The following is a 57671-nucleotide window of genomic DNA, read 5'->3' as shown; positions in this document are numbered from 1 at the left end:
GTCCGTCTCGGTCTTTTATAGAAAGCAGATAATAGGGTGTTGTCGATACGCCATTGTTTGCATAGCACAAGTAGGGGAGAATCATTTCCCGAAGAGGAATATTGGCAGCTCCTAGGGCAATGGAGGGAACTGCGGGCAGGTCACTTTGTATTCCTAGCCGATGAGCGTGTTCTATCGTGGCGTCGATTCCTGTTTGTAGGAGAACTTGGACGGCAATCGTGTTGATGGATTGACTTAGGGCTCCTTTCAGCGTGTAATAACCACCGTATTGATTGTTTGAATTTCGGGGCGTCCAGTTGTCGTATTCCGGATAACTTTTTTGTTCATTATTATAATAGGCATCGACACGGGCTCCATGTTCAATGGCAGCACTGTAAACGACCGGCTTGAACACGGAACCGACCTGGCGGGGGGCCAGCACTTGGTCATATTGGAAATACTTGAAATCAAGTCCCCCGATCCATACTTTTATTTTTCCGGATTGGGGTTCTACTGCTATCATACCGGGTTGAAGAATCTTTAGATAGTGTTTAATGGAATCAATGGAAGACATTTGCATTTCGGTTTCTCCCTGGTATGCACTATAAATAGTCATGGGCTTTTTCTCATTCATGGCGGCGAGGATGGCTTTCTCGGCAAGTCCTTGGCGTTTTAGATTTTTATATACCTCGCTTTCCCGAATGGCATTATCAAGGAGATTCTTCTCTTTGTCCCATGGTTCTTGTTTTCCCAGATGCGTGTAGAAAGCGTGTTGCAACGACTTCATGTGTTGTTGCATGGCTTTTTCCGCGTAACGTTGCATCTCCGCATCGATTGTGGTGACGAGTTTCAGCCCGTCTTTGTATAAATCGTAATTGGTGCTGTTTGCCTCGTTGAATTCGGCAATGAGCTTGACTGCATCTTGGCGGATTTGTTCACGTAAGTAGGGAGCTAGGCCGGAATAGTGGTTTAACGGTTTGAAACGGAGTCGTAACTTTTCTTTTTTCAATTCTTCTCCTTCTTCTTCGGTCAGATAATCGTACTTAACCATTTGGGCAATCACCGTGTTACGTCGTTGTAACGTGCGATCGGGATGTACCCGGGGATTGTAGTAAGAAGGTCCCTTCAAAAGTCCGATCAGTGTGGCTGCCTCCGGAACGGAGAGACGTGTTGCCGTCGTGGAAAAATACTTTTGGGCGGCACTTTCAATACCGAACGTGCCTTCGCCAAAAGATACTGTGTTTAAATATAGGGTGAGAATTTCGTCTTTCGTGTATAGTTTTTCAAGACGATGTGCCGTGATGATCTCTTTGATCTTGATCACCGGAATCATGAAACGGCTGCTATACTGGCGAGGATAGAGATTTTTGGCCAATTGCTGGCTGATCGTACTTCCCCCGCCCGAACTCTTATCGCCTAATAGTAATGTCTTGAACAATACCCTTAGCATACTGACTTTATCGAACCCGTGATGTTCGTAAAAGCGCACGTCTTCAGTGGCGATCAAGGCGTTTATGGCATTGCGGGATATACTGCCGAACATGACGTTTGTACGGTTTTCCACGTAATATTTTCCGAGTAACTCTCCATCTTCACTATACAGGGAAGATGCCTCGTTGTTACGAATTTCCCTTAGGTCCCGGTAATCCGGAATTTTCCCCCACATCCCGTAGTACACGCAACATACGAATAACCCAACGAGAACGGCGCCTAGTAAGGCACTCAATAGTATTGTCTTGAAAACACGGGCAAAGATACTTTGTTTTTTCTTCGTGGCTTTTTTTCGTGTTGTGGTCTTTTTCTTGTTCATATTATTGATTCCGGAAATGCCTGCGAATGTACGAAATTGCAATGTAATTTTCAAGAATAGAGATAAGGTCTTATAACTACTTTCGTTTGTTTATATCCAATATTGTCGAATTTAGAACGAATTGGATGGTATATTTAATTTATTTTATATATTTGTAACTGCAAGGTGATAATTACATTCATAATGTAAAAAGAGTAAGTAAATTATTTCGATAAATGAATAAAACCATGACAAAAGAAGAGTATGTAGCTTCTATAAGAGAGCTGGAAGAAATTATAGCCAAATATCGGGAGCAGGAAAAGCAACTGAAAGAGCAGTATATTGACGAGAACAAGCAATTTGAGGTGAATGAGAAGGTGAAAATTACAACTCCCGCTTTTCGGCGGGCTATCCCGGACGAGAATGGTCGAAGATACATGGACGAGGAATGTAAATACGGATTTGTAGAAGACTATGAGGTTGATAACCATGGAAATATTAAGTATGTTTTGGCCAGAATGAATGCAACGGGTAAGAAATCGCAACATCGTACCTATTACACAGATCTGGACGTGCTTGAAAAGGTGAAAGAGTAATTATGGGGGAAGCAAATTAACATGAATAACTTTAGCATGAAGTTTCTAAAATACTGGAATTCACAATAATGCAAAAATGATGTTATTCCAAACATAAAATTAGAAAATATTCTGACTTTTCTATTTTAAAGTTTGGATTAAAGTATACCTTTGTGGCTGAGTTCATAAAAATGAAACAATTAATACATCAAAAGGAATAAAATAAAGTTATTGTCATGCTGAATATTGCATTGTTTGGCCCTCCAGGAGCCGGAAAAGGTACTCAGGCGAAAAAGATCGTTGAAAAATACAATCTAGCGCATCTGTCAACAGGGGAGATGATTCGTAAAGAGATTGCCGAAGGTTCGGATTTTGGTAAAATGGCTGCCGGGATTATTAATAAAGGCGAGTTATTATCTGACGAGTTTGTGGTTGCGTTAATCGAAAACAGCATTGAACATCACAAGAACGTGGATGGTTTCCTGTTTGACGGGTTTCCCAGAACGGTGAGACAAGCTGAAATTCTTGATGAGATGCTGGCTAAGACGGGACACCCGTTAAGTGCATTGGTGAGTATCGATGTGCCTCACGACGAGTTAATGCGCCGGATGCTGGAACGTGCTAAAATCGAGGGACGTGCCGATGATAACGAGGAAGTGATTGAAAATCGTTTCCGCGAGTACCGGGCAAAGACGTTACCTGTTGCCGATCACTATAAGATTCAGAAAAAGCATTTTTCTGTGAATGGTCATGGTTCGGTAGACGACGTGTTCGAGTCCATAACAAAGATTCTCGAAGAGGTACGGTAAAACGGATCAAGAAGAAGAGATTGAAAGGATGTTTGCGAGAACATCCTTTTTATTTTAAACTCTAAACTTTTTTAAACTTTCTTCGAGTAGCGCCATTGTAAAATTAGGAATAGTAGTCCGGGAACAAAAATGATGACGGCTGTTGCTTGTAATGCGATAGAGAGGGAATACAGGTCATGCAGCCAGCCCACTAACGGGGCCATGGCCGCAAACATAAGCCGGATAACGAAGTTACGGATAGAAAGTACGGTTGCCCGCATTTCGGAGAAAGTAATTTGGTTTATATACCCTTTTAATATAGGAGTGGCGAATCCTCTCACAATGTAGAAAAAGAACAGGCATATCAAACCAACGTAAGATATGTTGAAGGCTACCGCGATATATCCACCCACGATAAAGAATAGTATAAAAGCGTACATTCGCAGACTTCCCAGGCGTTGATCCAGTTTATCGGAATAGAGAGCAGAAATGCCGACGGTGAGATTCAGTATTGTCCAGATGATCCCGAACCAAGAAGTGGGGGTATCCAGTTCTATCAACAGGGGTTGAACGAACCAGGCCATGGTTAGCGTGGCGGCACCGATCACGCCGGAAAACATGATGTTATAGCACAGTTCCTTGTTCGTGAAAAGGGAGTATTGTATGATTTTCATGATATTGGCAAACGAATTCTTAATTCTGGTTTTGGCCGCGTGTTCGGTCAGGGCAATGGCAGCCGGAATTCCGATAAAAGCGATACCGCTCTGCACGTAGAAAGGGAATCGGAGGGAATAAACTGCTAGCAGCCCGCTGAAAATCCCGGCGAATGCTTCCGAGAAATTCCCTACCATGGTAACCCGTCCCTCGTATTTTAAATAGGCGTCTTCCTTTTTATAATATAGCATCGTATCATAAAGTAGGGCAGAGTCGGCACCGGACACTAGGCTCTGTCCGAATCCGAGCAAAATTTCCGAGAGGAAAAATGCCGTGAAAGTGTCGGAAATTGAATAGTTGGTGAATCCCAAGAAACAGAATATGCAACCAGCAATCAAGCAATTCCTTCGTCCCCATACGTCGGCTAGGTAGCCTGTTGGTATTTCCAAGGACACCATGGCGATGGAATAGACGCTCTTCAGAATAAATATATCTGCCAGATCCAGGCCACATTCCTTGTAAAACAGCACGATGATAGGCATCACTAGGGTAAACCATTTGGAAACCTTGATCAAGTAAAGTGCTATTATATTTTTTTTAAACGACACGTGATTTCTGTTTTTCTATTCGAAAGACAAAAGTAATTTAAAATTAAGAATAAACGAAGTGATTAGAATCTAAAATCAAAAAGCTCCTTTTTGTTTCAGTTTTCATCAAAAAGCGTTATTTTTGTTTCCAAATTTAAAACATAAATCACTAATCAAGTAAAAAATAAGTTTGCCATGGCAATACAGAAAATTGATGACATCTACGAATTACTGAAGGGAAATACCCAAAAAAAGCGTTTGGTTGTAGCTTACGCTAACGACAGTCACTCTATCGAGGCTGTGAATAAAGCCGTTGAAATGGGTATTGTTGAAGCCACCTTATGTGGTGATGAAAATGAGATTAGGAAAGTGTGTGCCGAGCATGGTTTTGATATTTCCCGATTCAAGATTGTAAATGAACCGGTGGACACGAAAGCGGCTGCTAAAGCTGTTCAAATGGTACGTGATAAGGAAGCTGACTTCATCATGAAAGGATTGGTAAGTACTGATAAATATATGCGCGCCATCTTGAACAAGGATTGCGGTTTGTTGCCCCCGAAGGCCACGTTGTCTCACGTTGTTGTGATGGAGTGTCCGAATTACCACAAATTGTTGGTGTTCAGTGATGCTGCTATTATTCCGGCTCCGGATTTCAGCCAGAAAATGGCAATCGTGAAGTATGTAACCCAGATTGCTAACGCTCTTGGTGTTCAGCGCCCGAAAGTTGCCATGATTTCAGCCACGGAACAAGTACTTCCGAAAGTAGAGTCTACCACGGATGCTGCTATTCTTGCCAAAATGGGAGAGAGAGGTCAGTTAGGTAATATTGACATCGACGGACCGTTAGCTCTTGACGTGGCTATTGATAAGGAGGCTGCCGAGATTAAGAAAATCAAGTCTCCGGTTGCTGGAGATGCGGACTGTTTGGTATTCCCGAGCATCGAGGCCGGTAACGTGTTCTATAAAACAAACACGAAGTTGGCAAACGCTCGCCAAGGGGCTATCTTGGTAGGTGCCACCGCCCCGAGTGTGTTGTCTTCCAGAGGTGACAGCGTGGATGCAAAATTGAATTCTATTGCATTGGCGGCTCTTTTTGCAAAGTAAGATAAGTTAGATATAAGTGAAAAGCCGAAGTTGTTGTATTAACACTTCGGCTTTTCTGAATTATTTAAACAACTAAGAACACAGGCTTATTCATTTTCTTCCGTGATGACGATTTTAATAATCTCGTCTCCTTGGCGGATGGCATCAATCACTTCCAATCCCTCGTAAACTTGGCCGAAACACGTGTGGCGTCTATCCAAATGAGCTGTGTTTCTGCGGTTGTGACAAATAAAGAATTGAGATCCCCCGGTATCCCGTCCGGCGTGAGCCATGGATAGGACTCCCCGATCATGATACTGGTTATCCCCGTTTAACTCACATTTGATGGTGTAACCCGGTCCTCCGGTTCCGTCGCCTCTAGGGCAACCGCCTTGGATCACGAAATCCGGGATGACCCGATGAAACGTTAATCCGTCATAAAAGCCTTCTCTGGCTAGTTTTACAAAATTGGCAACGGTATTCGGCGCGTCTTTTTCGAAGAAAAGAACCTTCATAACACCTTTTTCTGTGTGTATTTCTGCTCTGTACATTACGAAATTGGTTTTGAATTATTGCAAACAAATGTAGGGTATAATCCTAATGAATGCAAGTTGTCCAAGTTTATTTAACGCATTTTCTGTTATTTGCATATAGTTAAAAAAAGAGGTGTTTTCGGGAATTTAACAACCTGAAAGATCAAAAATATCAGTATGTATTTAAAAACTTCGTCGTATATTTGCGTACGATTAAAAATAGAGAGTATGACGTGTTGTAATAGCAGACGAAAACCGGAATGGTTGAAGATTAAATTACCGAAAGGACAGAGTTCCACGGAGGTTTTAAATATAGTCAGAAAACATAATCTACATACGATATGTACCAGTGGTATGTGTCCCAATCAAGGCGAATGCTGGGGAAACAGAACTGCAACGTTTATGATCGGCGGGGATGTATGTACCCGTTCGTGTAAGTTTTGTAACGTGAAAACGGGGCGTCCGGCTCCATTGGACCCGGCAGAACCGGAAAATATAGCTAACTCCGTGAAGTTGCTCGGTTTAAAACATGCCGTGATCACTTCCGTGGACCGGGATGATCTGGCTGATTTGGGAGCTGCTCACTGGGTGAAAGTGATCGAGGCGATGAAACGAGAGAATCCCGAAACGACAATGGAAGTGCTGATTCCGGATTTTCAGGGAAGACAAGAACTCGTGCAACAGGTGATTGATGCTCGTCCGGAAGTGATTTCTCATAACCTGGAGACGGTGAGAGAATTATCGGATGGCGTACGTAGCCGGGCAAAATATGATATTTCTTTACAAGTGATTCGTCAGGTTTCGGAATCGGGTATCGTTTCTAAATCCGGTATAATGTTGGGATTAGGGGAGACTCGTGAACAAATTCTTCAGACGATGGATGATTTGCTGGCAGTCGGATGTAAAGTAATGACTATCGGTCAGTACTTGCAACCGTCCGAGGCGAATCTCGAAGTAAAAGAGTACGTGACACCGGAGACCTTCAAGGAATACGAGCGTATCGGGTTGGAAAAAGGGTTCCGTTACGTGGAGAGCGGTCCGTTGGTTCGCTCTAGTTACCACGCGGAAAAGCATGTGAGATAAGTTATGAAACGTACACGATTAATTGATCTAGGAGTGGCAAGCTATATGCCCGTGTGGCAACAACAGGAAGAGTTGCACAAGGGGATTATTGCTGCGAAGTTAAAGGGTGAGGACACGGAGAATTGTATGATTTTCGTGGAACATAATCACGTGTACACGTTAGGGAAGAGCGGGAACGAGGCGAACATGCTGATTAGTGCCATTCAGTTGCAGGCGGCTCATGCTGAATTCGTGAAGGTAAATCGGGGTGGGGATATTACATATCATGGTCCCGGACAATTGGTCGTGTACCCGATTATTGATATGGCTAATTTTGGCGTGGGGGTGAAGGAGTACGTGGATTTGTTAGAAGAGGTGGTTATTCGTACCGTGGGAGAGTTCGGGATTACCGGGGAACGGTTGGAAGGAGCCACGGGGGTATGGTTGGATGCACACACTTCTAGGGCACGCAAGATATGTGCGATCGGGATTAAATGTTCCCGTTACGTGACGATGCACGGTTTTGCGTTGAACGTGAATACGGATTTGAATTATTTCAATTATATCAACCCCTGCGGATTCGTGGATAAGGGGGTGACTTCTATCTCGAAAGAGGTGGGGGCAGAGGTTCCCGTGGCGGAAGTGAAAGCGGTCGTGAAGAAGTATTTCGAGGAACTCTTCGGGATGGATTTTTACACGTTTTAATACAATTTGGCGGGAAATGTCATACACTTCCCGCCGTGTATCTATTCTTGTTTATTTTAATTTTGTAGCCGGAGTTAACGAGAGATTGGGGCGAGTTAAGCGGGAAATAGGGGCCGAGAATAGAATGACAGACAGATCCCCTACGTTGCAAACCCGTTTGGGAAGTGGCTATGCTGTGGGGGAGGGGCAAATGGATTTTAATGTAATGTGCTTATTTCTCCCGTTATTCTTTTTTGACACGTGATACTCTGTTGAATGTATGTAAGTTAGAAATAACTTGAATGTTAAGGAGCATTTTATACCTGCTTTTTATTTGAAGTTTGTCGATAATTTCATTATATTCGTAGTATGAATTAACAAATAAACAAAAATTGACAGAGCGGAATGAAGAATAATATTGAGGTCGAAATATGTACTTTTTCTTTGGAATCATGCTTGAATGCCCAGTTGGCAGGGGCATCCCGGGTGGAACTGTGTTCCGGGATGTATGACGGGGGAACAACCCCGTCTGCGGCTATGATTCGCATGGCCCGGGAAAAGTTATCTATACAACTTTACGTGATGATTCGCCCGAGGGGAGGTGATTTTCTTTATTCCGATTTAGAGTTCGAGGTGATGAAGGAGGACATTCGGTTTGCCAAAGAGTGCCGGGCGGATGGTGTCGTGTTGGGTATCTTGAATGCAGACGGTTCGGTTGACGTACAACGTACGCGGGAGCTGGTCGAATTGGCGGCTCCTTTAAAGGTAACGTTTCATAGGGCGATAGATATGACTCGAAACATGGAAGAGGCTTTGGAGGGGATCATTCAGGCCGGATGTTACCGGGTTTTAACATCGGGAGGACGCAACACTGTAAGCGAGGGAATGGAGCAAATTAAAGCCTTGGTGGAGCAGGCGAAAGGGCGTGTGCAAATTATGGCCGGAAGTGGTGTAAATGCCGCGAATGCCAACACGTTAATAGAATTAGGGGTGGATGCTATTCACTTGAGCGGGAAAAGTAGTCGGGACAGTGAAATGGAATTCCGTAACCCGAACGTGTTCATGGGCGGGGTTTCGGGACTACCGGAATACGAGCAATATTACAGTGATGTTGAGAAAATAAAAGCAGTTTTAGACAACGTGAAATTTAGAATATAAAATTCAGAGAGTGCCGTTCATTCTATGTTTTACATTCTAGATTCTAAATTCAATATATGCGAACATTTGTAGAGAAGATATTAAATGCCGAACGTGGGAGTATCGTGGTCCGTGAACCGGATTATGTGATGAGTCATGATAATTCGGCACGGGTTAGGTTTTTGTTTGAACGAATTCATGGTACCCGAGTATACAATCCTTCCCAGTTGGTGATCGTGCTGGATGGAAAGGTGTCGGGGTTAGTCAACGAATTATCCTTGGAATATAATTCGATACGGGATTTCGTGGAAGAGCAGGGAATAGAGCATTTTTATGACTGTGACCGTGGAATCAGCCACCAGATTATCTCAGAATTGGTACGTCCGGGTATGTTGGTTGCGGGGAGCGATTCTCATACAGCCACGGCGGGAGCGTTCAACACGTTAGCTGTGGGAATTAATAAAACAGAGACGGCCGTGTTATGGAAAACGGGCAAAATGTGGTTTCAGGTGCCTGAAACGATGAAGATCGTATTGAAAAATCGTTTGTCAGAAGGAGTGTTTGCTAAAGATTTAGCTTTATGGATAAAGGGAATATTGAGCGAGTTGGACGTGAACGGGCAGGCAATTGAGTATCACGGGGAAGGGGTTTCCTCTTTGTCCATTGATGATCGAATGACAATAGCCAATATTTCCACGGAAATGGGAGTGGTCAGTTCTGCTTTTCCTCCGGATGACCGGTTGGCAGACTATTTTAACGAGCCGGCAGTACGGGGTGTTTGGGCGGACGAGGAGGCTGTTTATTCTCGGTTTATAGAGATTGATCTGGCCAACGTCTTTCCGATGGTATATGACACGAGAAACAATGTTCTTCAGGGAGTGGAGGAACTTGTCGGGTTGAAAATACAGCAAGGACTTATCGGTGCTTGTGCTTCAGGACGGTTGGAGGATTTACGGTTAGTTTCCATGATCTTGGAAGGAAAGCGTATTGCCAACGGGTTCCAATTGTTCGTGGTTCCGGCTTCTAGGAGTATATATTTACAGGCTGTTGAAGAGGGTATTATTGATAAGATTGCACAGTCCGGAGCCATCGTTCTTGGCTCCAGTTGTGGGCCTTGCTTGGGAGTGGGACACGTGGCGTCTGCCGGAAATAGCCGTTTTATCTCTACTGCCAATAGTCGGTATATCGGAAGTTCGAATCATTCCGGTGTTGAGAAATATATTGCCTCTCCGGCAACCGTGGCTATGACTGCGTTGCGAGGAGAACTGACATCAATAATACACTTCGAGGGCGCACGGTATAAATATAAAGCTCCCCGGATAGAACCAGTCGTATTGGAAGGGTACGATTATCGTAAGAGTAACGGGGTGTGGAATTACGGGGATATAGATAATATCTCAAGTAACCAGATATTTGCGGAAAAATTGATGTATCGCTTGACCCTTGAACAGGTGGAGGAGATTAAACCTTACTTGTTTGGAGGATTGGATCCGAATTTCGCTTGCGATGTGAAACCAGGAGATATCATTATCGCCGGGGAGAACTTCGGGTGTGGTCAACTGGTGAAACATGCAGCGACGGGATTGGTAGCAGTGGGGGTAAAACTGGTGATTGTAAAATCTGTGAACTGGGATTTTTACCGTATGGCTATTAATCACGGGTTACGGATTCTTGTTGATTGGGCCGTGGTGGATGCTTACACATCAGGGGAACAACTGACAATAGATGATGAAAATCATTTATTATATTTGAACAAGAGAGCGTATAAGCTCCCTTATGTTGATGCGGAGTTTCAAGAAATCCTCGAAAAAGGAGGATTAGTAAATACCTTTTCTTAAATAAGAAAAGGTTATTGATATTCATGTGTGTGTTGTTTTTTTCTGTTCCGGGGTGCCGGAACGGGGAAGAGGGCAATCCTTTCGAGGGTTGCCCTTATTCATTTTTGGGCGTAAAGCCTAAAACAGCGGGATATGGTAAATTAACCCGATGGATAAAGTTGATGTAGAGTAGTTCTCGGCTCCTAGTGTTTTGGCCTTATCCGTGAATCGATAAGAACGTCCGATGTACGATGCGAAGAAGTGGAGGTTTTCCGTGGTTGGATAGTATTCGATACCACCGAAATACCCGTAAGCCGTCCGGTATTTGCCTTTCTCCAGTTGATTGGTATGCTTGTAAACAGAGGCATTTTCGTACATTCCTTTCACGAAAATATTCCATTTGGGCTGGAAACGATAGTTTAATTTGGTGACCCAGGATTCATAACGGGCATTTTTGATGCAATCGGCATCTCCTTGAAGGCGGTAGAGGGTTGAAATAATACCCCGGTTATCCAGTTCTTCATCGGAAAGGTAGAAATCGAGGTATATGTTGAATTTTCCCAGATCTAATTCGTTACCGATGGCATAAAAATGATTGTTATATCCTTTTGCCAGACTGAGCAAGGAATATGACCAACGGGTTCTAAATTTGTCGCTGAAGAAATTACCGTTCCAGTTGGCCGTGTAAGCGAGGGGCGCACGACTTTCTTCCACGTCTTCCGGGAGTTGCCCGTAAATATCATCCATGGAAGCCGTCCGGCTGTTCACGACTTGCAAGGCTATTTCTTGGGTAGGGGTGACTTGATAAGAGAACGTGATTCCGGTCATGAAATCGAAGAGCATATAATCGATCATGTCGCTGTATTGGTAGATTTCAATCGGATCCAGATCATACTCGAAACCTCCGTATGCTGCTGCCTGTTTCCCGATGGAGGTGACGAACTGATCAGTCAGGCGTACGGAGATCATGGCATAATCGATAGAGGAGGGAAGGTTATCCAGTGCGTGGGGCGTGTTACTGCTGTTCAGGCGTTGACGCCAACGGTAAGAAAGCCAGTCATTGATGTCCCCCCGGGCTTCTAATCGAAGCTGGTTCATTTTGAAAGCTGCTTGCTCGAATGTCCCGTCTGTAAATGCACCGTTGAATGTGGCTTGCATGTGCAGTTTCAGATTAAAAATATTATTCTTTTTTTCGATGTTCGACACTCTTTCAAAAAGAGAGCGTCCGTTTGTCGTGTCATTTAGATGGGATAACAGGCCCTGGGCTGACAAGCCCTGTAATGATAGTGCTAATAGCGTGATTAGTAATAGTTTTTTTCTTTTCATTGTTATCGGATTAAAAAAAACTAAAAGCTGGAGATCGTTCGAAAACAGCCTTCCAGCTTTTAGTGGTTACTTACTGATTGTATCTTATTTCAAGGTACCTTCTTCTGCTTGTTTGATCATGTTCGCACTTGCCGTGATATATACTTCGACACGACGGTTTTTAGCACGTCCTTCTGCTGTACTATTGTCGGCTACCGGTTGATCGAATGCTAGGCCTTCCGTGGTGATTCTGTTGCGGGCAATCCCGTTTCCAACGAGGAAGTTTGCAACAGCCTCCGCACGTTCTTTGGATATTCTTTCATTTACGGCACGGGTTCCGGTGTTATCCGTGTGGCCGTAGATCGTGATGTCTGTTTCCGGAGAGTTCTTTAACGACGTGGCAAATTTCGTCAAAGCATCTCTGGAAGATGAACTTAATTGGCTAGAGTTCGTGGCGAACAATATACCGTTATCAAAAGTCACTTTAATGGCTTGTAGGTCATTAGCATCTGTAACAGTTTCAACCTGAGCCCCTTCAATGGCTTCTAACTCTTTTTTCTGTTTATCCATCTTTCTACCGATCAAAGCTCCGGTTCCTGCTCCAACGGCTCCACCCACGGCTGCCCCGATGGCAGCTCCCTTACCTTTACCAACCAAGGCTCCGATGCCGGCTCCAAGTGCGGCTCCACCACCGGCCCCGATAGCAGCGCCTTTGCCCGTGTTACTCATGGATGCACATCCTGAAAAAATAATGCTTCCGCTTAATACTAAAATAGTGAGTAGATTAGTTTTTTTCATAGTAATAGTTTTGTTTCTAAATTTAGATTGTAAATCTTTGCTCTAATATGCTACAAAAATAACACTCGTTAAAACAATTTCAAAATAAAATGAGATAAATCAAAAGAGGGAATATATTTGAATATTCCCTCTCGTAATTGTATCATTTCTTGTTTGTTAGAACATCGGTAATTGGTATATAAACCCGACTTCCAATCTTTGCGTGTTGTATCCTTTTTGAGCGGCACGATCAGTAAATTTGTAAGAACGTCCCACGAAAGTACAGAAGAAATGCAGGTTGCTGTCTTCTAACGGGTAGTATTCGATACCGGCCAAGTAACCGTAAGAAGTACGATAGTTTCCTTTTTCGATGTCACCACGTGTTTTTGACACAGAGGCCGTTTCATACATTCCCTTCACGAAAGCATTCCATTTCGGTTGGAAACGGTAGTTTACTTTTGTCACCACGGATAGGTATTCTGCATCAAGTGCATTGTGACCGTCAAGAAGAGCGGCATCTTTGTTTTCTAGCATACCGGTAATGATACCTTTTCGGTCAATTTGTTCGTCAGAATACATGAAGTCTACAAACATATTTACTTTTTTAGAGAACGTGAAATCGTTACCTAAAGCATAATAATACATTTGTTTATCTTTTGTTTCGGACATCACGGATGCTGACCAACGAGTTTTATAGATTCCATCGAACAAGTTACCATTCCAGTTTAACGTGTACAAGAGTGGGGCACGGCTTTTTTCAAATCCGGGACCGTATGTTTCATCCTGAGAACCGTTACGGCTATCCAAAATTTGGAATTGGAGTTGATGGTTGTCACAAATCTGGTAAGCGATGTTCAAACCGGTCATGAAGTTACTCATGTTCTCGATCATATCGCTATATTCGTAGATTTCGATCGGATTCAAGTCAAATTCGATACCACCATACGCGGCGCATTGTTTTCCGGCAAAGAATGAAAACTGGTCATTTAATTTTACCCCAATACCTGCGATGTCAATGGAAGTAGGCATATTGTCGATATTGTTACCACCGTTGTTCCCACGGTTCAGACGTTGTCTCCAGCGATAGGACAACCAAGGGGTGATGTTACCTTTTGCTTCAATACGGAATTGACGCATCTTGAATGCAGCCTCGCTTAGTCCGCTTTGGTCATAGTTGAAACTGGCATCAAAAGAACCTTGCATGTTTAAATAGAAGTTGAACCAGTCCATTTTTTTCTCTATTTGGGTTACTCGTTCGAAAAGAGTCTTTTCGTTCGTGGCATTTTGTGCGAAAGCACCAGCTGCGCAACCCATAACAAGTATTAATAAAGCTAATTTTTTCATGTTCTGTGTTTTGATAAAAATATAATTTCCTAATTTCTAGTTATTATAACTAGAATTACAAATAGAATAAAGCACCGAGTCCTTTAAAACAGGACTTGGTGCTTTTATGAATTAATATTCGTTGAAATATTGTTGGATCTGTTTCCAATCGTTAGTCTTAGTCAAAGCTAACATCAAAAGGATTCTTGATTTTTGCGGGTTCAATTCTTGAGAAGCGATGAATTTGTATTGATTGTCATCTACTTCAGCGTCAAGCGTGGTCGGTCCTGTCGGCACACGAGTTGAACGTACGATAAGAATTCCTTTGTTACGTGCGTTGATTAATTCCGGGAACACGTTTTTGTGGATGTTTCCGTTACCTAATCCGGCGTGGATAATTCCCTTGTAACCGCTATTAGCCATCATTTTAACAACGTCACCTTCCATGTTTGAATAGCTGTACACGATGCCCACTTTCGGAAGAGAGTTCAGGTTCGTTACATCAAATATGGATTGACTGGTGTGTTTTTTTAACGGAGATTGATTGTAGAATACTTTGCCGTTGTAAACATAGCCAAGGGCTCCTGAATTCGGTGCTTGGAATGTTTGAACATCAATCGTATTCATTTTTAAAACACTGTGAGCTCCGAGAATAATACCATTCATGGAAACTAAAACTCCTTTACCCATGGATTCTTTTGCTCCTGCAACAACCACGGCATTGTATAAGTTTAACGGGCCGTCAGCGCTAAGAGCGGTAGAGGGACGCATGGCACCTACAAGTACAACCGGTTTGTTACTTTTCACGACAAGATTCAAGAAATAGGCGGTTTCTTCCATCGTGTCGGTTCCGTGGGTGATCACGATTCCGTCAATGTCTTTTCTTGCCAATAATTTGTTGATTGTTTTGGCAAGTGTCAACCACACGTCATCCGTCATATCCTGTGAACCGATTTTAACGATTTGTTCTCCGGTTACATTGGCTATTTTCTGAATTTCGGGTACAGCCGATAAAAGTGTACCGATGGCAACCTGTCCGGCTGTGTAATTGGTTCCGGTTGAAGAAGCTCCGGTTCCGGCGATCGTACCTCCTGTTGCCAGAATATGGATGTTAGGCAACTTTTGTGCGAACGTGGTCGCAACAGAGAATAGCACTAGGGCTACCAGCAAACTTAAATTCTTAAACATTTTCATAACCTGTAATTTAAAATTTACTTATAATTAGAGTATTTAAAAAATCTGTATAAAGAGCAGTCCAAGTCCAACGGCCACGATGGTCGCGACAAGTCCGGGCATCATGAACGAGTGGTTCAGCACGTATTTGCCGATTCGTGTTGTACCCGTTCGGTCGAAGTTAATGGCGGCTACCACGGTGGGGTAGTTCGGGATAAAGAAATACCCGTTGACGGCCGGGAACATGGCGATCAGCATGTAAGGCGATATTCCCAAGGCTATGCCGAGAGGCATGAGCGCCCGGACGGTAGCGGCTTGGCTGTACAACAGAATAGACATCACGAACAGGGCTATACCGAACAACCAGGGCATTTGTCTAACGACTTCTTCGATAGAAGATTTTAATTCTGCCATGTTGCCTTGCAAGAAAGTATCTCCCATCCAAGCGATTCCGAAGATGGCTACTACCGCTTGCATTCCGGCCCCGAAGACGGAACCTTGTGCGGCTTTTAACCCGTCTGTACGAGTTATTAATAATATGATAGCTGCCGCGGATAACATTAATATTTCAATGATAGATGGCATATCTAATAATACTTGTTCGCCATTGATCATGAATGAAGGACGCATGGTATCAAACGAACCGAATAGCACGATGAATACCGTGGCGATAATGAAAACAAAAACAGACAGACTTGCTCTTCTCTGGTTGGCAACGTCTTTCAGTTCGTATTTCTTGTCATTGAACACGCCTTCTTTCAAACGTTTTTGATATTCCGGGTCATCAACGAGTTCTTTCCCGACTTTCATGGAGAAGAAGGCACCGACGAGTACACCGATTAGCGTGGCGGGAATCGTGATCTTCAAAATGTCAAACAAACTAATGTCAAAACCGGCTAGTAAGCCCAGTAATGCTACCGTGGCAGCAGAAATTGGACTGGCGGTAATGGCTTGTTGGGAAGCGATCACGGCAATTCCTAGGGGACGTTCCGGGCGAATTTTGGTTTCCGTGGCAACTTCAGCGATTACCGGAAGTACGGAATAGGCAACGTGGCCGGTACCGGCGATAAACGTGAATGCGTAAGTTACTAACGGGCTTAGAATTGTGACGTGTGCCGGATTCTTTCTTAATAAGCGTTCGGCCACCTTGACCATAAGGTCCAATCCTCCGGCAGCCTGCATACATGCTGCCGCAGATATAACCGCCACGATCATAAGCATAACATCAATAGGCGGGGCCGTGGGTTGCAGTCCGAACACGAATGTCAGAATTCCCAATCCAATACCTCCCATGACACCCAGTCCGATACCACCTAGACGCGCTCCGATGATGATTGCTGTTAAAACGAAAGCTAGTTGTAAAATCATCTCATCTATTTATTTAAAGTTTTATTTTTCAATCATTATCAAGTCTTACACGATATATCCTACGGTAATCACGAAATGAATGTTTCACTTTTCGCAAAATAAATGAAACTTGTTGTTATTAATTTAAAATCTGTATAAATGCGGATAACCGTTCATCTCCTCTTTATTTAAACTTTTATATGTAATACAAAATTTAAGCCAAAAGTGTTACTTTTGCTCTAAAATTTAACATTTATGCAAGATTTATACCTGTTTAATCCGGATAATGAAATTTCAATAGCCAATGGAACAAATGGTTACACGCCAAAGGCGAATATTTCCATTATGGCCGATGATCTGGCGTTTTTATCTGCATATTTGGCCGGAAAAGGGGATTATGTGTTGGTGACGAAGATGCCGGACTTCGACTTTATGAAAAGTCGAGAAGAAGTTTTTGGTCTGGATTGTAAACCGGTGATCTGGGAAAAAGCTCAATTACTTTCTTTTAACGAGATAAAGCCTTGGGGATGGAGTCCCCGGGTTCACAATTTATTGAAAGAGTTGAAAAGTCGTTGTAACGAGCAGTTCAGGGAGAGTGTCATGTCAACGTGGAGTGATAAACGGAGGGATTTATATAGCAGGCGAATGGCTGCCACTTGTTTGGCTGAGATGGTACGGGCTATTCCCTGTATAGGGGAGGATATTATTCCTCGTGAATGTAACACGTTGGCAGGAATCAGGTCGTTGTCGGAAAAGGAAGATATCGTGGTGAAAGCTCCTTGGTCCTCTTCCGGTAAAGGAATTCTTTTTATCCCGAAAGGACAGATGACGTGTAAAGAAGAGGAAGTTTTATCCGGTGTCTTGCGTAAACAAGGGTACGTGATGGTGGAAAAAAGATTGAATCGGGTGCTGGATTTTGCCATGGAGTTTGAAATGGACCGTTTATTTCACCTGAATTTTCTGGGGTATTCTGTTTTTCAAACAAGTCGGCGGGGAGAATACGAGGGGAATAGGGTGGCATCGAATTCTTGTTTGGAAGGGATGATTGCAAAATATACGGGAACGGGGTTCCTACATGAAATCCGTGAACAGTTGGAAAAGGTGGTGACGGCGGTGTTTCACGGGAAATACGTGGGATACTTGGGGGTGGATATGATGATATACGAGGACGAGTCGGGAGAATTTGGTGTGCAACCTTGTGTCGAGATAAATCTGCGTTATAACATGGGAATCGTTTCAATCGCTTTGCAGCGTTATTTACAAGAGAGTGTTGAGGGTGTTTTTAATATTCACTTTTCTCCCAAGCCGGGAGAAATCATGCAATCGGTAGAGAAGAATAGAGATATGTATCCCTTGCTGATGGAGGCGGGACAAATCGTGTCCGGATATATAAATTTAACACCGGTATCTCGTGAATCACGCTTTGTGGCCGAATTGTATATAGGTAATAAATAAAAAGTTTGTAAACTTTATGAACTTTTATAGGGAAAATAAAGAAAATTTTATTCTCTTTGTTGTTGATAAAAAGGGTCAGGCACTAAATTTATAGATAAGCATATGCATACGAAAATGAAAGGTGAAGGTATCAAGGGGCTTTTTATTGAGCAAATTGTTCCGGTCATGGAAAGGCATGGCTATCATTTCATGAAGGCTAAGAATGTATTTGTTTATGAAGATCGTGAATGGAAGAACGAGTGTATTCTTCGATTCACGAATTGGGAGAATGATCAGTTGTCTTTGCGCACGGAGTACTTTGTAACTTGTAAGAAAGTCAGCCAATTATATAAGGAGGCTATATCGGAAAAGGATTGTATGCCTATTTGTGGCGTGTTGGATGTCGGGTGGGCTTACAAGTATTTGGGAATACCTTTGGATGATAAGCCTTGGTTTCAGATGAAAATAGCAAAACTTCATTCACTTGTGCAGAAATGGATCGTGGAATTCGAGAGCGTGGGACTTTCTTTTTTCAAGGAAATGAACGATTATGAGAAGGTTGAGAAAGCCTTGGATATTTTTAATGTTTCCGGTTGGGCTCCTTTGGCCGTGTGGACCGGGGAACGTATTTTGCATGGAATCTGTTTATATTATTTGAATACATACGACAAGCGGGGAACGCTGGGGTTGTTCGATTTGTACCGGGGGAAAATCAATGAAATGGAATATTCCCCGATCCGGGAACAGTTTGAGCGTTTAGAACGATATATGAAATGTTTGCCCGACAGGCAGCCAATACCCAGAAGAAATGAAGATAAGGAAAGCCAATCTAAATGATGTTAATCTATTGATTGCTCTCCGGTTGGATTTTTTCCGGATGAACGGGGCGAATCTTACGGTGGAGGAACAAATAGCTATCGTTGCACAGATGCGGAAGTATTTCCAAAAGCATATCCCTTTGGGTGATTTTATCGCCTGTTTGGCCGAGGAAAATGGGCAGGTGGCGAGTGCTGCATACGTGGTTATCGAGGAGAGACCGGCAAATGGTTCCTTTATAACGGGGATTGTAGGGAATTTAATAAACGTGCTGACTTATCCCGAGTATCGTCATGCCGGGCTTGCGACTCGGGTGATTGGGGCGTTGATCGAGGAATGTCGTCAATTAGGAGTTTCCGCGATAGATTTGAACGCGACTGAAATGGGACGCGGGGTGTACGAACGATTGGGATTTAAGGTGATGCGTGATGTTGCGATGAGATTGAAGTTGTGAGTTGAACTTGTTGTGGGTGAAATGTTTAATAATTCATGTTATGAAAAAATGGAATAACATTATTTTTTTAGTTTTATCCATGCTTGTCGTGGGATGTAGTGACAATGATGAGAATCCGGTTGGTTTCTATACATCATCCGGTGGAGATCGTATCGAGGGTTTTTCGGCTTCCGTGGGAGAGAGTTGGTTGAGAGCAGGTGGTGGTAGCGGTGTTTACAAGGTTTCTTCGAGTGACGAGAGTATTGTGAAGGCTGAATTATCTCAGGAGGTTATCACGTTGAAGGCTTATAAGGTTGGGCAGGCAGAAATCACGATCGTGGATAGCCGGGAAGAGTCTGCCACAATTGAGATTACAGTGTGTCCTCTAATCAGAACGATCGAGGTGATGGAAACTCGTGCCTTTATCCGTTATTCTGATGGTAGAGATACATCGGATGTTGAAGAGAAGGTAAAGAAAGAAATTATCGAGAACATGGATATTGCCAAAGGGTGGCAGTTTAAGATGGTGTACGATCATTGGAATGGAACGTATGAAAGAGAGGGAAAGGTAACTGTTTATCAGGATGCGTCTCAAGAGGAGGGGATCGAAGGTACTTATTCGATGGGAAACGTGGAAAACAAAATTGCCTACACGTTTAAGTATGGGGATCGGGAGCATATCCTTCAGTTTCCTGAGATTTTGGAATCCGGTATAGCGAGAGATACGGGGCCCCAGCAAATGACTTGGATTGAGAATTATTCAGCAGAATATAAAGAAAAATATCCGGATGCGAATTTTAAGGAAGTCGTGTGTATTTTGCGGGTTTCGATATGGCGAAGATAGTTTTCAAGAGTAAGGATATTTGAAATTCCGGCATTATAGATGACGATTCAATTGATGTGTTAACGAGGGGAAAATATATCTTAATACTTTCGATATTATAGCTGATTTTTAATATATTTGTTGAATAATTTAGAGTTGTGTTGATGACATTGCTATATGAAGTCGTTATTCAGAGTCGTATATTTTCGAAAGTTTCTTAACGTGGTACTTTTGCCTAGGTTTACTATGGTTTGCAAAAGGGAAAGTAGGGGAATATTAGCTATTTCAATGTATGGCGGAAACGTGCTTTGTGACAAGGATGGAAGGAATCTGTGTGTGAAATTAATTCATGATAAGAATAATAATAGTGAGATAATATTGGGAGCGAGAGCTTTTAGGTATAATATAGAATAAAAATAAGTGATATGAGAAATCGGACGATAAGTATTGTCTGTATGCTGTTATGTTTGTTGGGAATAAGCCGGGTTTCGTTTGCCCAACAGGAAGATAATTTGTTACGGCGGGAGTATCAGGTGGCGATGGAGGAACACGTGCAAAATATGATTGCAGCATTATCCATGTACAGTTCGGATATTTATTACGAGAACGAGAACGTGTTGAGGACAAGGCGGGTGAAGTTGATCCGGGTGTTCTTCCGGTCAGAGCAAGCCAAAATGTACGATTTCTTGAAGATCGGGGTGGAAACGCAGGATAATTATCTGGATGTAATGGAGTTTCTAAGGACAATTCCGGTGGTGTTGCCCCGGGTGACGTTTAACATGAGCGTGGAGGAGATTTCCCCGTATGTGCGTTTGGCGAGTGGGGAGTTTAAACTACCGGTAAAGGTTGCCATCACGTTTGTTGACTTGAACACGAATCAAGAGAGAACAATGCCGTCAAGGGTGTATAACGTGTACTACTGGCAGTCAGAAAATGGTAATTTTGCCGTATCCTCGATGGATTTGTTGCGGGAACAGCAACAGACGGTGGTCAGGAACGAGGGCAATGCAAGCGAGTGGATAGCGCAAGGAGATAAATATTACAATGCCAAGAATTACACTTCGGCTTTGACCTATTATAAGCAGGCTGCGGAAGCCGGGAATGCTAGGGCGGCGACAATGGTCGGATGGATATACAAAAAAGGACTTGGGGTGACGGAGAATGCGGTAGAGGCGGTGAAATGGTATCGAATGGCAGCAAATGGCGGTAACGCTTCCGGGCAGGTGAATCTGGGTGATGCGTATTATACGGGAGAAGGAGTGACGAAGGATTATAACGAGGCATTCAAATGGTTCATGCAGGCAGCCCAGCAAGGGAATAGTACCGGGCAGAGTTGGCTTGCTATCATGTACCGGTATGGTTTTGGTGTGACGAAGGATGAAACCGAGGCCGTTAAATGGTATCGAAAAGCTGCGGATCAGGGAAGTGATTTTGGCCAGTATTATTTGGCAGAAATGTATGAAAACGGATACGGGGTTGAAAAAAATATGATGGAGGCTAGGAGATGGTATCAGAAAGCGGCTGATCAAGGGTATCAAAAAGCCAAAGATAAGTTGGCCAGTCTGGAGGTTGGTGTATCGGCTTCTGCCAGTGAAATTGGAGATTGGAAGAGCAAGGCTTACAAGTATTATAATGATAAACAGTATCGAGAGGCGATGACGTGGTTCCGAAAAGCTGCCGACGCTGGTGATGCGGGTGCGCAGTACTTCATGGGGGTGATGTATTTTTGTGGGTTGGATGTTACGAAGGATCATAAGGAAGCCGTGAAATGGTATAAACAGTCGGCTCTTGGTGGTGATATGCACGGGCAATATTCTTTCGGTGAGATGCGTGAGAATGGTTGGGGAATAGAGAAAAATATGGCGGAGGCCAAAACGTGGTATCAGAAATCGGCTGATCAAGGATATGATCGGGCTATTGAGAAACTAAAGGAGTTGTCGGGGACGGCTACAAGTTCTACTTCCGGCAAGACGTACAAGGAATACGAGAAAATGGCGGATGAGTATTACGATAAAAAGAATTACACGGAGGCATTGAAATATTATAAATTGTCAGCTTCAGGTAACGATGGGGGGGTACTCAATCGTTTGGGGTATATGTATTCGGCGGGCGTGGGTGTTGACGTGGATGTTACGGAGGCGGTGAAATGGTTCCGCAAGTCGGCAGAGCAGGGGTATATGATCGGGCAATATAATATGGGATTGATGTACGAGCTGGGAAGGGGTATTGGGAAGGACGTGAATGAGGCGATCCGTTGGTATCGTAAGGCTGCGGATCAAGGGTATCAAAATGCTAAGGATAAGCTGGCAACCCTGTCAGACACGGGAACAATTTTATCCAAGACGGAGATTAAATATTACGTGGATAAGGCGGATAAATATTACAAAGAGAAGAACTTTCAAGAAGCACTGAAGAATTACTTGATAGCCGCAAATGCCGGGGATGATTACGCTCAAAACTGGGTGGGATGGATGTATAAGAATGCAGAAGGGGTGGAGCAAAATTATATGGAAGCATACAAGTGGAATATGAAATCAGCCGAGAATGGAAATGGTTATGCCATGAATAGCTTGGGAATTATGTGTGAGAACGGGCAGGGGGTGGAGGTAAATCTTCCGAAAGCGGTGGAATGGTATCGGAAAGCTGCAAATGTCGGGAATTCGAATGGAGAGTATAATTTGGGGCGTATGTATCAAGATGGACGGGGAGTAACGAAGAATATTATTTTGGCGAAACAGTGGTTTGAAAAAGCGGCGGCACAGAATAATAGTGATGCGCAGAATAGTTTGGGAATTATCTATTATGATGGCGATGGTATTGCCAAGGATTACGCTAAAGCTATGGAGTGGTATCGGAAAGCGGCGGATCAAGGTAATATGTACGGGGAGTTTAACATTGGCTTGCTATATGAATTCGGTTACGGGGTGACCAAGAATCTGGATGAAGCTGCCAAGTGGTATCGTCGGGCGGCGAATAGGGGGATGGAACGGGCGAAGACCAAATTACAGGAGTTGGGACGATAAGTATTGAATAAAAAATTAGAATATATGGCTAGATTGAAGTGGGAATACAAGGATAAGGTGATTCGATTTTCAGCAAGTCACGAGGGGCAGGAGAGTGAATTTTATATTGATCCCCGGTTGGTAACTTATTTGACCGAAGGAAAGAAAATCTATGATTTCCAAGTGTATGTTCAGAAGGGACAGACGGACCCTTATGTGTTTGTCGGAAAATTCACTGATATGACCGTGGAGGAAGGCGTTCCGGAAGGATATGAATTTACCGAATCGGACCAGATAACAGATCATTGCTTTTGTATCTGTCGGGCGTTGAATTTACCGGACCCTTGGTTAAGTGGAGACGGGTGGCGTAGTGAACCTTGCTATTTTGTTGCTAGGAAATTGAACGTGGAGGTTCCTCCTGTTCCCCCGGTACCACCCGTGCCTCCGAAGAATGAGGATGTTCCCCCGGTGAAAGATAACAAGCCAGAGCCTCCCAAGGCACCTGTGGAGGAGCCGAAAAAAGAGCAGGATGAAAAGTCCGAACCGCCCAAGGAACCGGAGGTAAAACCGGAAGAAAAAGATATGGTGATATGCAAACGTTGTCAGACGAGACAGCGTATCACGAATCAGTATTGTAAACATTGCGGGGAGTCGTTCGTTCCCTTGGAGCGTTGTGGAAAATGTGGACGAGAAGTGCCGAAAAATGCTATTTATTGTCCATTTTGCGGTAAAAAGCGATAATAATGATATAAAATATAAAGTTCATGATAACACTTATTCCAAATTCCGGTGTACAGTTTATCACGAAGGAAGTGAATCTTTCTGATGATAAATTGAATAAGTTCAGACCTTTTGAGTATTACGAGGAGAAAGATGAAGAGGAGGAGGACGAAGATGTTTTTCTGTTCAAACTTCCCTACTATTTATCAAGGATTTCCAGTTATATAGAGAAGGCTCCAAGCGAGTCGGGAAATACGGTTATCAATGCCGAGGCTATCAACGTAGAGACGTGGGAGGTCATGGACGAGGAGAAGATTCTGGATCGGGTGATTCACCGTATTCCGGAAGAAGAGATTATTTCTATCCCGGCCCGGAAGGCATTGGAATGCTTTGAGAATAAGTGGTTACCTGTTCCGTATTTATTAAAGACGGCTGCCGGAGATAAATTTCATGACGGGCCGACAGCTTGGGCTCGGATGTGGTTCACGAAGATCGGAACGCTGGATCATGGAAAGACGGGGGCCACGCATCACGTGGTGTTTGCTTTTGACACGACGGAAGCGGAGAGGCAACATCGCTTCATGAGTTTGAAAGCACAGAATGCCCGTACAAACCAGTTTTTTGCAGTCCCTAGGGCTGAAAGTGATTTGTACCAGTATTGGTATGGAAATGAGTGGATTGACAATTGGTTACGGCAAATTGTCCCCTTGTCCGGTTCCGAGCGGGAAAAGGTGTTCACGCATGTGGGATATTATTTCCAACTGTTGAAAGTACTGTTGGGGTCAAATGTATTTGAAGAAATAGAGATTCCCGGACAAAAGGGAACGCAGGATATAGATGTAGATTTAGTGTTGGATATTGGAAATTCCCGAACTTGTGGGGTGATCTTTGAAACAGACCACGAGACTCCTTTCCAGTTCACGAATGCGGTACCTGTGGCAATACGGGATTTGGGTCAACCGAATCGGTTGTATCGGGAACCCTTTGAAATGCGGGTCGCTTTTCACGAGCAAGTGTTCGGTAACCGGATAGCCCGTATGGAGGCCGGGGACCAGAATATATTTAATTGGCCCAGCTTGGTTCGGGTGGGCAAAGAAGCGTTGCGTTATTCCGTGATCTTCGGGCAGAAATCCAATTCCTACATGTCAAGTCCGAAACGTTACTTGTGGGATTCCCGGAAACGTCCGGTGAGCTGGATGGTCGTTCCGGCCAATAAAGAGGCGGATTCGGCATCGGCCTTATTTGGTGTGGCTCATCATTTGACGGCAGACGGCGTGTTGTTGGAACGTGCTAGAGAAGATTTGGAGAAAAAGGGAGAAGGGCTGTTGCCTATCGCAGCGATGGAGGCGAACTATTCGAAAAGTTCGTTGATGACTTTCGCCATGTTCGAGATTTTATTACAGACACTTTCTTATATAAATAGTCATGAGTTTCGAGGAAATTCCCGCTTGAAACCGATGTACAAAGATTTTGCCCGGAAGTTAAAACGGGTTGTATTCACTTGTCCCACGGCCATGTTGGAGGAGGAGAAGAAAATATTGCGGGAACATGCTGAAGATGCCGTTCGTCTGTTAAAAGATTATTTCCCGTCTTCATTGGTTGACGAGGTAGAGATTATCCCGTCGGCAAAAGATATTGGCGTGGATAAGACTAAACGTAAAAATTGGGGATATGATGAGGCTACTTGTAATCAGTTGGCTTTCGTGTATGGCGAGATCATGCACCGTTTCCGAGGAGACGCAGGCCTCTTCTTCAAGTATTCACAGGTTTGGCAGGATTATCTGAAAGAGAAGAATGCGGTACGGATTGCCAGTATTGATATTGGTGGTGGTACTACGGACGTGATGGTTTGCGAGTATTCCAGGGACCCGGATGCGCATATTGTGGTGCTTTCTCCCGATCCGCTTTTCTGGGAAGGGTTTAACTTGGCAGGAGATGACATCGTGAAGAGTATTGTGGAAAGGGTGGTGCTGCCCCCGATTGCAGAATATGCCCGGGAACAGGGATGCACGTCCACTTTCGAATGTATGAATTTTCTGTTCGGTCCTCACTTGGGCACGCAAAACGGGACAATGCAACAATTACAGTTGATGTTCTCCACGCAGGTGGCTTACCCGATAGCCTTGGGTATTCTGGATCACGTGCGGGAAAACAGGAATGCTTGTTTCTACACCTTCAATGATTTCTACACGGACAATAAGCATGCAAATCCGGTGAATCAAGTGATTCAATACGTGAATGACGAGTTTAGAAATCATGGGGCTACTTCATTTAACTTATTGAATGTAAAGTGGAATATTGATAATCGTTTTATAAATCAGGTGATCGGGCAGGTAATTGAAAAGTTATTAGGGGATGTGTGTAAGAAGTTGAAAGCATACGAATGTGATTACGTGTTGCTTTCCGGTTGCCCGACGACCTTACCGGTTGTGAAAGACCTATTTTACAAGTACTTGCCTGTACCGCCGGAACGGGTTATCCCCATGGGTAACTATCGAATTGGAGAATGGTATCCGTTCTCTAATAATGCCGGGCAGATTAAAGACCCGAAGACTTGCGTGGCCGTGGGGGCGGCAATCGCTTTAATGAGTGGGGAGTTGATGCGCTTGGATAATTTCCGGCTGGACATCGGTAAGTTAAAAGAGAAATTCGAGTCAACGGCTAAATACATCGGTATTTATGACAAGATAAAGTCTCACTTGGCATCTATTTGCTTTGATGAGAACGAAAATAGTAAACAATTACGTTTCGATGGTCCCATGTTGCTCGGGTTTAAGCAATTCGAGGCGACGGAGTGGGTTGCCTCTCCCATGTATTTACTGGATTTTGCATCGTCGGAAAAGGCCCAGATGATTAAGGATAAGTTACCTTTATCCGTGAATATCGAGCGTTCGGAACGGAATCGGGAAGCGTTAAAGATCCGGGGGACTATTTACGATCGGGACGGGCATGCCGTATCACCGGAGTATCTGATTTTGCGGTTACAGACCTTGGCAGATGAGCAGGGGTATTGGTTGGATTCAGGGATCTTCTCGATTAACGATAACGTGGACGGCTTATGAATGTGACAAGAGAAAAATCCGCTTTGTTGTCCTGGGATATGCGGGGGGACGATGCCGAGCGTCTGGCAGCTTGGTTAACGACGTTTCTGGGGGAGGACGTATTCCGACGTCTGGAAGAGAATGAAAACTTGCACGTGTCCATGTTGGAGGAAAAGAAAGATGTCACGGGTTGGTTAACAGCAGGTTTAAAAACAATTCTGAAGTCGGAGGACTTGGAGTTGTTGGTGCAACGTGTGGAACAGGAAATACAAGAATTGCAGAAAAGATTGATCGTTGCCGAGGAAATTCAGGTTTCTAATCAGGATATAACGGCTGATTGTGAACGACAGAAAAGGGAGATAGAGGCTTTGGAGGTGAAGTTGGAGCCTTTGCAAAGAGAGGTGAACAGCTTGAAAAAGAAAGTGGCTGCATCCGTGGGAATTGATGTTATGGTGGATGCCGTTTTTTCCGGAGAAGCCGTGGAGATTCAGACCATAAATCAGCTGTTGAAAGAGGATATAAAGAATCCTTCCGAGGCATTGTCTGCCTTTTGCGTGGCGCTGGCAAAGACTTGGGGAATTTTAGTGCGAGCTTTGCAGAAAGAGGGTGAGGAGGAAGAGAAAATGGAAATTCTGCATGCCGCCTTGACTCGTGTGTTAGAGGCCTTGACGGGACTTTATATTCCCCAGCGGCGAGCCGTGTTGGAGCAGTTGGCTAAATTGTGTAATTCGAGGGTTTCGGATTACCTGTTTATTTCACCGGAAGAGAGTAAAGAAATTGATTTAAGGATTCACAACGCCGCGTCTATCGGGGGGAACCAGATACTGGAAGGGCGAACGTTTGCCGTGGTAAACCGTTCTTCCTACCAGACAGTGAAATACGCGGAAATCGAGGTTTGTTAACAATATAGAAAGATATAGAATATGAAAGATATAGTTGCTAAATGCCAGATCGTTGGACGAGGAATAAGTTCTGCCCTCCGGTGGATGGAAGAGTTCGCATCCGAAGAAAAGCAGCGAGCCTCCCTTGCTAAACTGAAAAAGTTAAACCGGGAGATTAAGAAGTTGGAACGGGCAACACATTTAAAGCCGGCCGTGGCTTTGTTCGGTCCCAGTCAGGCGGGTAAGTCTTTTATGGTGGGGCTGTTGGCAAAGAGTTCCAGCGATGAAGTGATGTACGTGGCGGACGATACGACCGGGAAAATGTATGATTTTACAGATCAGATCAATCCTCCCGGAGGAAAAGAATCTACCGGATTGGTTACTCGATTCACCGTAGAGCGACATGCGGGACAACCGGCAGATAAGCCGATTATGGTGAAATTGTTCAGCCAGGTGGATTTGGTGAAGATTATCGCCGTGGGATTTCATAAAAATATTATAGAACCCGCGACTTGCCCGAGAGAGCAATTGCTGGGAGAGGTGGAAAAGGTGTTGGCTGATTTGAGGGGAGAGATGCGGGAGACACCTTATCCGGAGATTGACGAGGATCAGATCATGGGTATCAAGGAATATTTATCCATGAAGTTAGGAGATAAATATATCATTCGTACGTTGGACGAGATGTCTTTCTGGGAAAGGGCAGCCGAGATATTGCCATACGTGTCTTGGGACAAACGGTATGAATTGTTGCAGTTCGTGTGGGGTAAACATGACTTCTTCAATGATTTGTTTATTTTGTTGAGCCGGGGATTGAGTACGTTGAATTTTGCCAATATGGCTTATGTTGGTTTTGACGCTTTGGTTCCGAGAGAAGTTTCTATCATCGACGTGAGTCGTTATTCCGAGATCAAGGAGAGTGAAGAGGAATGGTGCCGGAAAAATGCCCGGACGGGAGTGCGAACCAAATCACTGGAAGTTTCTGCCGGTGGTAAGTTGGCGAATATAGATCGGACGATATTGAGCGCACTTATTTCCGAATTGGTGCTGACATTACCCACGAACGTGTTGGAAGATCATAGTCGTGATTTTCTGAAGAATGCAGATATATTGGATTTCCCGGGAGAACGCTCGGCTGATATGTTCAAAGAGAGAGATTTCGTCGTGAAGGGATTTGAGGATCAGTTGAAAGTGTTTTTGCGGGGGCGGGTATCTTACCTGTTTGATTATTATAGTTTAAACTTTGGTATCAGTTCCTTGTGCTTGGTTCTGGGAGATGGTAATCACGAGGTGGCACAGTTGCCGCATTTGATTCTGGAGTGGATTCATGGAATACATGGGGAAAGTCCGGAGGCTCGTGCTCGTAAAGAGAGCGATACGAAAATGCTGACCGGACAGGATTACGCGAATCCGTTGTTTGTTATCCTTTCTAAGTTCAACACGGCATTTGATAAGGGAAATGCCATGAAAAAAGAGGGGTATTACAGTATATGGAATGGCCGTTTTGATGATAATTTCAGTCAGGCCTACACGAAGCAGATGACAGACGTGTGGACCAAAAAATGGACGGATAAGGATTCATTCAAGAATGTTTTCATTTTGAGAAACCCGATGTTCTCTAAAGCTTATTTTAAGAACCGGGGAGGGGAAACCCACGTGTGGGAAGAGGGATTAAAGGATGAGTTTGAAGTTATGATGAGCTATATGAGGGAGTCCTTCGTGACCGACGAGAATGTACGTTCTTTGGTGGATAAGCCGGAGGCTTGTTGGGATGATATGATTCAGCCGAATCATAGTGGTATTGATTATATGATGCCCTACTTGACCCCGATAACAGATCCCCGTATCAAGAAAAAACAAATAGAGGATGCCGTGGAACAGGTACGTAAGATCGTGCTGAATGAATTGGAACAGTATTACGTGGGGGGAAATATTGAAGTGGAGTTGAGTAAGGCGAAAAAGAATGCTTTACAGACTAACCTACTGATTGGCAAGATGATCTCCGAGCAACGAACAGGGAAATTTATTACCGCTTTGTCTTGTCCGGATTATGTGGCGAGAAGAGTGTACCAAGAGTTCGTGAACGGGCAGTTCGCGGTGCAGAAAGAGGTGAGTCAAGTAAACGTGTCGGATAACCAAGTATTGGTAGATTTACTGGATAGCTACGGTATTCAAGTTGTCCCCGGGAAAACCCGTTACGAGGAAATTATTTCACAGTTAAAGACGGTTACGGATATTGATGATGAAAAGATGTTGCTGGAGGTGATCGGAGAGGCTGGCATTGATGAGGCTGATTTACATGCTTTGGCTTTCTACGATCGGACAAAAGAGAATGATCCGGTGTACCAGTTTGTAAATCGTCTGGTAGGGGAGTGGTTGAGGCATATAGACAGTATGGACAGTTCTCGTTTGAAGGAGGAGTTTTGTATTGTGAACCCGGTGGCCTTTGTACAGGTTGTGGGGGTGCTGAAAGATAATTATGAACGGGTAGGGTTGAAAGAGCGTTTAGTGGATGCTCTTCGGAGCCAAGTGGAGAGTTATGATGTATCTCGGAATCAGAATTTCGAGTTGGTAACTCGTATCGCCTCTTCCGTTATAAATCAATTCGTGTTCTCTTTGGGATGGATATGGGTTCCTGTATCAGAACGTCCGGTTCAGAAATCATCCGGTACACCGATATTTACTCCGGGGGAGGAAGGAATGGATATTGCCCAGAGCTGGCGAACCGGTTTGGTGGAATCGTTCGTGGCCAATGTTTACTTCAAGAGTAAAGTAGATAATAAATCGAATTTGAAGTCGATGTCTAAACTAGGTGAGATTATTCATTCGATACAGGAAAATTAAGGGTATGAAAAGTCGTGAGTTGTTTAAGATAAAATTAGAGAATTATCGTCCTCTACTGTGGTATGGTGATACGGTTTTCGGCCGATACGCATCGATTAAGAATTTATTAGGTTCTCAATTCGGGCGAGAGTTTGCAAACGTGCTGGCAGAACCTTCCGTGATGGATGGTGAAAATGGAGTTCGATACGGGGTTTGGTATGCCGAGAACGTGGAGGAATACCGATCTTTTGATAAACTCGGGCCGGAGGAACAAGAGCAGGCTGCCAATCAACTCTCTGGGATTTTGGAAAAAGTGACAGCATTCGCGGATCAGTTATTGCAAAGCGGGGAGACTTCCCACAAGCAGATGGGTGAGATTCTGCATCTGGCATTCCGGGTCCCGGGATATGAATCTATTTATTGGGGTAACGGGCAAGTGATCTTGGTTTTATGGGGATTTGTTTCTGATGAGTTAAGCAAGAAAAGTTTTAGCTTGCGGGATGCATTGAGTCGATTCCGCCCCCAAGTGACACCCCCGGAACCTCCGACAAAGGTGACGCCTCCGCCTGTGCCGGAAACCGGAACTACTGGTATCACGGGAGACGTGAAAGAACCTGCTATTACTCCACCGCCTATTCCTGAAAAGAATAAGGAGATAAACAAAAACGTGGAGGAACATGAAAAGGATGTAAAGATAACGGATGAAACAACCACGGTTACGAAGGATGTAAAAGTAAAAAAAGCGTCTCGCTGGAGACTTTGGTGGGGAAAATGGTGGAAACGTTTATTGTGGATTTTACTAGCCTTATTACTCCTGTTATTATTGTTTTTCCTGTTGAATAACTCTCGTTGCGGAGGTTCAACAGGCCGGGATGAGACCACTCATATTTTAACGAATCCGGTACCGGGACGTGACCAAGATCGTTCGGGCGACCGAGATCGGCAGAATCCGGTGCCGCCTGTCCGAAGGGAACAGATTCCGGAGACGCCCCTCCCTATTAATAGAGACGATGTACGTCCCATGCCGGGAGATACATTGCAGCGTCCTATTGTGGGTAATCGCCTGAATGTTATTATTAACCGGGACAATACGATAGAAGAGTTTCTGGAAGATTTCAATGCAAGGTATGCGGATCAAGCTCAAGTCGTGTATTGCGATACGCTGGCTAACTTGTTGCAAGTACAATTTGCCACGGATGACATTGTTGTCTGGAAAGAAAGACTGCAAAAGTTGACGGGAGTCCGGATGGTTTTCACGGAAGGCGTCTTTGGTGCGGAAATGATACCGGATGAGCCGGGTTTTAAGGATGCGGATGAGTCTTATTATTTTAAACTCATCCGGGCTTTTCAGGGATGGGATGTGACGATGGGAAGGGAGGATGTTGTTGTTGCGGTCATTGACAACGCTTTCGATTTGGAACACGAAGAGTTGAAAGGTCAATGTGTCAATCCTTGGAATATCATGACTAATTCGCCGGATGTGAACACGTATGGGGGAACGCAGCGTCATGGGACCCACGTGGCCTCGTTGGTTGTTGGAGCCATAAATGGAGTGGGGGTTTCCGGAATAGCCCCGGGATGTAAAGTGATGCCGATACAGGTGGGTGTTGAGGACGGGAGTATGCCGACGTCTGCCATCATCAAAGGTTTCCTGTACGCTTTAAAACAAGGGGTACAAGTTATAAGTATTTCCATCGGGAGTAATCCTCAGGAAGGAACGGATCAGCTGCCGTGGGATGTACAGGAACAGATCGGGCAAACTACTTTCGTTGAAGAAGGAATGTTCTGGAATGAATTATATGTCTATGCAGAGGAATGTGGCGTGTTGGTGGTGGAATGTGCGGGAAATGAAAACATATTGACCGTCGTTGACCCGATGAAACGTTCCGATAAAGTTTTATATGTAGGAGCTGTCGGAGTGAATGCCGAGCCAGCTTGGTTCTCGAATTTTGGGAAATATGTATCCATTTGCGCCCCCGGTATGAGTATCTATAATGCCATCCCGGATAATAAGTATGATTTTTTACAAGGAACGAGTATGTCAACTCCTATTGTTGCCGGAGCGGCAGCTTTGCTGTTTTCACTTGGGGATGATGTCAAGTTTACGGACGTTAAGGAGGCTTTAGTGAAGACAGCCATACCTTTGCCGGGGAACGGGGTACGTAAGCAAATCGGAAACTTGTTGCAAGTAGATAAAGCGATGGCCTATCTTCAGAAGAATAATCCTTTGCTTGCGGATCCATGTACTCGTAAAATAGACAGTTTAGAACGGGAAATCGAGCGTTTGAAAAAACAATTAAATCAACACTGATGCTACTACTGAGGACAACCGGATTGGAGCATGTTGTTCCTATTGTCAGGGACAATCTGGAATTGATTGCTTTATACCGTCAAATAAAGAGTAACCTGGGAAGAAATGAGGAATATCGTATTTTCGCGGAACCTAGTATTGACCGTTTCAAGAAACAAATTAGCTGGTACACGGAATACGAGGAAGAATTTTCTCCTTTGCGGGCTGTTTTTGCGTCCTGTTCTTTGCAAGTTCAGGACGAAATAAAATCCGCTCTAAAAGAGAAGATTGATACCGTGTTGGCCCATTTTAATCCGGACAATGGGGTGAAGAATCCCGATTACGTGGCATTTTATCAATTACTGTTGCAATGTATCGAGATCCCCTCACTGGAAGATTGCGTATACATGAGTCGCTTGGCGGACGGTACGTTACATTTCGTGCTAACGGAATGGGGGTTCTTGAGCAACACGTCAAATGCAGAAATGGGGATTATCCAGAAGATAAGACCCTTGAGAAATGTCATGATCGATTGCATTTATACGGATGGAACTCCGGCAAGCCAAGTTTTACTGCATTTCAAGCAAGGAGAACGTACTTGGAAAGCGATGACTGACGGGAATGGAAAATGTAATTTTTCTTTGCCTGTCGGGACTTCTTTCGAGGCTTATGACGTGCGGGAAGAAGGGAAACAACGTTTCTTGAAAGGGTTTAACGTGTTGGATCACGCGAAATACCAGTTGGTTTTGGAGGCAGAGGATAAGCCAATGCCACCTCCGGTACCCCCGGTTCCGCCCAAACAAGGAACCCCGCCTCCGGTACCCCCGTTGGGTGTGAAACAACCAGCAGAGGCCCCGCTTCCGCATAACCGGAAGACGGTGCATGTAATGAATCATTTGAACGAGGTGTTGACAGGAGTTCCCGTGCATGTTTGGGGGGAAGGGTTCAATCTCCGGACAACAACGGATGAGAATGGGAATTTCTATCTGCATGATGTCTGGGGAACTAAAAAAGTGAAAATGAAGATCGGTGATGCTCCCGGGAAATTAAAGATCGTGCCGGATGCAGACTATTATCAAATGACAGTTTATCCCAAGAAAAAGAGACCTTGGTGGCTTTGGTTGTTGGGTATATTGTTATTACTTCTGTTATTATGGCTGTTGCGGGATTGCAGTTGTTCGTGTCAGCGACCGACAGGTGTCCCTGTTTTACCGGATTCTACTGTTACGCACCGGGAGACTGTTCCGGCTCCACCGGATTCATTGGCGGAACCTCCCCGAGATACCGTGTTGCGAGGTGAAAGAGGTTCTCTGAGAATAAATTTGCAGTGGGGTAGCACGGATGATTTGGATTTGCTCGTGATTAATCCCTGTTCGGATACGATCTATTACAAGCGTAAACGACAGGTTTGTGGCGGTTGTACAGGAACTTTGGATGTAGATGCAAATGCAAAACCGGAAATGGCTATCGCGAATCCTCAGGAAAATATATTCTTTGACGAATTGCCCCGGGGAGAAATTCAAGTAGGGGTGCAGATGTATAATAAACGGGTATCGAACACTTGTCCGTTTAGAATAACAATTCAAGCTCATAATTTTGAGCAAGTGATAGATACTGTACTTGTTTTTGATAGATTAAGGGAAAATATGATTATTTTTACCAAGAAATTTGATTGATGTATATAGATAAATGTGTAGTGTTATGAAATGTTCTCGATGTGGTCATGATAATGATTCTGATGCGTTATATTGCGTGGAATGCGGTTTGGTGTTGAATGGAGCCCACTCGTGCAAGGCTTGTCATAATTGGTTGAATCCGGGATATAAATATTGCATCTATTGTGGGAAGAAACAAGGGGCTAACGTGGCAAAAATAGCCGGAATATCTACCTTAGTCGTTGTTCTGTTGGCGGTGGCTTTTGCCGTGTGGTATTTCTATCCTGTTAATACCCAGGAAACTCCCGTTGCCAATAATGACCAGATCATAGAGCTTATCCAGAAAAACTTAGGCGAGGTGTCTGCCGGACATGTAGATTTATCGCAACCACCCGCCCAGTTGAACACGGTTTTAAGTGACTTTGCCGCACCTGATTCCGTCTGCGTGGAGGATCGGTTTATCGGTCAGCGTTCTACTCCCAAGGAGTTTTTGAATCATTTATGGTTAACGGGAGAAGTATATCAGGTCATTTCCGTGACCAAGAATGATGCGAAGAAAATAACCGAATTAGTGGTAACAAAATGATATAACTATGATAAAGAGAGTTTTACTATTCACGTGCGTCTGTACGCTGGCCGTTTTGAGTACTTCTGCCCAGACTTTCAGGAATAAGTTATTCCCATCGAACGAGATTAGTGGTGAGGAATTTAAAAAGCAGGCCATAAACAAGATACAATCATTACAGAATTATCTGGAAGTCTTGGTAAAGAACGATCAGAATACTTCTAAAACAGCCAAGAACGCGGCAGTCGAAAATGCCGTACGTCTATTTTCAGATGAAAACCGTATCGTAGAGGTAAATTCAACATCCCGACCCAAGCCCCGGAAACTAAAAGTTCGTCAGTATTTGGTGAAACTTGCTTTCTTGTCCGAGAAAGTGTACGATAAAGTGACGATCCGTTTTTATGATGTCTTTTTCATTTCTAATTTCAAGAAACGTCCGGATGGGAAGTACGAGGCTGTGGTTTCCATGAGTCAAAAGTTTACGGGAGAAGGTGATCGTCCCTATTCCGATGTGGTGCAAAAGAACATACAGATCATACTTGTTCCTATTCAAAAGCCGGAAGGCACGTATTACGAAGTAAAACTGGGGGATATTTCGATCACGGATAATAATATATAATACCTTGAAAATACTGAATTTATATAAATACATCCTTCTCGTTATTTGTGGTTTACAGAGCGTTACTCTGGCGGCTCAAGGTTTTGACGATGATAGGGCGATAAATAACGTGTTGACGATGCGTGTTAAAATGCTGGACGAGTTTTTCCAGCGTTTTAACGGAAAATACACGGTACATGCATTTCAGCAGGAGAATTTAGATTCCGTTTTGTTGGAAAAGATGGCTACGGTAATGAAGGATCGGGAAATGATGATTCAGTTTCTGGTAAATCAACGAAACGAGAAATTGGTGGAAAGTCCGGTTGTAAAAGAATTCGTGAAACAGGTTGTGAAGGATTCCACCTTGTTGTCTTTTTATGATCCGGATTGGTATGCCGTGATTACCTGCAAAATCAAGATAAAGGGGAAGGAAGAACGCGTGAATTTGACGTTAAAAGTTCAACAGGGGGAACAGGGCGATAGCCGATGGGTTATCGTGGGATGTAGCCCTTTTAACGAGAAGGCTTTCACCCCGAAAGTAGATTCTCTTTTCTTTATCGGCCCGGCTAATAATGAATTGAACTTCATGGAACTTTCAAGTAATATGGTAGCAGACACTTCGTTAGTGACCTATTGGGCAAAGGGGATTCAGCCGGATTACCTGACTCTTTTCTCTTGGTTGACGTACAGCGGGACGGCAGAACTACAAAAAATCGAATCTATAAAGTACTATTGTTTGCAGGTGAAAAATTATATGTTCACGATTGAATTTTTCAACCGGGCCGAATACAATTCTGGCTGGCTGATCTCTTCCGTGCAGAAAATGAATAGCGAACAGAAAGTTGCCTTCCGAAAGGAGTCTCTTTTCGTGAAAGGAGAAGTTCTCCAGTGGAAATTGTTTCAAAGATAATCTTGTATAATCTCGCTTGATTTCGCTAAAGTTACATGAATTTTTCGTATATTTGTATGTTTTGTGTCGGGATGAAATTCCGGCTGTGAATGAACAGTTTAGCGGATATAAGAAATAGGAAAAAACAATTAAATATATCATATGAGTGAAGAATTAGAGCAGAACATGAGTGAAGAAATAGAGCAAACGAATAACGAGTATTCGGCTGATAGTATTCAAGTGTTGGAGGGGTTGGAGGCCGTTCGTATGCGTCCGTCCATGTATATTGGAGATGTTAATACGAAAGGATTGCATCATTTGGTGTACGAGGTGGTCGATAACTCGATTGACGAGGCGTTGGCTGGCTATTGTAAAAATATCGATGTAACGATTAACGAGGATAACTCGATCAGCGTGTCTGACGATGGACGTGGAATTCCGACGGGAATGAACCAGAAAGAGAATCGCTCGGCACTGGAAGTCGTGATGACGATTCTGCATGCCGGTGGTAAATTTGATAAAGGTTCTTACAAGGTTTCCGGAGGACTTCACGGGGTGGGTGTATCCTGTGTGAACGCACTTTCCACGAAATTGGTCGCAACCATTTATCGTGAAGGTAAAATCTGGTGCCAAGAGTACAGTAAAGGATTCCCGTTAGCAGATGTGCAAGTGATTGGCGAGACGGATCGGACGGGTACGACGATCTATTTCAAGCCGGATGATTCTATATTTTATGTAACAGAATATAAATATGATATTTTAGCTGCCCGTTTGCGGGAGTTGGCTTACTTGAACCGGGGTATCCGTTTGTCGTTAACCGATAAACGGACGATTGATCCGGACACGAACGAGTTTAAGTCAGAAGTTTTCTACTCGGAAAAAGGATTGAGTGAATTCGTGGAATACTTGGATGAAACCCGGGAGAAATTGATTGACGAAACCATTCATATCACGACCGAAAAGAATGGAATTCCGATCGAGGTGGCCATGCATTACAACACGGAGTTCAAGGAAAATGTTTACTCTTACGTGAATAATATCAACACGATCGAGGGGGGAACACACCTTGCCGGATTCCGTCGGGGAGTGATGCAAACCTTGAAGACGTATGCCGATAATTCCGGGATGTTAAGCAAGTTGAAGTTTGATATTAGCGGGGAGGATTTCCGTGAAGGTCTGACAGCTATTATTTCCGTGAAGGTGGCAGAACCTCAATTCGAGGGACAGACCAAGACCAAGTTAGGTAATACTGAGGTCGGGTCGGCCGTGGCTCAAGCAGTAAGTGTCGCATTAGCAAATTATCTGGAGGAACATCCGAAAGATGCCCGTGCTATCGTGGACAAGGTAATCCTTGCCGCACAAGCTCGTCATGCGGCCCGTAAAGCCCGTGAACTTGTGCAACGAAAGACGGTGCTTTCCGGTTCCGGTTTGCCCGGTAAATTGGCGGATTGTTCGGATAATAACCCGGAGAACTGCGAGATATTCCTTGTCGAGGGAGACTCAGCAGGGGGTACAGCTAAACAAGGGCGTGACCGTAAATTCCAGGCAATCCTTCCATTGAGAGGTAAAATCCTGAACGTGGAGAAGGCGTTGGCTCATCGCGTGTGGGAAAGTGAGGAGATCAAGATGATCTTCCAAGCTTTGGGAATCACGATTGGTACAGCGGAAGACAGTAAAGCGGTTAATTTGGAAAAAATTCGTTACCACAAGATCGTGATCATGGCCGATGCCGACGTCGACGGGGCGCACATTGCCACGTTGATCATGACATTATTTTTCCGTTACATGAGATCGGTAATTGAAAACGGTTACTTGTATATCGCAACCCCGCCTCTTTACTCCGTGAAGAAAGGAAAGGAGCAACGCTATTGCTGGACGGAAGAACAGCGTTTGCAATTGATCCAGGAAATGGGAGCGGGTAAAGAGAGCAGTTTGCATATCCAGCGTTACAAAGGTCTTGGTGAAATGACAGCAGAACAGTTGTGGGACACGACGATGTCTCCCGACGGCAGAACGTTGCGTCAGGTGACGATCGAGAATGCTGCCGAGGCAGACCGTATTTTCTCCATGCTTATGGGGGACGATGTGCCGCCTCGTAGACAGTTTATCGAACAGAACGCTACATATGCTAACATTGACGCTTAAGCGTCAATGTAGTTCCAAGTTGCAGGTTAATGGGTTACAGGTTTGTACTATTAATCTGCAATTTGTTTTATGAAATGAATGACTTACAACCTGTAACTTTTAATCTATGAAAATTTGTGTGTTTTGTGCATCATCGGAGAGTGTCGATAACGTGTATTTTAAGGCCGCGGCTGATTTGGGGAAAGAGATCGTGACACGGGGATGGGGGTTGCTGTATGGCGGAACAAATTGCGGGTTGATGCGTGAGGTGTCGGATGCCGTGAAAAATAGTGGGGGAGAGGTGACCGGGATCATTCCGCAATGCATCGTGGACCGGGGTGTTTCGGCAGAAGGTATTTCCGAATTAATCGTGGCTCCCGATATGAAAGAACGAAAGAGCATGATGCGTGAAAAAGCAGATGCTTTTATCGCTTTACCCGGGGGATGGGGAACGCTGGAAGAGATCACGGAAGTGATTACCTTGAAACAACTTGGAATACATAATAAACCAATTATTTTCCTTAATACGAACGATTTTTACGAGTATTTTTTCCTTTTTATCAGTAATATTCGCAAGGAAGGATTCGTGTCGAAGGCCTATGATGGGCTGTATGTCGTCGTAAATACGGTGGAAGAGGCTGTGGAGTATATCGAGAATTATCAGGCTAAAGATTTTTCAAGTAAATATTAAAAAAAACTTGTTTTTTTAATATTTATATTCTATATTTACAAAGCTAATATAGCGTATGAGTTGACTATTGTAGTGATACAAAAGTTTGGTTAGTTTAGTTTAGAATGTAAAGGGTGGCTTTTGTCACCCTTTATTTATTGGGATAAAATAGGTGATCTGTTAATTAATGTTTTGTGTGGCAAGTGTGAATGGGGCCTATTTCGTTAGTTATTCTTCTGTTTCTCAGTATACTCTCACTAGTGTTTCGTGCATAACTCCTCGATAAGTTACCGATAAGTTGCCGATAACTTACCGAGGCGGGGACGGTAACTTCTAGTTGATTTGTACCCGATATTTAATGATGCTAGGCGTGAGACTACGGTGAGACTATATTGAAACGCTCTCAAGAAAGAAAGGAAAGGAATCGCTTGAAAGCACCAAAGACAGAACGGAAAACATTCTGGGATAGATTCAAACGAAATTCATGAACAGAAAAGGAGTAACCCAAAAGTTGAATTTGTGAAATGGCTACGGCCTCTAACCCTTGTTACACGGGAGGGAAACCGCTTGGTAATCAGCTCTCCCCCTGTGTAAGGGGGAGCTGGAGGGGGTAGTATTACTCCATCAAACCTCGACCGACTTTTCTGATTTCATTCTTTTCTTTCAGAAGAGCCACAGTTTTGTCGAGAACACCATTAATAAACCCGCTACTTTTCGGGGAACAATAGTTCTTGGAAATCTCGATATACTCGTCCAGAGTCACCTTCACGGGGATAGAGGGGAAATATTTCAGCTCGCAGATTGCCGCATCCATGATTAGTTTATCCATGTCGGAAATACGGTCGAGTTCCCAGTTGGTAGTGAACTGATCCACTAATTCCAAGTTTTCCTTCATGTCGAGAATGGACTTCCGGAACAGGGTTTTCGCAAAACTCAAGTCTTCTTCCTCGTTATATAAGGAGATAAAGAAAACGGTGTCTTCAGAATAGCTTTCTTTCATATTCTTCACCGTTTTGTACACGATGCTCAACACGAGTTCGAAATCGTCATTCCAGAAAATATTCTTTTCTTCCATGGCTTGGTCGAAATCTTCATCTTCTGCGATTAATTCCGAGATCATGTCAAGCACGAGTTTCTTGTGATCCTCGTAAGTCATGCTGGGTTTGGACATGTAAAGTTTGAAAAAATCCATTTCCATCATGCGGTCATGCAGCAAGGCGACCACGTCTTGACACTCGTTCAAGGAAACCAGATTCGTGGATACATAGGTCTTGAATTTCCGGTTATTGGCAATTTGATTGATTACCGGGTTGTCAATAAAGCGGGTGTTCGGGTTTAACTCTCTTTGTGATGCAAGTTTCCGATTACGGGCAGCATCTATTTTTAAAAATGCACGACGTTGGATTTCCGTGATTAAGAGGAAAACGTGGTAGTATAAATCCGTACTTTTGGTTATACTTTTGAACAAATCTCTTTCCACTTCCGTAATTGTCACTCCCTCTTTCTTCGTGTAAGAATATAAAAGCTGTAAAACTTTAATTCTAATTAATCTTCTACTTGTCATTTTATAAAGAACTATATGTTTAAACCGGTGCGCAAAAGTACTAATTAAATTGAAAACGGAAAATTGAAAATGGAAAATTATTAGTACTTTCGCATGATTTATGCAATAAAGGTTGTAGGAATGATAAAGAACATCCATATAGGAAATTACGCTTTGATCGATAAAACGAATATCGAGCTAGAGAAGGGATTTACGATTATTACCGGGGAAACAGGTGCGGGAAAATCCATTTTGTTGGGTGCGATCGGGCTGACGTTGGGACAGCGGGCTGATGTTGCAGCCATTATGGATAAGAACAGAAAATGCGTGGTCGAGATCACGTATGATGTCGTGGGGTACGATTTACAGCCATGGTTTGCTGATAATGACTTGGATTATGACGACGAGGTGGTTGTGAGACGAGAATTGACGGCAGACGGCAAATCGAGGGCGTTCATTAATGATACTCCCGTAAATAACAAATTATTGAAAGAGTTCGGGAGTTTCTTGATCGACGTGCATTCGCAGCATCAGTCCTTACTTATCGGGCAACCGGAATATCAATTGGAAATACTGGATGCTTTTTGCGGTAATCAAGCGTTGTTGAAAGATTACCGGGTAAAATATACCCACCGACAGGGATTGTTATCAGAACTGACTTTATTAAAACAGCAGGCAAAGGAGGCCGAACAAGAGGAAGATTATTTGAAATTCCAGTTTAACCAGCTGGATGAAGCCCGTCTGCGAGAAGGAGAACAGCAGGAGTTGGAGGAAGAGCTGGCCGTGTTGAATAACGCGGAGAATATTAAATCTGCCTTTTCCGAATCGACGTATGTATTAACGGAATCGGATAATCCCGTTATTCAGGCCTTGAAAGGGGTGAAGAATCGGATGGCGACATTGGAGGGGATCGTGAAAGAGGCTGCCGACTACGAGCAGCGTCTGAGTTCGGTGATTCTCGAACTGGAGGATATAGCCGATGAATCGGAACGGATGGCGGAACGGGTGGAATACAACCCGACAAGAGTCGACGTGATCAACGAGCGATTGAACGTGATGTATGATTTGCTACACAAGCATCGGTTGGAAAAAGTCGAGGAACTGATCGCTTTAAAGGGGGAGTTAGGGAAGAAGTTGAAAGGAATACAATCCTTCGCAGAACAGATCGAAATATTGGAAAAACAAATTAAGTCCGTGGAGACAGAAATGGATTCGTTGGCGGGTAAGCTACATAAAGCCCGTGTGGCATCGGAGGAGAAATTGAGAGAAGAGATGCGGGGATTGCTGGTAAGCATGGGGATTAAACATGCCGTGTTCAAGGTTATGATCACCCCGTTGGATCATTTTACGACGACGGGAAAAGATGACGTGAGTTTCCTGTTTTCGGCGAACAAGAATCAGGAGCCGGGAGAACTGGTAAAAGTGGCGTCCGGGGGAGAAATTTCCCGGTTGATGTTGTCGCTGAAGTACATCCTGTCCCGCACGAAACAGTTGCCGGTCATTATCTTTGACGAGATTGACACGGGGGTTTCCGGGGAAATCGCTCACCGGATGGCCGAGATGATGAAAGAGATGGCCCGCCGGATGCAGGTGATCAGTATTTCCCATCTGCCCCAGATTGCTGCGGCGGGAGATCACCACTTTAAGGTATATAAAGAAGACGACCAGGTGGGAACAATTTCCCGTATCCGTCGTTTAACAGATGAAGAGCGGGTGGCGGAAATAGCCGGAATGATCAGCGGGAGTGTTGTCAGTGATGCAGCGTTGGAGAATGCCCGGTTGCTACTCGGTCAATTTTAATAGTAGAAAGAATTTTTTAATTTAATACAGTTTTATGAGTTACAATTTATTGAAAGGAAAAAAGGGGATAATATTCGGTGCGTTGAATGAGATGTCCATCGCGTGGAAAGTGGCGGAGAAATGTTTGGAAGAGGGGGCTGAGATCGTGTTGACGAACACTGAATTATCTATCCGGATGGGACAGATCAAGGATTTCGCGGAGAAGAATAATGTTCCATTGATTCCTGCAGATGCAACTAGTGAGGAAGATTTGGAGCGTTTATTTAAAGAAGCGATGGAATTGTTGGGTGGGAAGATTGATTTTATATTACACTCGGTAGCCATGTCGTTGAACGTGAGAAAAAAACGTCCTTACGATAATCTGGATTACGATTTTTTACAAAAAACATTGGATATTTCGGCTATTTCTTTCCATAAGGTTCTCCAGACGGCGAAGAAATTGGACGCGATTAATGAATGGGGGTCTGTTGTGGCGCTTTCATACGTGGCTGCACAGCGTACCATGTTCGAATATAATGATATGGCGGATGCCAAGGCGATGTTGGAGTCTATTGCCCGTAGTTTCGGGTATATTTACGGACGGGAAAAGCGGGTTCGTGTCAACACGATTTCGCAATCCCCGACGGTAACCACGGCCGGTAGCGGTATTAAAGGTTTTGATTCCCTAATTGATTTTGCAGAACGGATGTCCCCGTTGGGAAATGCCTCAGCCGACGAGTGTGCGAATTATTGTATCACCTTGTTCTCTGACTTGACCCGTAAAGTGACCATGCAGAATTTGTTCCACGATGGTGGGTTCTCCAGCATGGGTATGAGCTACCGGGCTATGCACCAGTATAACAAGAGTTTTGAAAACGGCGAAACGAAATAATTTCGGATTTACGATTTATGATTTCAGGTGTAGGCGTGGTAAAGAAAATCATAAATCGTAAGTCATAAATCGTAAATATAGTAAAGATGTTTTTATTTTTTGACACGGAAACGACGGGACTTCCGCAGCGTTGGAATGCTCCCGTGACGGACGTTGATAATTGGCCCCGGTTGGTGCAGCTTGCGTGGATTATGTGTGATGATAAGGGGAATATTATCGAGGAACGTAGCGATATTATTAAACCGGAAGGTTTTTCTATTCCGGTGGAGGCATCCCGTGTACACGGGATTACCACGATAAAAGCCCAAGAGGAAGGGCAAGATTTGTTATCCACCTTGGAGCTGTTTTCGGATAAGATAGATGTGGCCTATGCTTTGATCGGGCATAATATCAGTTTTGACGAATGTATTGTGGGGGCTGAATTCGAGCGGAAACGGATGATGACTTCTTTATTTCTGAAACCGAAATACTGTACGATGAAAATGTCCACGAATTATTGTAAATTGCCGGGTGGAAAACAGGGATTCAAATCTCCGAAGTTATCCGAGTTACACCAGGTTCTGTTCGGGGAGGGATTCGAGAATGCTCATGATGCTTTGGCGGACGTGCGGGCAACTGTTCGTTGTTTCTGGAAATTGAAAGAGTTAAAAGTGATTTAATATGGCGAAGAAACCGGAGTATAATTACAAGTCATTACAAACCGAATACGGGAAAATGCCACCGCAGGCCGTGGATCTGGAGGAGGCTATCTTGGGATCTCTGATGTTGGAGAAGGATGCGTTTATTACCGTGAGTGACTTCTTGAAACCGGAATGTTTTTATAAGGAGGCACATCAAAAGATATACAGGGGAATTCAAAACCTTTCTTTGAATAACGAACCGGTGGATATTCTTACCGTGAGCGAGGAGATGAAACGTTTGGGGGAACTGGAAGAGATCGGGGGATATTACTATTTGGCTCAACTGACTTCGAAGGTGGCATCCGCAGCTCATATCGAGTTCCACGCCCGTATCGTGGTGCAGAAATATATCCAGCGGGAATTGATCCGGGTATGTACCGATATACAGAACAAGGCATACGACGAGGCAACAGACGTGGCCGACTTGGTGGATATGGCTCAAAAGCAGGTGTTCGAAATTGCCGAGGGAAATATAAAAAAAGAGACAACGGCTATTAATGCTTTGATTGATGAAGCGATCAAGGGAATAGAGATTGCCGGTAAACGTGCAGATGGATTGAGTGGGGTTCCTTCCGGGTTCAACGCTTTGGATGAAGTGACTTCCGGTTGGCAGCCTTCCGACCTCGTGATTATTGCCGCCCGTCCCTCTATGGGTAAAACGGCATTCGTGTTGTCCATGACCCGGAATATGGCAGTGAACCATAACCAGCCCATTGCTTTATTCTCTTTGGAGATGTCTTCGGTGCAGTTAGTGAACCGTCTGATTGCTAGCGAGACCGAGTTGGGTTCCGAGAAAATACGTAATGGTAAGTTAAGCGAGGAAGAGTGGCAACAGTTACACTCGAAAATTAAGGCCTTGATCAAGGCCCCGATATACGTGGATGATACCCCAGCCCTCTCTATATTCGAGTTGAGGGCCAAGTGTCGCCGTCTGCAACAAAGATACGGAATCAAGGTGTTGATTATCGACTATTTGCAGTTGATGACTGCCGGGGCGGATATGCGGGGAAACCGGGAACAGGAGGTAAGTATGATTTCGCGGCAGTTGAAAATTATTGCCAAGGAATTAAATATACCGGTGATCGCCTTGTCCCAGTTAAATCGTGGGGTCGAACAACGTACGGGAGATGCCAAGAAACCGATGTTGTCTGACTTGCGTGAATCCGGGGCCATCGAGCAGGATGCCGATATGGTGCTTTTCATTCACCGTCCGGAACGTTACGGGATCATGGAGGACAGCATGGGAAACAGCTTGAAAGGAATTGCCGATATTATTATAGCCAAGCATCGTAACGGTGCGGTAGGGGAGATTCAGTTGCGGTTCCGTAACGAGTTGGCACAATTCTGTGATTTGGAAGAAGTTTCTCCGTTTGCATCGGGAGGTTCTACCGTGAAGACGGTTACTTTCGGCTCCCGGATGAACGAGGATGCGGCTCCACAAATGCCACAATTGGATTCCGATTTCCAGGAGGGAGGCAAGAGTTTCGAGAATCCGGCGAATAGTAGTAAAGCACCGTTTTAATAATTGAAAATGGAGAATTGAATATGAAAAATAAACTCCCTCCCCCCTTCGGGGTACTCCCTCTATAAACAGAGGGAGAGTTGAGTTACTCTTCATTTTTGGGAAGAGTCACCAGCTCCTCCTCTGTTTATAGAGGAGGTGGCAGCGAAGCTGACGGAGGAGTTCAATCTAAAATTTAAAATCTAAAATTAATCTATGCGTGATAAATTACTGTTTTTGCTAAAATACTATCTCTTTTGGATTGTATTTTCATGGGTGGCCAAGGTGGTGTTCTTGATATATCAATACAAGGAGACGGCCACTCTTACCGGACATGATTACATGATGATCTTTGCCAAAGGGTTCCGCATGGATCTTTCGTTTGGCGGATATGTGATTTTGTTGTCCTGTGTTCTGATGGCAATCGGTGTCTTTTTATCCGCAAAAATATTGAAACGTATTTTCTCCTGCCTGACGCTTTTGCTTTTAGTGGTATCAAGTCTGATTATCGTGGGAGATCTGGAATTATTCAAAAATTGGGGGTATCACATGGATGCAACTCCCTTGTTTTACTTGAAGACACCCGGAGAGGCGATGGCTTCAACTCCGACGGGGTTGATTCTGTTGCTCTTGTTACTCTATGCAGTCATGGTGGCTGTTTTTTACGCGATTTACCGCCGTTGGGTGGCCAAGACTTTTCGTACAGACAGACGGGAGGCATTATGGCACGGTGTCGTATATCTTATTTTAGGTGGTGTTGCGTTTATTCCCGTGAGAGGCGGTTTCAACGTGGCCCCAATGAACGTGAGTTTCGTGTTTTTCAATAACAAAAATATGTACGCGAATCAGGCTGCGGTTAATCCGGTATGGAACTTCCTGTATGAGGTAATGCATATTGACAAGGTAAAAGGAAATTATGCTTTTATGCCGGAGGATAAGGCTCAACAGTTGGTGGATAGCGTGTATGTGGAAACGGGAGATTATCCCAAGGTATTGAAAACCGATAAACCTAACGTGGTGGTACTCTTGTTGGAAACATTCACGTTAAACGCTTGGGACGCCATGCCTAATTTACAAGCAATAGCCAAGGAAGGGATATTTTTCTCTAATATATACGCAACCGGAAATCGTTCAGACCGGGGTATTTTGGGGGTGATCAGCGGTTTCCCCGCTTATCCGAATGCATCCATGTTGAAATACCCGAACAAGACTTATGAACAACCCCGTTTCCCGCTGAATTTCGAAACAGAAGGGTACTCTACTCGTTTTTATTATGCAGGGGATCTCAATTTTGGCGGCTTCCGTTCTTACGTGACCATGAGTTTTCAGGGTACAGTTACCGAGGATGATTTTTCGGGAGAGGCCATCGAGAACCGTTTCAAATGGGGGGTACATGACGGGTATATGCTTGATCGTCTTTACGAAGATTTACGAATTGCCCAAGTACCGTTCATGTATATGGCGTTTACTATGAGTAGTCATGAACCCTTTATCGTTCCTATGGAGACAAAGATTCCGGGAGATGATAGCGGTTCCAAGTTGAAGAATGCGATTGCGTACACGGATCAATGTCTGGGAGAATTCTTTGAAAAGTGTAAGAAATCGGGGCTTTGGGATAATACCTTATTCGTGCTGGTAGCCGATCATGGAACCCGTCACGTGGGGAATTTGCAACCTCATTTGCCGGAGGCTTATCGAATTCCGATGATCTTCACGGGAGGAGCGATGAACGTGCAGGATTCCGTGGTCAATACATTGGGATCTCAGACCGATATGGTAGCAACATTGTTTGCCCAGTTGGGAATGAACGCCGAGGCATTCCATTACAGCAAGAATCTGTTGAACCCGACGGCCAAACCTTTTGCTTTTTATTCTTTCACGAATGCGGCGGCAGTGGTGACGAATAACGGGGCATACATCTATGATCTGAAAACAAAAAAGCCGATAGGACCTAACACCAATCCCCAAGATGGAGAGTTATTGAAAGCTTATTTACAAGTTGTTGATCGGGATTTTAAAAAATGAATCAAAAGGGGTGGGTGTTTGGTAAACGACTTTTATCCCTCTCCCTTTTATAAATATTGCACTGCAAACAAAGTCAGATCGTCCGCCTCTTCATGGCTATTTCCGGTATATTCTTTCAGATCATCTAAGACGATATGAACCAGTTGTTGCGGGGTGTCACAAGGGTTGGATTCGATAACCTTTTTCACCCGTTCCTTCCCGTAAAAATGGCGTTCAGAATTCTGGGCCTCGGTCAACCCGTCCGTGTATAGGAAGAGCATATCGCCACTTTCCATTTGATAGCGGCTTTCTTTATACATGGTTCGCATAACACCGATTGGAATACCCAATGAATCTTCAAGGAATTTCACCTCTTTCTCTTCCCGTGTACATAGAATCGGGAAAGGATGGCCTGCGTTAGCATAAGATAGTATCCCGTTCTTTAAATCGAGAATACCGACGAACATGGTGATGAACATATCGTCTTCCACGTTGTCACTCATGTAATTATTAATAGTATTACAGATGTCCGAGGAAGTACGTTTCCGGGGAGCGATATAATTAAAGAGGGTGGAGACCGAAGCCATGTACAAGGCGGCCGGAATACCTTTCCCTCTCACATCACCCACGATAAAATAGAGGCAGTTTCTTTTCACGAAATAACTGTACATATCTCCGCCGACAGCCTTGGATTGTTCCAAACGGGCATACAGAGAGAAATGGAATTTCGAGATTCGGGGGATTGAGGGAAGGAATCTTTCTTGGATGCGTTGAGCTACACGCATTTCGCCTTCTATCTTCTCTTTTTCGATCGTGCTGATCCTAAGATTCTCGATCGATTCAACGATCCTTTTTTGCATATAGACAAATGATTCCCGTAGTTCCTGAATCTCGTCTTTATTCCCGATCATGGGTATAGGTTCATTGAAATTACCGTCAGCAATCATGCGGGTAACTGTTGAGAATTGTTTCAACGGGTAGAATAAACGCTTGATCACCCGGATAACCACCCAGAAGAGAAGAATCAAGCAGGAGATGCAACAGATCAGGATCAGATCGTTAATACGGGCGATAGAATCAAACACTTCGTGATGCGGACAGATAACAACCAATACCCATTTCGTGTGGGGCATATGTTTGAAATACACGAAGAAACGAACGTGATCAATGGATATTTCACCCGATCCGCTTTCTTCTTTCGTGGCTCTTTTGAGGATTTTTTCGTAATCAATATTTTTAGTTTCCGCGTATTTACGAATATCACTGAACATCCGGATTTCTTGATTCGGGTGGGCAATCAGAATACCGTTCCGGTTCATTAGATAGGCATAACCTGTTTTATAGAGAGACAGGTGATTGACAAAATCCGTGAATTCTTCTAAGAAAATATCCAGTCGTAGATACCCCACGAATTGACTTTTCGAATCATACATCGGCTCGAAACGGGAGAAAACCCGTTGCTTGATGTAGGAAAAACTGTAATAGTAGTTACTCCAATAAGATTTTCTTTGAGCATGGGCGTCTTTGTCCAAACGTTCCGTGGAAAAATGGATACTACCGTGTGACAATTTCTTGAAATGGACGGAGTCCTTATGGCGGTAAACAAACACATCATGATCTTTATAGCCCGGTTCGTATTCTAAGGCGCAACCACATATTTCGGGGGAGTTTTTCAATACGGACTTGAACGTGTTACGATCTCCAGCAATAAGCAGGTCTTTTATCGGCTCGAGTTTCAGCATGGAATTAATTCTTTCAATCACCCTGCCTTGTTCTTTAATTTGATTTTCTGCCTGTTCAGCGATTAGTTCCGAGTACATCGTGACATTTTTGTATTGTGATATTCTCGGCAATACATACAGGATGATAAAGATGACCAGAAATATGACCGTGCAAACGGATAATATATAGATGGTCAATCTGGTACTGAAAGAGTTTTTCCGGGAAGATTTCATTATTTACAATCGTTGGTTAACTTGATTAAGGTGATTTCCGGTCTTTGGCCGATACGTCCGGCGAATCCCAGGTAACCAACTCCCCGGGAGACGTACAATTGTTGGCCGTTTGCTGTATACAGTCCGTTATACTCCGGGTAGACGTACACTGCCGGGCTCCACCGGAAACTGCCGATGGTGATTCCCAGTTGCATGGCGTGCGTGTGACCTGCCAGCATGAGGTCCACGGGATAATTTAGTACCTCGTGTCGCCAGTGAGACGGGTCGTGAGAAAGGAGAATGACGGGATAACCGTCTGTTCCTTCCAAGGCTTGAGCTAATTTACCAAAACAAGGGAAGGGGGGAAGTCCCCAGTTTTCAACTCCGGCCAAATAAAGCGTATCCTTCGCGATGACAAGCGGGACATTCGTGTTATTCAGCATCGTGAAATCAGCCCGTTCCATATTCTTGAAAAACTGTTTCAGGTTATTCTCTTGGTCTGTTTTCGAGGGCCACTTCACGTAAGTACCGTAATCATGGTTCCCGGTCGTGGCATATTTGCCGTATTTGGCTTTTAATTTTTTTAAGGTTTCGATCCAAGGGTCCATTTCCGAGGCAAAACTATTTACCATGTCTCCGGTAAACACGATCAAGTCGGGATTTAACCGGTTTACTTCATCCACGAGTTTCGTGATGCCGGGATAATGTTCTCCGTAACTTCCCAAGTGTAAATCGGTTAGTTGTACGATGCGAAAATCATTGAAGGCGTCGGGTAGAGTTTTGATACACACGGTCTCCCGCTCAATTTTGTAGTTGTACCTGTACCACGTGATCCCGTTCAATATAACAATAAAAGAGGCTAGAGCTATACCTAGAGCCAGTCTGTTCACGATTCTGGCAGCCGGAATGCATTTAGCCTTCCGCAATAAAATGGAAAAGGCGTTTACAATGATATATAACGTCTTGGGTGTATAAAACAATAGGATAATAGAGATACATTTTTCTACCCAGAAATAGGCTTCCGGACCTTTTAGGGTCGGGATAAATAGGTGATACCACACGATACATGCCACGAAAAACAGGGAGTGCAACCAGAATAGGTACGAGTATATTTTTCGCGTGAAATAACGTCTGATCTGTAAGAATAGAAGCGAGTCGTTCAGTAACACGCAAAAGATACCGACTATTAGTATGAATAATCCTGTTTTCATGGTTAGTTATTTAAAAATAAGTGTTCCGAAGAATTCCGGTCGATGGAAATCCGGTTTTTTCGTTGGAATCGGGTTCCACGTGACAAAGTGAGGGTGGGGAAGTTTGTTCCCGCATTTATGAATATTTCCCCTGATCGTGGTTCCGGAAGTGGGCATAAAAGTGTGTTTGAAAAAAGCCGTGTGAGGGAATCTGATAATCAGTGACCATTGATAAAAAGCTTCATCTTGATTCTCATTGTTGAATTTTATGGTAGAATCCCTGAGAATGGTGGTACTTATTTGCATTGGCATTAGGCTGCGATTCTCTCTACCCGTACCGTAAGCGCATAAGATCGTGCCGATCGCATTGATTTCAATATTGTAGTATCCGTCCCCATCTTCCAATTGGATGAAAAGTTCCACGCAGGAATCTTCCCACACGTGTCCGCAATCCGTGATTTCCGTGGCTCGGAATTCATTTTCATGCACGTCAAATTTCAAGAAAATGTGCTGTTCGTTATAAGCAATCCGGAAATGGATGTCCGGGCGATAAGGATAGGTATCCGGCCAGTTTACTTCCTTCAAGGTGATACGATTACATTCTCGGTCCAGGTGGTAGCTTAACACTTGTAGCGTTTCGTTACTTGCATACGGGGGAAACTTGACAATATCAATGGTATCCATGGCTTAGAACGAAAATAAGACGTGTCAGGAAGTTCTTCCTGACACGTCAGTTTAAAATTTATTTAGAACAATCCGGTGATCTTACCGTTGTTATCTATGTCAATTTTTTCGGCAGCGGGAATATCCGGTAAACCGGGCATTCTCATGATACTACCCGTAATCGGGATGATGAATCCGGCTCCGGATGCAATCTCGATCTGGCGTACCGTTACCACGAAATCTTTCGGACGGCCAAGTAATTTCGGGTTGTCCGATAATGATTTCTGGGTTTTGGCGATACAAACTGGGAGCTTATCCAAGCCCAAGTCCATCACTTTCTTCAAGTCGGATTTAGCCTCTGCTGTGTAGTCAATAGCGGCTGCACCGTACAATTCTTTGGCAATGGTTTCAATTTTCTTTTCAACACTCCATTCCCAATCGTACAATGGTTTCATGCTACAAGTACATTGTTCTGCCACTTTGGCAACCAAACGAGCCAGGTTCTCCGCACCTTCTCCACCTTTTGCCCATACTTCAGCCACTTCCATGGGAACGTCAAGCTCTTTACATTTCTCGGCAAGGAATGCAATCTCCTCGTCGGTATCTGTGATGAATTTATTGATGGCAACAACGGGGCAGATATTGAATTTCTTCATATTTTCGACCTGCTTTTCCAAGTTGGCCACACCTTTCTTCAAGGCTTCTAAGTTCGGTTCTTTCAATTGGTCCAGTTTGGCTCCCCCGTGGTATTTTAATGCCCGAACGGTGGCCACCATAACGACAGCACTGGGTTTTAACCCAGCTTTCACACACTTGATGTCGAAGAATTTTTCTGCACCGAGGTCAAAACCGAATCCGGCCTCAGTCACCACGTAGTCGGAGAGGGTTAATCCCATGCGAGTAGCGATGATCGAGTTCGTTCCTTGGGCAATATTCGCGAATGGGCCACCATGTATGATAGCCGGGTTGCCTTCCAAAGTTTGTACCAAATTCGGTTTAATTGCGTCCTTTAATAAGGCCGCCATTGCACCGTGTGCGTGTAGATCCCGGGCATAAATCGGTTTCTTGTCGAAGGTGTAACCGATAAAAATGTTACCCAGTCTGTTTTTCAGATCCTCGAAATCATCCGACAAGCAGAGAATGGCCATCACCTCGGATGCCGCAGTAATGTCGAATCCGGTTTCCCGTGGGATTCCGGCAGACGTACCCCCCAAGCCCACGATAATATGGCGCAAGGAACGGTCATTCATATCCATCACCCGTTTCCAAGTTACTGTACGAGGGTCAATATTCAAAGAATGTGTTTTACTTTGAATATTATTGTCGATAAGGGCGGATAGCAGGTTATGAGCTTTTTCGATAGCACCAAAATCACCCGTGAAGTGCAGATTGATGTCTTCCATTGGAACGACTTGAGAGTAACCACCACCGGTGGCTCCTCCTTTGATTCCAAATACCGGGCCAAGTGAGGGTTCACGTAGTACGACCGTTGCTTGTTTTCCTATCCGGTTCAATCCTTCCGTAAGACCAATGGAGATTGTTGTTTTACCCTCTCCGGCAGGAGTTGGTGATATGGCAGATACAAGTACCAATTTTTTGCCGTCTATCTTTGATTTATCAATCAAACTTAACGGTAATTTGGCTTTATATCTTCCATAAGGTTCCAATAAATCTCTGTCTATGCCTAATTTATCCGCAATCTCGTAAATCGGTTTTATCTCGATCGAGTTTGCAATTTCAATATCTGTTTTCATGTTTATTAATTTTAGTTTCAAATTCCAAGTTACAAGTTCTAGGTTAATTTAGTTTACTGATTTTCTTGTAACTTGTTTCATTTTTTTATTTTAAAATAAATTTAAGTGTACCGATTTGTTGATTATCCGAGAACAGATCGGCCACGTATTCTCCTTTCGTCAGACTACCGTCATTCGGCCAATAGATGGCAACATCCAATTTTTCTCCCTCGTACGTGATCTCTCTTCTGGCAGAATAGGTCAGGGAGGCATTCTGGAATTTAAAGAATGATTTGCTGGATGCAGCCAGTACTTCACCATCCGGACGAGTAATCCGCAAGTAGATCATTCTAGGACCTCGTTTTGCCGTGATGTTACGGGAAATGGTGAAGTCTGCCTTTAATTGGAAACACTTTTTCAACGTGGTTTCCTTGTCTCTTTTGTTGATCGGGTAAATGTGGAAGTTTTCGACGGCCAGCGTGTTGGCTTTTTCAAGTGTCTCTTCCATTTTTTCTGTCTTCTTTTCTAAGGTCTTATTGCGTTCGCGTACCCAGTCCATCTGTTTCTTCACCTCTTTGTTTTCGGCAAGGAGCTTTTGATTCAGTTGGTTCAGCGAGTCGATTTGTACCACGTAACTTCTTAAAACGGTTTTTAAAGTTCCGATCTCGCGTTTGTAACGATTAATTTCAGCGTAAGAATCATTTCGGAATTTTTTCATTTTATCCATCAATGTGGCAATCTTTTCTTGCTCGTGTACGAGCTTGGCGTTTAACGTGTCGTTGTCTGTTTTCAGGTTATCGTAGTGGTGGCTCAAATCGGTCAATTCTTGCTGCAATTCCTCTTTCTCGGCCGTAATAGCAATCATATTTTCCCTGTTCTCCTTTTTCTCCACGAGGAAGAACACGAAGAGTACAATTAAAACCGCGGACAACACCCCAATAATTATCATTAACGTCTTATCTTTCTTGCTTTTAGTTAAATTCTCATTTTCCATATTCGTTTCCTGTTTTATGTTATAGTCAAAGCTTGGTTATTCTTTTCAACAAATATAAGTATAAAACGTTATAGAAAGGAGAAAGGATTAGAATTTATAAAAATTTAGCACTTGTTTATTTGTAAAAAAGTGCGTAATATTGTGAATGGCGTTTTTTAGGGTCTAAAATATAACAAGTGAATTTTATGACAGAAGAGTTTTTGCAGTATGTATGGGCGAATTCGCTTTTCACGAGTACGGTGTGTGTGTCAACCAAGGGGAAAAGAGTAGAGATTTTGAATGTCGGTTTTCAGAATCGGGATGCCGGACCGGATTTCTTTAATGCTAAGGTGCGTATCAATGATGTCGTGCAAGTGGGAAACGTGGAGATTCATCAGAAAGGAAGTGATTGGTTCCGTCATGCTCACGAAAAGGATTCGGCCTATAATAATGTTATTCTCTCCGTGGTGGGTGAGGCAGACATGGAAGTGTACGATTTTCGTGGCCGAGAAATTGATGCGATTACCCTAGTCTATGATAATCGGTTATGGGATGAGTATGTTTTCATGCAGGGAGTTCCTGTTGAACCCCGTTGTCATCGACACTTGAAAGAGATTGATTCGACCCGCTTGGAAATGTTGTTCACGGGGTACGCGATCGAGCGGTTGGAACGTAAATGTAAAGATATTCAGGTGATGTTGCGGGAGACTAAAAATGATTGGGAGGAATGTTTCTACCGGATGTTGGTACGGTATTGGTCTGGGAACGTGAACGCTGATGTTTTCGCTCAGCTGGCTCAAAACTTATCTTACAAAAAAGTGGTTCGTAGTAGTGAATCTCTTTTCCGGGTGGAGGCGTTGCTTTTAGGGTATGCCGGTTTGTTGGCTGACGTGCCGGAAACAGACGAGTATGCTTTTGGTTTGCGGGAGGAGTACGAGTATCAAGCAGCCAAATTCCAACTGGAAGCCATGAATGTTTCTCAATGGAAATTTATGCGGATTCGTCCGATAGCTTTTCCCACGGTTCGTTTGGCCTTGCTGGCCTCTTTGATGATGCGTTTCAATTTCTTGCTTTCCAGTGTGCTGGATGCCTCAGACGTGTCGGAAATTTATGGTTTACTGGACGTAACCGCCTCTTCCTATTGGGATACTCACTATAAATTAGGAGTGGTTTCCGTGAAACGGGTGAAGAAATTGGGGAATAGCATGAAGAACGTAATTATTATCAATGCCTTGATACCGTTCCTATTCATTTACGGGAAAGAACGGGGGGAAGAACGATATTGTGATAAGGCGTTACGATGGCTGGAAGAGTTAAGGGCGGAACGTAATCATATTTCGGATGCGTGGACCCGTTACGGGGTACAGGTGAATTCCGCTTTACAATCCCAAGCTTTGTTACAAGTAAAACGAGAATATTGTGATGCACATCGTTGTCTGCATTGTAAAATAGGAGCGGAAATATTCCGTCGGGTAGGAAGAGGTTGATTCGACACTAATTGAGTTCCTGTTTCAGAACATCCGGCAGTTCGATTCCTCGCTTTTCCAAGCTGATAAACCAATCGGATAACTCTTCGGGACGAATCGTGTAGAGGATTTCCCGGAACTGGTCGATTTGTTGATCATTGAAACTGGCGGAGGGAATACCCCTGTATTGATCGAGTTCTTCATCATCGAAATATTCGATCTTTTCATCTATTTTTTTCAGCCCTTTTTCACAGATGGCATGAGCCCCACAACAATCAGCAGGGGGAGCCACGACGGGAGGCTCTTCTGTTTTCGTTTTTGATTTTGAAGAGTATGTAAAAAGGGCAACTATTACTAGTAGCCCTATTATGCTGATAATGATATAAATCATTTTTAATTACCTGCTAAGTTCTTTTTTCAGAAGATTTACTTGGTTTGTCAGTTTTTCAACCTCTTGGGTTTTCTTGGTTAACTGGCTCTTGGCATCTGCTAACTGTTTTTTTACCCCGGCAATCTCTTTTTCCAAACGGGCAATCTCGCTGTCTTTGAATTTGAGGCTCGATTTGATGTGTTCTACCTCGTTGCTCAATTTGCGGTTGTCCCAGTCAGCGTTGGTTTTATAGTCAGTCAACTGTTTCCGGATTTGATCCCGCTCCTCGGTTGTTCTTTTTAGTTGAAGTTGTAGTTCAGCTAGTTGTCCTTCGCTGCTTTGTACTTTGGATTTTACCTGTTCTGACACGTCTTTTAACTCTGATTTTAAGGCCGATTCCTTGCTCTGTAAAGCACGTAATTGGGTGTTCAGGTCATCAATCTGTTTGTCCTTGGCGGCATTGTTCGCTGTCAACTGGTAACGAACAGCGTTGAAGTCATCTTTCAGTTTCTGCATTTCGGATTCCAATGATTTTTTGTCATTCTCCAAAGTTGCCACTTCCCGATCAATGCTCCTTTTCGCTCTGGCTAACTCCTCGTATTTCTTTTTAGAAACACAAGAGGAAAGAAGTAATGTAAATATTAAGATGCCTGATATATAAAATAATCCTTTTCTCATATTTGAAATGTTTTAATTGAACTTTTCTGTTGTCGTGTGACAAAAGTAGTAAATAATTTGTGTATAACAAAGAATGTAGGGGATGCCAGAATCTTAATTTATTGTTAATGAAAGGCGATCTGGTGTATTTTTGAGTGTGATGTGCGATAAACATGGTCTGTTTTTTGGCCGGTAACGGCAAAAACAACTACCTTTGTTTGAAATCTGAATGTAAAACTTGCCGATAATTTTAATATGGAATATATTTCAGTGAATGAATTTGCTAGGAAATACGGTATTTCGGAGCGTACTGCACGCAACCTATGATGCGATATGTATATTTGTTTTGTATAAAACATATTCTATTTTCTTGGTTATAATTGCGAAATAGCTATCTTTATGCTGGAATGTAAATTTGTTTGAATAGAAATGCAAGATAGATCAGTCTATCTCTGAAATTCAAACTTAAAACAAAATATGTAAGTATTTAATAAAGAATACGACGTGAATAAGAAAGATATTAGTTCAAATGAACGCAAGAAAAGTAATGATCAAAATGCAGTTAGCTTGTTTGAGCAGGTTCGCCATAAAATCATACTTCTTAGGGATTGTCAAGTGATATTGGATACTGATATTGCCGGGTTGTATGGGGTAGAAACAAAACGGATAAATGAGGCGGTTAAGAACAATCTTGATAAATTTCCAGAGGGTTATATGTTCAGATTGACTAATGAGGAAGTGAATAATTTGCGGTCGAAATTTTCGACCCCAAATATCTCGTCTAAATCTCGTGTACTCCCAGCTGCTTTCTCAGAAAAAGGGTTGTATATGCTGGTGGAAAATATAAAGTCACTTGACCCACTATTATACTCTAAATTGACCCATCAAAAAAATATTAGAATTAAGTAGAGA

At 43.7% G+C, this 57671-nt stretch carries 46 protein-coding genes (1 of these 46 running past the window's edge); 30 read left to right on the top strand and 16 right to left on the bottom strand.

Annotated elements, in window-relative coordinates; all coding sequences use genetic code 11:
* Positions 1-1789, bottom strand: partial view of a transglycosylase domain-containing protein gene (locus tag I2I33_RS14040; RefSeq protein ID WP_087420647.1) — the 5' portion only. The gene continues 566 nt to the left of window position 1, outside the view; 1789 of the gene's 2355 nt are visible here — the first part of the coding sequence; it begins with the start codon at positions 1787-1789; its stop codon lies beyond the left edge, outside the window.
* Positions 1790-2016: 227 nt separating this feature from the next.
* On the opposite strand from I2I33_RS14040, the gene I2I33_RS14035 reads away from it, so the two are divergent.
* Positions 2017-2364 carry a hypothetical protein gene (locus I2I33_RS14035; protein ID WP_140402560.1) on the top strand — a complete coding sequence of 116 codons (348 nt, stop codon included), beginning with the start codon at positions 2017-2019 and terminating at the stop codon, positions 2362-2364.
* Between the two features lie 215 nt (positions 2365-2579).
* Positions 2580-3152 carry an adenylate kinase gene (locus I2I33_RS14030; RefSeq protein ID WP_087420324.1) on the top strand — a complete coding sequence of 191 codons (573 nt, stop codon included), beginning with the start codon at positions 2580-2582 and terminating at the stop codon, positions 3150-3152.
* 71 nt (positions 3153-3223) lie between these two features.
* On the opposite strand, the gene I2I33_RS14025 is transcribed toward I2I33_RS14030, so the two are convergent.
* A complete protein-coding gene (locus tag I2I33_RS14025; RefSeq protein ID WP_087420646.1) occupies positions 3224-4327 on the bottom strand; it encodes an MFS transporter in 1104 nt (367 codons plus the stop codon).
* A gap of 240 nt (positions 4328-4567) precedes the next feature.
* Between I2I33_RS14025 and I2I33_RS14020 the strand changes: the two genes are divergently transcribed.
* Complete coding sequence (locus tag I2I33_RS14020; RefSeq protein ID WP_087420323.1) at positions 4568-5476, top strand: bifunctional enoyl-CoA hydratase/phosphate acetyltransferase; 909 nt, start codon at positions 4568-4570, stop codon at positions 5474-5476.
* Between the two features lie 86 nt (positions 5477-5562).
* Here I2I33_RS14020 and I2I33_RS14015 read toward each other — a convergent pair whose 3' ends face one another.
* Entirely contained in the window at positions 5563-6006 is a 444-nt protein-coding gene (locus tag I2I33_RS14015; protein WP_027200235.1) for a peptidylprolyl isomerase, read from the bottom strand.
* A gap of 210 nt (positions 6007-6216) precedes the next feature.
* Here I2I33_RS14015 and lipA point away from each other — a divergent pair, with 210 nt between their 5' ends.
* From lipA to I2I33_RS13995, 4 genes are all read left to right on the top strand, one after another.
* Positions 6217-7071 carry a lipoyl synthase gene (lipA, locus tag I2I33_RS14010; RefSeq protein ID WP_087420322.1) on the top strand — a complete coding sequence of 285 codons (855 nt, stop codon included), beginning with the start codon at positions 6217-6219 and terminating at the stop codon, positions 7069-7071.
* Positions 7072-7074: 3 nt separating this feature from the next.
* A complete protein-coding gene (gene lipB, locus I2I33_RS14005) occupies positions 7075-7755 on the top strand; it encodes a lipoyl(octanoyl) transferase LipB (RefSeq protein WP_087420321.1) in 681 nt (226 codons plus the stop codon).
* 384 nt (positions 7756-8139) lie between these two features.
* Positions 8140-8892, top strand: coding sequence for a copper homeostasis protein CutC (locus tag I2I33_RS14000; RefSeq protein WP_189021490.1), 753 nt, complete (start codon positions 8140-8142; stop codon positions 8890-8892).
* Positions 8893-8948: 56 nt separating this feature from the next.
* Positions 8949-10709, top strand: coding sequence for an aconitase family protein (locus I2I33_RS13995; protein WP_087420319.1), 1761 nt, complete (start codon positions 8949-8951; stop codon positions 10707-10709).
* Positions 10710-10826: 117 nt separating this feature from the next.
* Here the strand turns inward: I2I33_RS13995 and I2I33_RS13990 are convergent, their stop codons facing one another.
* From I2I33_RS13990 to I2I33_RS13970, 5 genes are all read right to left on the bottom strand, one after another.
* On the bottom strand, positions 10827-12014 hold the full coding sequence (locus I2I33_RS13990) for a porin (RefSeq protein ID WP_087420318.1): 1188 nt from the start codon (positions 12012-12014) through the stop codon (positions 10827-10829).
* 84 nt (positions 12015-12098) lie between these two features.
* A complete protein-coding gene (locus I2I33_RS13985; RefSeq protein WP_087420317.1) occupies positions 12099-12791 on the bottom strand; it encodes an OmpA family protein in 693 nt (230 codons plus the stop codon).
* Positions 12792-12947: 156 nt separating this feature from the next.
* Positions 12948-14114, bottom strand: coding sequence for a porin (locus I2I33_RS13980; RefSeq protein ID WP_087420316.1), 1167 nt, complete (start codon positions 14112-14114; stop codon positions 12948-12950).
* Positions 14115-14225: 111 nt separating this feature from the next.
* Entirely contained in the window at positions 14226-15287 is a 1062-nt protein-coding gene (ansB, locus tag I2I33_RS13975; RefSeq protein WP_087420315.1) for an L-asparaginase 2, read from the bottom strand.
* A gap of 36 nt (positions 15288-15323) precedes the next feature.
* Entirely contained in the window at positions 15324-16634 is a 1311-nt protein-coding gene (locus I2I33_RS13970; RefSeq protein WP_087420314.1) for an anaerobic C4-dicarboxylate transporter family protein, read from the bottom strand.
* A gap of 234 nt (positions 16635-16868) precedes the next feature.
* Here I2I33_RS13970 and I2I33_RS13965 point away from each other — a divergent pair, with 234 nt between their 5' ends.
* The 16 genes from I2I33_RS13965 to I2I33_RS13890 all read left to right on the top strand — a co-directional run bounded on the left by I2I33_RS13965 (position 16869) and on the right by I2I33_RS13890 (position 39395).
* The gene (locus tag I2I33_RS13965; RefSeq protein WP_087420313.1) at positions 16869-18068 is read left to right on the top strand and encodes a hypothetical protein; all 1200 of its coding nucleotides are present in this window, start codon (positions 16869-16871) and stop codon (positions 18066-18068) included.
* A 102-nt stretch (positions 18069-18170) separates the two neighbouring features.
* A complete protein-coding gene (locus I2I33_RS13960) occupies positions 18171-18884 on the top strand; it encodes a hypothetical protein (protein ID WP_087420312.1) in 714 nt (237 codons plus the stop codon).
* Complete coding sequence (locus I2I33_RS13955) at positions 18856-19317, top strand: GNAT family N-acetyltransferase (RefSeq protein ID WP_087420311.1); 462 nt, start codon at positions 18856-18858, stop codon at positions 19315-19317. Before I2I33_RS13960 ends, I2I33_RS13955 begins: the two co-directional genes overlap by 29 nt.
* 40 nt (positions 19318-19357) lie before the next feature.
* The gene (locus I2I33_RS13950) at positions 19358-20140 is read left to right on the top strand and encodes a hypothetical protein (RefSeq protein ID WP_087420310.1); all 783 of its coding nucleotides are present in this window, start codon (positions 19358-19360) and stop codon (positions 20138-20140) included.
* Positions 20141-20544: 404 nt separating this feature from the next.
* On the top strand, positions 20545-23142 hold the full coding sequence (locus tag I2I33_RS13945) for a tetratricopeptide repeat protein (protein ID WP_087420308.1): 2598 nt from the start codon (positions 20545-20547) through the stop codon (positions 23140-23142).
* Between the two features lie 24 nt (positions 23143-23166).
* Positions 23167-23862: a zinc ribbon domain-containing protein gene (locus tag I2I33_RS13940; protein ID WP_087420307.1), complete on the top strand. Its 696-nt coding sequence runs from the start codon at positions 23167-23169 to the stop codon at positions 23860-23862.
* A gap of 23 nt (positions 23863-23885) precedes the next feature.
* On the top strand, positions 23886-26903 hold the full coding sequence (locus I2I33_RS13935) for a virulence factor SrfB (RefSeq protein ID WP_087420306.1): 3018 nt from the start codon (positions 23886-23888) through the stop codon (positions 26901-26903).
* Positions 26900-27784: a hypothetical protein gene (locus I2I33_RS13930; protein ID WP_087420305.1), complete on the top strand. Its 885-nt coding sequence runs from the start codon at positions 26900-26902 to the stop codon at positions 27782-27784. The genes I2I33_RS13935 and I2I33_RS13930 overlap by 4 nt, the downstream gene beginning before the upstream one ends.
* Before the next feature lie 21 nt (positions 27785-27805).
* Positions 27806-30604 carry a virulence factor SrfC family protein gene (locus I2I33_RS13925; RefSeq protein WP_087420304.1) on the top strand — a complete coding sequence of 933 codons (2799 nt, stop codon included), beginning with the start codon at positions 27806-27808 and terminating at the stop codon, positions 30602-30604.
* 4 nt (positions 30605-30608) lie between these two features.
* The gene (locus tag I2I33_RS13920; protein WP_195666821.1) at positions 30609-32894 is read left to right on the top strand and encodes a S8 family peptidase; all 2286 of its coding nucleotides are present in this window, start codon (positions 30609-30611) and stop codon (positions 32892-32894) included.
* Positions 32894-34549, top strand: a complete 1656-nt coding sequence (locus I2I33_RS13915; RefSeq protein ID WP_087420302.1) for a hypothetical protein — start codon at positions 32894-32896, stop codon at positions 34547-34549. The genes I2I33_RS13920 and I2I33_RS13915 overlap by 1 nt, the downstream gene beginning before the upstream one ends.
* A gap of 25 nt (positions 34550-34574) precedes the next feature.
* The gene (locus tag I2I33_RS13910) at positions 34575-35114 is read left to right on the top strand and encodes a zinc ribbon domain-containing protein (protein WP_162613736.1); all 540 of its coding nucleotides are present in this window, start codon (positions 34575-34577) and stop codon (positions 35112-35114) included.
* Positions 35115-35121: 7 nt separating this feature from the next.
* Positions 35122-35712, top strand: a complete 591-nt coding sequence (locus I2I33_RS13905; RefSeq protein ID WP_087420300.1) for a hypothetical protein — start codon at positions 35122-35124, stop codon at positions 35710-35712.
* 4 nt (positions 35713-35716) lie between these two features.
* Positions 35717-36601, top strand: a complete 885-nt coding sequence (locus I2I33_RS13900) for a hypothetical protein (RefSeq protein ID WP_140402559.1) — start codon at positions 35717-35719, stop codon at positions 36599-36601.
* Between the two features lie 165 nt (positions 36602-36766).
* On the top strand, positions 36767-38725 hold the full coding sequence (gene gyrB / locus I2I33_RS13895) for a DNA topoisomerase (ATP-hydrolyzing) subunit B (RefSeq protein WP_087420644.1): 1959 nt from the start codon (positions 36767-36769) through the stop codon (positions 38723-38725).
* Between the two features lie 106 nt (positions 38726-38831).
* Complete coding sequence (locus I2I33_RS13890) at positions 38832-39395, top strand: TIGR00730 family Rossman fold protein (protein ID WP_087420298.1); 564 nt, start codon at positions 38832-38834, stop codon at positions 39393-39395.
* Positions 39396-39990: 595 nt separating this feature from the next.
* On the opposite strand, the gene I2I33_RS13885 is transcribed toward I2I33_RS13890, so the two are convergent.
* Complete coding sequence (locus tag I2I33_RS13885; RefSeq protein WP_195666820.1) at positions 39991-40938, bottom strand: transcription antitermination protein NusB; 948 nt, start codon at positions 40936-40938, stop codon at positions 39991-39993.
* 120 nt (positions 40939-41058) lie between these two features.
* Between I2I33_RS13885 and recN the strand changes: the two genes are divergently transcribed.
* From recN to I2I33_RS13860, 5 genes are all read left to right on the top strand, one after another.
* On the top strand, positions 41059-42717 hold the full coding sequence (recN, locus tag I2I33_RS13880) for a DNA repair protein RecN (protein ID WP_087420642.1): 1659 nt from the start codon (positions 41059-41061) through the stop codon (positions 42715-42717).
* Positions 42718-42751: 34 nt separating this feature from the next.
* A complete protein-coding gene (locus I2I33_RS13875; protein WP_087420297.1) occupies positions 42752-43588 on the top strand; it encodes an enoyl-ACP reductase in 837 nt (278 codons plus the stop codon).
* A gap of 86 nt (positions 43589-43674) precedes the next feature.
* The gene (locus tag I2I33_RS13870; protein WP_087420296.1) at positions 43675-44247 is read left to right on the top strand and encodes a 3'-5' exonuclease; all 573 of its coding nucleotides are present in this window, start codon (positions 43675-43677) and stop codon (positions 44245-44247) included.
* A 1-nt stretch (position 44248) separates the two neighbouring features.
* A complete protein-coding gene (gene dnaB / locus I2I33_RS13865) occupies positions 44249-45790 on the top strand; it encodes a replicative DNA helicase (RefSeq protein ID WP_027200254.1) in 1542 nt (513 codons plus the stop codon).
* A 195-nt stretch (positions 45791-45985) separates the two neighbouring features.
* Complete coding sequence (locus tag I2I33_RS13860) at positions 45986-47794, top strand: LTA synthase family protein (RefSeq protein ID WP_087420295.1); 1809 nt, start codon at positions 45986-45988, stop codon at positions 47792-47794.
* Between the two features lie 47 nt (positions 47795-47841).
* Here I2I33_RS13860 and I2I33_RS13855 read toward each other — a convergent pair whose 3' ends face one another.
* The 5 genes from I2I33_RS13855 to I2I33_RS13835 all read right to left on the bottom strand — a co-directional run bounded on the left by I2I33_RS13855 (position 47842) and on the right by I2I33_RS13835 (position 54287).
* Positions 47842-49593 carry a SpoIIE family protein phosphatase gene (locus tag I2I33_RS13855; protein ID WP_162613735.1) on the bottom strand — a complete coding sequence of 584 codons (1752 nt, stop codon included), beginning with the start codon at positions 49591-49593 and terminating at the stop codon, positions 47842-47844.
* Positions 49594-49727: 134 nt separating this feature from the next.
* Positions 49728-50918 carry a metallophosphoesterase gene (locus tag I2I33_RS13850; protein WP_087420293.1) on the bottom strand — a complete coding sequence of 397 codons (1191 nt, stop codon included), beginning with the start codon at positions 50916-50918 and terminating at the stop codon, positions 49728-49730.
* A 6-nt stretch (positions 50919-50924) separates the two neighbouring features.
* Complete coding sequence (locus I2I33_RS13845) at positions 50925-51581, bottom strand: carbohydrate-binding family 9-like protein (protein ID WP_087420292.1); 657 nt, start codon at positions 51579-51581, stop codon at positions 50925-50927.
* Positions 51582-51643: 62 nt separating this feature from the next.
* Positions 51644-53314: a formate--tetrahydrofolate ligase gene (locus tag I2I33_RS13840; protein ID WP_087420291.1), complete on the bottom strand. Its 1671-nt coding sequence runs from the start codon at positions 53312-53314 to the stop codon at positions 51644-51646.
* Positions 53315-53399: 85 nt separating this feature from the next.
* Positions 53400-54287, bottom strand: coding sequence for a coiled-coil domain-containing protein (locus I2I33_RS13835; RefSeq protein WP_087420290.1), 888 nt, complete (start codon positions 54285-54287; stop codon positions 53400-53402).
* A gap of 185 nt (positions 54288-54472) precedes the next feature.
* On the opposite strand from I2I33_RS13835, the gene I2I33_RS13830 reads away from it, so the two are divergent.
* Complete coding sequence (locus tag I2I33_RS13830; protein ID WP_087420289.1) at positions 54473-55753, top strand: DUF2851 family protein; 1281 nt, start codon at positions 54473-54475, stop codon at positions 55751-55753.
* Between the two features lie 7 nt (positions 55754-55760).
* Here I2I33_RS13830 and I2I33_RS13825 read toward each other — a convergent pair whose 3' ends face one another.
* Together I2I33_RS13825 and I2I33_RS13820 are read right to left on the bottom strand one after the other, a co-directional pair.
* Positions 55761-56123 (bottom strand): hypothetical protein, encoded by a 363-nt coding sequence (locus I2I33_RS13825; RefSeq protein ID WP_087420288.1) that lies wholly within the window; start codon positions 56121-56123, stop codon positions 55761-55763.
* 6 nt (positions 56124-56129) lie between these two features.
* Entirely contained in the window at positions 56130-56780 is a 651-nt protein-coding gene (locus I2I33_RS13820) for a hypothetical protein (protein WP_087420287.1), read from the bottom strand.
* 483 nt (positions 56781-57263) lie between these two features.
* Here I2I33_RS13820 and I2I33_RS13815 point away from each other — a divergent pair, with 483 nt between their 5' ends.
* Positions 57264-57668 carry an ORF6N domain-containing protein gene (locus tag I2I33_RS13815; protein ID WP_317193316.1) on the top strand — a complete coding sequence of 135 codons (405 nt, stop codon included), beginning with the start codon at positions 57264-57266 and terminating at the stop codon, positions 57666-57668.
* Positions 57669-57671: the final 3 nt, after the last annotated feature.

Source organism: Butyricimonas sp. BSD2780061689_150309_C8 (genome assembly GCF_015560935.1).
Classification (GTDB): Bacteria; Bacteroidota; Bacteroidia; order Bacteroidales; family Marinifilaceae; genus Butyricimonas; species Butyricimonas paravirosa.
This window is presented reverse-complemented; position numbering and strand designations above follow the sequence as displayed.

Coding starts and splice junctions, on each gene's coding strand:
- I2I33_RS14035 (WP_140402560.1), top strand. CDS start 2,017: ATGACAAAAGAAGAGTATGTAGCTTCTATAAGAGAGCTGGAAGAAATT.
- I2I33_RS14030 (WP_087420324.1), top strand. CDS start 2,580: ATGCTGAATATTGCATTGTTTGGCCCTCCAGGAGCCGGAAAAGGTACT.
- I2I33_RS14025 (WP_087420646.1), bottom strand. CDS start 4,327: ATGCCTATCATCGTGCTGTTTTACAAGGAATGTGGCCTGGATCTGGCA.
- I2I33_RS14020 (WP_087420323.1), top strand. CDS start 4,568: ATGGCAATACAGAAAATTGATGACATCTACGAATTACTGAAGGGAAAT.
- I2I33_RS14015 (WP_027200235.1), bottom strand. CDS start 6,006: ATGTACAGAGCAGAAATACACACAGAAAAAGGTGTTATGAAGGTTCTT.
- lipA (WP_087420322.1), top strand. CDS start 6,217: ATGACGTGTTGTAATAGCAGACGAAAACCGGAATGGTTGAAGATTAAA.
- lipB (WP_087420321.1), top strand. CDS start 7,075: ATGAAACGTACACGATTAATTGATCTAGGAGTGGCAAGCTATATGCCC.
- I2I33_RS14000 (WP_189021490.1), top strand. CDS start 8,140: ATGAAGAATAATATTGAGGTCGAAATATGTACTTTTTCTTTGGAATCA.
- I2I33_RS13995 (WP_087420319.1), top strand. CDS start 8,949: ATGCGAACATTTGTAGAGAAGATATTAAATGCCGAACGTGGGAGTATC.
- I2I33_RS13990 (WP_087420318.1), bottom strand. CDS start 12,014: ATGAAAAGAAAAAAACTATTACTAATCACGCTATTAGCACTATCATTA.
- I2I33_RS13985 (WP_087420317.1), bottom strand. CDS start 12,791: ATGAAAAAAACTAATCTACTCACTATTTTAGTATTAAGCGGAAGCATT.
- I2I33_RS13980 (WP_087420316.1), bottom strand. CDS start 14,114: ATGAAAAAATTAGCTTTATTAATACTTGTTATGGGTTGCGCAGCTGGT.
- ansB (WP_087420315.1), bottom strand. CDS start 15,287: ATGAAAATGTTTAAGAATTTAAGTTTGCTGGTAGCCCTAGTGCTATTC.
- I2I33_RS13970 (WP_087420314.1), bottom strand. CDS start 16,634: ATGATTTTACAACTAGCTTTCGTTTTAACAGCAATCATCATCGGAGCG.
- I2I33_RS13965 (WP_087420313.1), top strand. CDS start 16,869: ATGCAAGATTTATACCTGTTTAATCCGGATAATGAAATTTCAATAGCC.
- I2I33_RS13960 (WP_087420312.1), top strand. CDS start 18,171: ATGCATACGAAAATGAAAGGTGAAGGTATCAAGGGGCTTTTTATTGAG.
- I2I33_RS13955 (WP_087420311.1), top strand. CDS start 18,856: ATGAAGATAAGGAAAGCCAATCTAAATGATGTTAATCTATTGATTGCT.
- I2I33_RS13950 (WP_087420310.1), top strand. CDS start 19,358: ATGAAAAAATGGAATAACATTATTTTTTTAGTTTTATCCATGCTTGTC.
- I2I33_RS13945 (WP_087420308.1), top strand. CDS start 20,545: ATGAGAAATCGGACGATAAGTATTGTCTGTATGCTGTTATGTTTGTTG.
- I2I33_RS13940 (WP_087420307.1), top strand. CDS start 23,167: ATGGCTAGATTGAAGTGGGAATACAAGGATAAGGTGATTCGATTTTCA.
- I2I33_RS13935 (WP_087420306.1), top strand. CDS start 23,886: ATGATAACACTTATTCCAAATTCCGGTGTACAGTTTATCACGAAGGAA.
- I2I33_RS13930 (WP_087420305.1), top strand. CDS start 26,900: ATGAATGTGACAAGAGAAAAATCCGCTTTGTTGTCCTGGGATATGCGG.
- I2I33_RS13925 (WP_087420304.1), top strand. CDS start 27,806: ATGAAAGATATAGTTGCTAAATGCCAGATCGTTGGACGAGGAATAAGT.
- I2I33_RS13920 (WP_195666821.1), top strand. CDS start 30,609: ATGAAAAGTCGTGAGTTGTTTAAGATAAAATTAGAGAATTATCGTCCT.
- I2I33_RS13915 (WP_087420302.1), top strand. CDS start 32,894: ATGCTACTACTGAGGACAACCGGATTGGAGCATGTTGTTCCTATTGTC.
- I2I33_RS13910 (WP_162613736.1), top strand. CDS start 34,575: ATGAAATGTTCTCGATGTGGTCATGATAATGATTCTGATGCGTTATAT.
- I2I33_RS13905 (WP_087420300.1), top strand. CDS start 35,122: ATGATAAAGAGAGTTTTACTATTCACGTGCGTCTGTACGCTGGCCGTT.
- gyrB (WP_087420644.1), top strand. CDS start 36,767: ATGAGTGAAGAAATAGAGCAAACGAATAACGAGTATTCGGCTGATAGT.
- I2I33_RS13890 (WP_087420298.1), top strand. CDS start 38,832: ATGAAAATTTGTGTGTTTTGTGCATCATCGGAGAGTGTCGATAACGTG.
- I2I33_RS13885 (WP_195666820.1), bottom strand. CDS start 40,938: ATGACAAGTAGAAGATTAATTAGAATTAAAGTTTTACAGCTTTTATAT.
- recN (WP_087420642.1), top strand. CDS start 41,059: ATGATAAAGAACATCCATATAGGAAATTACGCTTTGATCGATAAAACG.
- I2I33_RS13875 (WP_087420297.1), top strand. CDS start 42,752: ATGAGTTACAATTTATTGAAAGGAAAAAAGGGGATAATATTCGGTGCG.
- I2I33_RS13870 (WP_087420296.1), top strand. CDS start 43,675: ATGTTTTTATTTTTTGACACGGAAACGACGGGACTTCCGCAGCGTTGG.
- dnaB (WP_027200254.1), top strand. CDS start 44,249: ATGGCGAAGAAACCGGAGTATAATTACAAGTCATTACAAACCGAATAC.
- I2I33_RS13860 (WP_087420295.1), top strand. CDS start 45,986: ATGCGTGATAAATTACTGTTTTTGCTAAAATACTATCTCTTTTGGATT.
- I2I33_RS13855 (WP_162613735.1), bottom strand. CDS start 49,593: ATGTACTCGGAACTAATCGCTGAACAGGCAGAAAATCAAATTAAAGAA.
- I2I33_RS13850 (WP_087420293.1), bottom strand. CDS start 50,918: ATGAAAACAGGATTATTCATACTAATAGTCGGTATCTTTTGCGTGTTA.
- I2I33_RS13845 (WP_087420292.1), bottom strand. CDS start 51,581: ATGGATACCATTGATATTGTCAAGTTTCCCCCGTATGCAAGTAACGAA.
- I2I33_RS13840 (WP_087420291.1), bottom strand. CDS start 53,314: ATGAAAACAGATATTGAAATTGCAAACTCGATCGAGATAAAACCGATT.
- I2I33_RS13835 (WP_087420290.1), bottom strand. CDS start 54,287: ATGGAAAATGAGAATTTAACTAAAAGCAAGAAAGATAAGACGTTAATG.
- I2I33_RS13830 (WP_087420289.1), top strand. CDS start 54,473: ATGACAGAAGAGTTTTTGCAGTATGTATGGGCGAATTCGCTTTTCACG.
- I2I33_RS13825 (WP_087420288.1), bottom strand. CDS start 56,123: ATGATTTATATCATTATCAGCATAATAGGGCTACTAGTAATAGTTGCC.
- I2I33_RS13820 (WP_087420287.1), bottom strand. CDS start 56,780: ATGAGAAAAGGATTATTTTATATATCAGGCATCTTAATATTTACATTA.